Annotated in this window: 53 protein-coding genes and 4 tRNA genes (1 of these 57 cut by a window edge); 3 read left to right on the forward strand and 54 right to left on the reverse strand. The window is 61.0% G+C overall.

What is annotated here, in order from left to right:
- Nucleotides 1-955 carry the 3' portion of a diaminopimelate decarboxylase gene (lysA, locus tag QCE62_RS13790; protein WP_309918818.1) on the forward strand. The gene continues 308 nt to the left of window position 1, outside the view, so only the last 955 of its 1,263 coding nucleotides appear in the window; its start codon lies beyond the left edge, outside the window; the stop codon is at nt 953-955.
- A 60-nt stretch (nt 956-1,015) separates the two neighbouring features.
- Here the strand turns inward: lysA and msrQ are convergent, their stop codons facing one another.
- The 5 genes from msrQ to QCE62_RS13815 all read right to left on the reverse strand — a co-directional run bounded on the left by msrQ (nt 1,016) and on the right by QCE62_RS13815 (nt 7,115).
- Nucleotides 1,016-1,648 carry a protein-methionine-sulfoxide reductase heme-binding subunit MsrQ gene (gene msrQ, locus QCE62_RS13795; RefSeq protein ID WP_309918821.1) on the reverse strand — a complete coding sequence of 211 codons (633 nt, stop codon included), beginning with the start codon at nt 1,646-1,648 and terminating at the stop codon, nt 1,016-1,018.
- A 3-nt stretch (nt 1,649-1,651) separates the two neighbouring features.
- Complete coding sequence (gene msrP / locus QCE62_RS13800; protein WP_309918824.1) at nt 1,652-2,650, reverse strand: protein-methionine-sulfoxide reductase catalytic subunit MsrP; 999 nt, start codon at nt 2,648-2,650, stop codon at nt 1,652-1,654.
- A 151-nt stretch (nt 2,651-2,801) separates the two neighbouring features.
- Nucleotides 2,802-4,004 (reverse strand): c-type cytochrome biogenesis protein CcsB, encoded by a 1,203-nt coding sequence (gene ccsB, locus QCE62_RS13805; RefSeq protein WP_309918826.1) that lies wholly within the window; start codon nt 4,002-4,004, stop codon nt 2,802-2,804.
- A gap of 4 nt (nt 4,005-4,008) precedes the next feature.
- A complete protein-coding gene (locus tag QCE62_RS13810; protein WP_309918829.1) occupies nt 4,009-6,240 on the reverse strand; it encodes a cytochrome c biogenesis protein ResB in 2,232 nt (743 codons plus the stop codon).
- 200 nt (nt 6,241-6,440) lie between these two features.
- On the reverse strand, nt 6,441-7,115 hold the full coding sequence (locus QCE62_RS13815; protein WP_309918832.1) for a c-type cytochrome: 675 nt from the start codon (nt 7,113-7,115) through the stop codon (nt 6,441-6,443).
- Between the two features lie 312 nt (nt 7,116-7,427).
- Here QCE62_RS13815 and yihA point away from each other — a divergent pair, with 312 nt between their 5' ends.
- Together yihA and hemB are read left to right on the forward strand one after the other, a co-directional pair.
- Nucleotides 7,428-8,090, forward strand: a complete 663-nt coding sequence (gene yihA / locus QCE62_RS13820; protein WP_309918835.1) for a ribosome biogenesis GTP-binding protein YihA/YsxC — start codon at nt 7,428-7,430, stop codon at nt 8,088-8,090.
- 254 nt (nt 8,091-8,344) lie between these two features.
- Nucleotides 8,345-9,343 (forward strand): porphobilinogen synthase, encoded by a 999-nt coding sequence (gene hemB, locus QCE62_RS13825; protein ID WP_309918840.1) that lies wholly within the window; start codon nt 8,345-8,347, stop codon nt 9,341-9,343.
- Between the two features lie 55 nt (nt 9,344-9,398).
- Here the strand turns inward: hemB and dsbD are convergent, their stop codons facing one another.
- The 49 genes from dsbD to QCE62_RS14070 form a co-directional block, all read right to left on the reverse strand.
- Complete coding sequence (dsbD, locus tag QCE62_RS13830; RefSeq protein WP_309918843.1) at nt 9,399-11,228, reverse strand: protein-disulfide reductase DsbD; 1,830 nt, start codon at nt 11,226-11,228, stop codon at nt 9,399-9,401.
- Nucleotides 11,221-11,553: a divalent-cation tolerance protein CutA gene (gene cutA / locus QCE62_RS13835; RefSeq protein ID WP_309918845.1), complete on the reverse strand. Its 333-nt coding sequence runs from the start codon at nt 11,551-11,553 to the stop codon at nt 11,221-11,223. The genes dsbD and cutA overlap by 8 nt, the downstream gene beginning before the upstream one ends.
- A 187-nt stretch (nt 11,554-11,740) precedes the next feature.
- A complete protein-coding gene (gene rplQ, locus QCE62_RS13840; protein WP_309903243.1) occupies nt 11,741-12,136 on the reverse strand; it encodes a 50S ribosomal protein L17 in 396 nt (131 codons plus the stop codon).
- Nucleotides 12,137-12,282: 146 nt separating this feature from the next.
- Complete coding sequence (locus tag QCE62_RS13845; protein WP_309918848.1) at nt 12,283-13,260, reverse strand: DNA-directed RNA polymerase subunit alpha; 978 nt, start codon at nt 13,258-13,260, stop codon at nt 12,283-12,285.
- A 134-nt stretch (nt 13,261-13,394) separates the two neighbouring features.
- Entirely contained in the window at nt 13,395-14,018 is a 624-nt protein-coding gene (rpsD, locus tag QCE62_RS13850) for a 30S ribosomal protein S4 (protein WP_309810351.1), read from the reverse strand.
- A gap of 159 nt (nt 14,019-14,177) precedes the next feature.
- Nucleotides 14,178-14,582 (reverse strand): 30S ribosomal protein S11, encoded by a 405-nt coding sequence (gene rpsK / locus QCE62_RS13855; protein ID WP_006052224.1) that lies wholly within the window; start codon nt 14,580-14,582, stop codon nt 14,178-14,180.
- Nucleotides 14,583-14,610: 28 nt separating this feature from the next.
- The gene (gene rpsM / locus QCE62_RS13860; RefSeq protein WP_008344037.1) at nt 14,611-14,976 is read right to left on the reverse strand and encodes a 30S ribosomal protein S13; all 366 of its coding nucleotides are present in this window, start codon (nt 14,974-14,976) and stop codon (nt 14,611-14,613) included.
- A 41-nt stretch (nt 14,977-15,017) separates the two neighbouring features.
- Nucleotides 15,018-15,134, reverse strand: coding sequence for a 50S ribosomal protein L36 (rpmJ, locus tag QCE62_RS13865; protein WP_004199844.1), 117 nt, complete (start codon nt 15,132-15,134; stop codon nt 15,018-15,020).
- A 20-nt stretch (nt 15,135-15,154) separates the two neighbouring features.
- Nucleotides 15,155-15,373 carry a translation initiation factor IF-1 gene (gene infA, locus QCE62_RS13870; RefSeq protein ID WP_004521905.1) on the reverse strand — a complete coding sequence of 73 codons (219 nt, stop codon included), beginning with the start codon at nt 15,371-15,373 and terminating at the stop codon, nt 15,155-15,157.
- A gap of 8 nt (nt 15,374-15,381) precedes the next feature.
- Nucleotides 15,382-16,728 carry a preprotein translocase subunit SecY gene (gene secY, locus QCE62_RS13875; protein ID WP_309810356.1) on the reverse strand — a complete coding sequence of 449 codons (1,347 nt, stop codon included), beginning with the start codon at nt 16,726-16,728 and terminating at the stop codon, nt 15,382-15,384.
- Between the two features lie 41 nt (nt 16,729-16,769).
- A complete protein-coding gene (gene rplO / locus QCE62_RS13880) occupies nt 16,770-17,204 on the reverse strand; it encodes a 50S ribosomal protein L15 (RefSeq protein WP_087049863.1) in 435 nt (144 codons plus the stop codon).
- Nucleotides 17,205-17,233: 29 nt separating this feature from the next.
- Nucleotides 17,234-17,416 (reverse strand): 50S ribosomal protein L30, encoded by a 183-nt coding sequence (gene rpmD / locus QCE62_RS13885; RefSeq protein ID WP_050454145.1) that lies wholly within the window; start codon nt 17,414-17,416, stop codon nt 17,234-17,236.
- 10 nt (nt 17,417-17,426) lie between these two features.
- Complete coding sequence (gene rpsE, locus QCE62_RS13890) at nt 17,427-17,945, reverse strand: 30S ribosomal protein S5 (RefSeq protein ID WP_061170928.1); 519 nt, start codon at nt 17,943-17,945, stop codon at nt 17,427-17,429.
- A gap of 14 nt (nt 17,946-17,959) precedes the next feature.
- Nucleotides 17,960-18,325 (reverse strand): 50S ribosomal protein L18, encoded by a 366-nt coding sequence (gene rplR / locus QCE62_RS13895; protein ID WP_008343872.1) that lies wholly within the window; start codon nt 18,323-18,325, stop codon nt 17,960-17,962.
- A 12-nt stretch (nt 18,326-18,337) separates the two neighbouring features.
- Nucleotides 18,338-18,871, reverse strand: coding sequence for a 50S ribosomal protein L6 (rplF, locus tag QCE62_RS13900; protein ID WP_309810367.1), 534 nt, complete (start codon nt 18,869-18,871; stop codon nt 18,338-18,340).
- Nucleotides 18,872-18,889: 18 nt separating this feature from the next.
- On the reverse strand, nt 18,890-19,285 hold the full coding sequence (gene rpsH, locus QCE62_RS13905; protein ID WP_035506756.1) for a 30S ribosomal protein S8: 396 nt from the start codon (nt 19,283-19,285) through the stop codon (nt 18,890-18,892).
- Nucleotides 19,286-19,299: 14 nt separating this feature from the next.
- Nucleotides 19,300-19,605, reverse strand: a complete 306-nt coding sequence (rpsN, locus tag QCE62_RS13910) for a 30S ribosomal protein S14 (protein ID WP_008343864.1) — start codon at nt 19,603-19,605, stop codon at nt 19,300-19,302.
- Between the two features lie 7 nt (nt 19,606-19,612).
- Nucleotides 19,613-20,152 (reverse strand): 50S ribosomal protein L5, encoded by a 540-nt coding sequence (gene rplE, locus QCE62_RS13915; protein WP_087049859.1) that lies wholly within the window; start codon nt 20,150-20,152, stop codon nt 19,613-19,615.
- A gap of 14 nt (nt 20,153-20,166) precedes the next feature.
- Complete coding sequence (gene rplX / locus QCE62_RS13920) at nt 20,167-20,475, reverse strand: 50S ribosomal protein L24 (RefSeq protein ID WP_309810373.1); 309 nt, start codon at nt 20,473-20,475, stop codon at nt 20,167-20,169.
- Between the two features lie 9 nt (nt 20,476-20,484).
- A complete protein-coding gene (gene rplN, locus QCE62_RS13925; protein ID WP_006998478.1) occupies nt 20,485-20,853 on the reverse strand; it encodes a 50S ribosomal protein L14 in 369 nt (122 codons plus the stop codon).
- A 296-nt stretch (nt 20,854-21,149) separates the two neighbouring features.
- The gene (rpsQ, locus tag QCE62_RS13930) at nt 21,150-21,422 is read right to left on the reverse strand and encodes a 30S ribosomal protein S17 (protein WP_309810376.1); all 273 of its coding nucleotides are present in this window, start codon (nt 21,420-21,422) and stop codon (nt 21,150-21,152) included.
- Nucleotides 21,419-21,613 (reverse strand): 50S ribosomal protein L29, encoded by a 195-nt coding sequence (rpmC, locus tag QCE62_RS13935; RefSeq protein WP_309811713.1) that lies wholly within the window; start codon nt 21,611-21,613, stop codon nt 21,419-21,421. The genes rpsQ and rpmC overlap by 4 nt, the downstream gene beginning before the upstream one ends.
- A gap of 10 nt (nt 21,614-21,623) precedes the next feature.
- Entirely contained in the window at nt 21,624-22,040 is a 417-nt protein-coding gene (rplP, locus tag QCE62_RS13940; RefSeq protein ID WP_309810379.1) for a 50S ribosomal protein L16, read from the reverse strand.
- 2 nt (nt 22,041-22,042) lie between these two features.
- Nucleotides 22,043-22,837, reverse strand: a complete 795-nt coding sequence (gene rpsC, locus QCE62_RS13945) for a 30S ribosomal protein S3 (RefSeq protein ID WP_087049856.1) — start codon at nt 22,835-22,837, stop codon at nt 22,043-22,045.
- Between the two features lie 11 nt (nt 22,838-22,848).
- Nucleotides 22,849-23,178 (reverse strand): 50S ribosomal protein L22, encoded by a 330-nt coding sequence (rplV, locus tag QCE62_RS13950; RefSeq protein WP_007730533.1) that lies wholly within the window; start codon nt 23,176-23,178, stop codon nt 22,849-22,851.
- A gap of 12 nt (nt 23,179-23,190) precedes the next feature.
- Complete coding sequence (gene rpsS / locus QCE62_RS13955; protein WP_035967602.1) at nt 23,191-23,466, reverse strand: 30S ribosomal protein S19; 276 nt, start codon at nt 23,464-23,466, stop codon at nt 23,191-23,193.
- 10 nt (nt 23,467-23,476) lie between these two features.
- Nucleotides 23,477-24,304 carry a 50S ribosomal protein L2 gene (gene rplB / locus QCE62_RS13960; protein WP_309810383.1) on the reverse strand — a complete coding sequence of 276 codons (828 nt, stop codon included), beginning with the start codon at nt 24,302-24,304 and terminating at the stop codon, nt 23,477-23,479.
- A 2-nt stretch (nt 24,305-24,306) separates the two neighbouring features.
- Complete coding sequence (gene rplW, locus QCE62_RS13965) at nt 24,307-24,621, reverse strand: 50S ribosomal protein L23 (RefSeq protein WP_035967599.1); 315 nt, start codon at nt 24,619-24,621, stop codon at nt 24,307-24,309.
- Nucleotides 24,618-25,238: a 50S ribosomal protein L4 gene (gene rplD / locus QCE62_RS13970; protein ID WP_309810386.1), complete on the reverse strand. Its 621-nt coding sequence runs from the start codon at nt 25,236-25,238 to the stop codon at nt 24,618-24,620. Before rplD ends, rplW begins: the two co-directional genes overlap by 4 nt.
- Entirely contained in the window at nt 25,238-25,897 is a 660-nt protein-coding gene (gene rplC, locus QCE62_RS13975; RefSeq protein ID WP_309810389.1) for a 50S ribosomal protein L3, read from the reverse strand. Before rplC ends, rplD begins: the two co-directional genes overlap by 1 nt.
- Nucleotides 25,898-26,108: 211 nt before the next feature.
- Nucleotides 26,109-26,420, reverse strand: coding sequence for a 30S ribosomal protein S10 (gene rpsJ, locus QCE62_RS13980; RefSeq protein WP_006998489.1), 312 nt, complete (start codon nt 26,418-26,420; stop codon nt 26,109-26,111).
- Between the two features lie 153 nt (nt 26,421-26,573).
- On the reverse strand, nt 26,574-27,764 hold the full coding sequence (tuf, locus tag QCE62_RS13985) for an elongation factor Tu (RefSeq protein ID WP_309918853.1): 1,191 nt from the start codon (nt 27,762-27,764) through the stop codon (nt 26,574-26,576).
- Nucleotides 27,765-27,831: 67 nt separating this feature from the next.
- Nucleotides 27,832-29,934 (reverse strand): elongation factor G, encoded by a 2,103-nt coding sequence (fusA, locus tag QCE62_RS13990; protein WP_309810393.1) that lies wholly within the window; start codon nt 29,932-29,934, stop codon nt 27,832-27,834.
- A 120-nt stretch (nt 29,935-30,054) separates the two neighbouring features.
- Nucleotides 30,055-30,525 carry a 30S ribosomal protein S7 gene (gene rpsG, locus QCE62_RS13995; protein ID WP_006053291.1) on the reverse strand — a complete coding sequence of 157 codons (471 nt, stop codon included), beginning with the start codon at nt 30,523-30,525 and terminating at the stop codon, nt 30,055-30,057.
- A 183-nt stretch (nt 30,526-30,708) separates the two neighbouring features.
- Complete coding sequence (gene rpsL / locus QCE62_RS14000; RefSeq protein ID WP_006998493.1) at nt 30,709-31,089, reverse strand: 30S ribosomal protein S12; 381 nt, start codon at nt 31,087-31,089, stop codon at nt 30,709-30,711.
- A gap of 217 nt (nt 31,090-31,306) precedes the next feature.
- Entirely contained in the window at nt 31,307-33,154 is a 1,848-nt protein-coding gene (gene recQ, locus QCE62_RS14005) for a DNA helicase RecQ (protein ID WP_309918855.1), read from the reverse strand.
- 171 nt (nt 33,155-33,325) lie between these two features.
- Nucleotides 33,326-37,567 carry a DNA-directed RNA polymerase subunit beta' gene (rpoC, locus tag QCE62_RS14010; RefSeq protein WP_309918859.1) on the reverse strand — a complete coding sequence of 1,414 codons (4,242 nt, stop codon included), beginning with the start codon at nt 37,565-37,567 and terminating at the stop codon, nt 33,326-33,328.
- Nucleotides 37,568-37,588: 21 nt separating this feature from the next.
- On the reverse strand, nt 37,589-41,695 hold the full coding sequence (rpoB, locus tag QCE62_RS14015) for a DNA-directed RNA polymerase subunit beta (protein ID WP_309918861.1): 4,107 nt from the start codon (nt 41,693-41,695) through the stop codon (nt 37,589-37,591).
- Between the two features lie 368 nt (nt 41,696-42,063).
- Complete coding sequence (gene rplL, locus QCE62_RS14020; protein WP_094781735.1) at nt 42,064-42,441, reverse strand: 50S ribosomal protein L7/L12; 378 nt, start codon at nt 42,439-42,441, stop codon at nt 42,064-42,066.
- A gap of 83 nt (nt 42,442-42,524) precedes the next feature.
- Nucleotides 42,525-43,022 carry a 50S ribosomal protein L10 gene (gene rplJ, locus QCE62_RS14025; protein ID WP_309833617.1) on the reverse strand — a complete coding sequence of 166 codons (498 nt, stop codon included), beginning with the start codon at nt 43,020-43,022 and terminating at the stop codon, nt 42,525-42,527.
- Between the two features lie 304 nt (nt 43,023-43,326).
- Nucleotides 43,327-44,025, reverse strand: a complete 699-nt coding sequence (gene rplA, locus QCE62_RS14030; protein ID WP_309918864.1) for a 50S ribosomal protein L1 — start codon at nt 44,023-44,025, stop codon at nt 43,327-43,329.
- Nucleotides 44,026-44,457: a 50S ribosomal protein L11 gene (rplK, locus tag QCE62_RS14035; RefSeq protein WP_061163555.1), complete on the reverse strand. Its 432-nt coding sequence runs from the start codon at nt 44,455-44,457 to the stop codon at nt 44,026-44,028.
- 146 nt (nt 44,458-44,603) lie between these two features.
- Complete coding sequence (gene nusG, locus QCE62_RS14040) at nt 44,604-45,161, reverse strand: transcription termination/antitermination protein NusG (protein WP_050454953.1); 558 nt, start codon at nt 45,159-45,161, stop codon at nt 44,604-44,606.
- A gap of 1 nt (nt 45,162) precedes the next feature.
- Nucleotides 45,163-45,543, reverse strand: coding sequence for a preprotein translocase subunit SecE (gene secE, locus QCE62_RS14045; RefSeq protein WP_309918867.1), 381 nt, complete (start codon nt 45,541-45,543; stop codon nt 45,163-45,165).
- A gap of 36 nt (nt 45,544-45,579) precedes the next feature.
- Nucleotides 45,580-45,655, reverse strand: a tRNA-Trp gene (locus tag QCE62_RS14050).
- A gap of 67 nt (nt 45,656-45,722) precedes the next feature.
- Nucleotides 45,723-46,913, reverse strand: coding sequence for an elongation factor Tu (tuf, locus tag QCE62_RS14055; RefSeq protein ID WP_309918853.1), 1,191 nt, complete (start codon nt 46,911-46,913; stop codon nt 45,723-45,725).
- Between the two features lie 62 nt (nt 46,914-46,975).
- Nucleotides 46,976-47,050: transfer RNA gene (locus QCE62_RS14060), tRNA-Thr, on the reverse strand.
- Between the two features lie 15 nt (nt 47,051-47,065).
- Nucleotides 47,066-47,139, reverse strand: a tRNA-Gly gene (locus tag QCE62_RS14065).
- Between the two features lie 30 nt (nt 47,140-47,169).
- Nucleotides 47,170-47,255, reverse strand: a tRNA-Tyr gene (locus tag QCE62_RS14070).
- Between the last annotated feature and the right edge of the window lie 188 nt (nt 47,256-47,443).

Raw genomic sequence — 47,443 nt, forward strand, 5'->3', positions numbered from 1 at the left:
TTCGGGCGTCGGCAAATCGGCGGCGGAGATGCGCGAAGGGCTGGAAGCCGGCGTGAAGTGCTTCAACGTCGAATCGATTCCCGAACTGCATGCGCTGAACGAAGTGGCGAAGTCGCTCGGCAAGAAGGCGCCGGTGTCGCTGCGCGTGAATCCGGATGTCGATGCCAAGACGCATCCGTACATCTCCACCGGTCTCAAGTCGAACAAGTTCGGCGTGGCCTTCAGCGACGCCCGCGCCACCTACGCGCAGGCGCAAGCGATGGATCATCTCGATGTCGTCGGCATCGACTGCCATATCGGCTCGCAGATCACCGAGATCAGCCCGTATCTCGACGCGCTCGACAAGCTGCTCGAACTCGTCGGGCAGATCGAAGCCGACGGCATGCGCATCCGCCACATCGACGTCGGCGGCGGCCTCGGCATCACCTACGACGACGAAACCCCGCCGGCCATCGGCGACTTCGTGACGACGCTGCTCGATCACATCGGGAAGCGCGGTCATGGCGCCCGCGAAGTGTATTTCGAACCGGGGCGCTCGCTCGTCGGCAATGCCGGCGTGCTGCTCACGCGGGTCGAATATCTGAAGCCGGGCGAGGAAAAGAACTTCGCCATCGTCGACGCCGCCATGAACGATCTCGCGCGCCCCGCCATGTACGAGGCGTTTCACCGCATCGTGCCGGTCGTGAAGCGCGACGCCGCCGCGCAGACCTACGACGTCGTCGGTCCGGTCTGCGAAAGCGGCGACTGGCTCGGGCGCGACCGCGAACTGGCGCTCGTGCCGGGCGACCTGCTCGCGATCTGCTCGGCGGGTGCGTATGGCTTCGTGATGAGCTCGAACTACAACACGCGTCCGCGCTCCGCCGAAATCATGGTCGATGGCGAGCGCGCGCGTCTCGTGCGCGAGCGTGAAGAAGTGAAGCAGTTGTTCGCCGGGGAATCGATTCTTCCGGACTGAAGAGCTCCAAGACCCGATGAAAAAAGCGATGCCTCGGCATCGCTTTTTTCATGCGCGCCGCTAACGCGTCCGAAGCGACGCGATCACGCGCCAGCCGAGCAGCACGATCACGATCGCGCCATAGATCTTCGGCAATTCGAGGTCGTGCTTGCCCGCCTTCATCCACCAGAAATGCAGGATGGCGAGCGTGGCGACCAGATAGATGATCCGGTGCAGTGCCTGCCAGCGCCGCCCGAGCTTGCGCACCATCGCTTTCGGCGACGTCACCGCGAGCGGGATCAACAGCACGAACGCTGCGAATCCCACCGTGATGAACGGCCGCTTGCCGATGTCCTTCAGCATCTCGGCGACATCGAACCATTTGTCGAACCAGATGTACGTCGTGAAGTGCAGCACAGCAAAGAAGAACGCGTACAGCCCGATCATGCGCCGGAAACGCAGCAGCGCCGCGACGCCGGTGAGCCGCCGCAGCGGCGTGACCGCCAGCGTGATGCACAGATACACGAGCGTCCAGAGTCCGGTCGAACGCGTGATGAATTCGATCGGATTCGCGCCCAGTCCGCCGGTCACGCCGAGCAGGATCAGGCGCGCCAGCGGAAACAGCATCGCGACGAACACCACGACCTTGACCGGCACGATCCATCTCGGACCGGCCGCGGCGCGCGTGCTCTTGATCTGGGAAGCCGACGACATCGTTCAGAAGTTCTTCTTCAGGTCCATGCCCGTGTACAGCGAGGCGACCTGATCGCCGTAGCCGTTGAACATGAGCGTCTTGCGCTTGGGCGTGAAGAACCCGTCTTCGCCGATGCGCCGCTCGGTGGCCTGGCTCCAGCGCGGATGATCGACGTTCGGATTCACGTTCGAGTAGAAGCCATATTCGCTCGATGCGTAAAGATTCCAGCTCGTGGGCGGCTGCTTCTCGACGAAGCGGATTTTCACCAGCGACTTCGCACTCTTGAAGCCGTACTTCCACGGCACGACCACGCGCACCGGCGCGCCGTTCTGGTTCGGCAAGACCTGTCCATACAGGCCGACGGTCAGCAGGGTGAGCGGGTTCATCGCCTCGTCCATGCGCAGGCCCTCGGAGTAGGGCCATTCGAGGATCGGCGTCGAGAGGCCCGGCATCTGCGACGGATCCGCCAGCGTGATGAACTGCACGTACTTCGCGTTGCCCGTCGGCTCGGCGCGCTTGATGAGTTCCGAGAGCGACACGCCGATCCAGGGAATCACCATCGACCAGCCTTCGACGCAGCGCAGCCGGTACACGCGCTCTTCGAGCGGCGCGAGCTTGAGCAGGTCGTCGATGTCGTACACCTTCGGGTTCTTGATCGCCCCCTCCACCGACACCTTCCACGGCCGCGGACGCAGCGTGCCCGCATGTTCGGCGGGATCGCCCTTGTCGGTGCCGAACTCGTAGAAGTTGTTGTAGCTCGTGATGTCCTTGAACGGGGTGGCCTTGTCGAGCGCGACGAACTTCGGATTGGTCGTCGCGGCGAGCTTCTGGCCGCGCGCATCGGGCGATGTGAGCGTCGCGTGCGCGGTGCTGCTCACGCCACTCATGCCGGCGAGGCCCGTCGCGGCGAATGCGCCGATCGAGCGCAGCGCGCGCCGCCGGTTCTCGAACACCGCTTGCGGCGTGATTTCATGCCGCGCGATGTCGTCGCCATAAAGACTGCGGTTTCGTTTGATCCACATCCCGATTGCTCCTGAACGGCCGCGCAGACATCGCAGCCCATGCATTCATATACGGTGAAACAGCAGTTTGGATGCCCGTATTCCAGCGTCGCATAAAAAAACCGCCAGCGAAATGCATGGCGGTTTTCTTCTCGCTTCACGGCCCGACGGATCAGAGCTTGCCGTAGCTGTGCAGGCCGGACAGGAACATGTTCACGCCGAGGAACGCGAACGTCGTGACGACCAGACCCGTCAGCGCCCACCATGCGGCGGCGGCGCCGCGCAGGCCCTTCATCAGGCGCATGTGCAGCCAGGCCGCGTAGTTCAGCCAGACGATCAGCGCCCAGGTTTCCTTCGGATCCCAGCTCCAGTAGCCGCCCCAGGCTTCCGCGGCCCACAGCGCGCCGAGAATCGTCGCGATGGTGAAGAACGCGAAGCCGACGGCGATCGACTTGTACATCACGTCGTCGAGCACTTCGAGCGGCGGCAGGCGGTCCGCCAGGAAGCCGCGCTGCTTGGCGAGATAGGCCACCGAGACCATCGCCGACAGCGCGAAGCTGCCGTAGCCGATGAAGTTCGCCGGCACGTGGATCTTCATCCACCAGCTTTGCAGCGCGGGCACGAGCGGCTGGATCTGCTGCGCGTCGCGGGCGATCGAATACCACATCAGGAAGCCCACCGCCGCGCTGATCACGAGCAGCACGAATGCGCCCATTTGCCGCGTCGAATAATGCTGCTCGTAGTAGAGATAGAACAGCGCCGTGATCAGGCAGAACAGCACGAACACTTCGTACAGGTTCGAGATGGGAATATGACCGACATCCGTGCCGATCAGGTACGACTCGTACCAGCGCACCATCAGCCCGGTGAAGCCCATCAGCACCGCGAACCAGGTCATGCGCGAACCGATCGCGCCGCCCGTCTGCGAGCGCGTCACGAGGCCGATCCAGTAGAACAGCGTCGCCAGCACGAACAGTGCGCTCATCCACAGGATCGCCGACTGGCTCGACAGGAAATACTTGAGGAAGAAGTTGGTGTCGGCGCGCGCGAGGTCGTGCTGATAGAGCTGGATGGAGAACAGCGCCAGCACGGCGATCATCGCGATCAGCAGTCGCACCGGTTTCCAGCGCCAGCCGAGCGTAACGAAGGTCGGCACGGCGGCCACCAGCACCGCCATGTCATACACGTCCATGTGCGCGTGATAGCGGTTCAGCGCGAAACCCGCGCCCGCGACCATGGCGAGCGCAAACAGCCAGTCGATGACGGTGAGCCTGCGGAGAAACGGGCGATCGTCGAAAGCGGCGACATCGGGAAGACCCGAAGCCGGACGATCGGTCTTGAGAGGAGCGTGGGAGGAAGACTGTGTGAGGTCCATGATCTTACCGTGTTGAAACTTCCGAGCTCGATGTCTCGGATTGCGAATGCCCGGACGCATCCGATGGCGGGGCCGCGTCAGCCGGCGCGGCGGGTTGGGCGTCGAGCGCTGCGGCAATGCGCGCGCGGGTGCGCACGAATTCCTTCTCGAAATCGAACGTGCGGCGCGCCGTGGACATCGCCATCAGCACGCTGGCGCCGCCCTGCCCCGAGTCTTTGAGCCAGAACCACAGGCGCCGTTCGCGCACGTAAAACATCGAGAAAATGCCGACTACCAGCAGAAGGCTGCCAAGATACACCAGATTTTTACCCGGCGCGCGCGTCAACTGGAATACCGAAGCTTGCACCTGCTTGAAGGTGTCCAGTTGCAGGAAGACCGGAGAACCGTACAGAAAGCTGTCGGAAAGCGCATTGATCGACGACTGTATGAATGCGCTGTTCTTCTCGTCTACCTTGGCGGCCGGTTCACCGTTCTGCTCGCGGGAGATCTGCCAGACGTCCCACATCGCGCCTTCGAGCATGCGCATCAGCAGGCCCGCGGCTTTCTCTTGTTCAGCCTTCGGCACCGATTTGTCGATGAAGCCCGCGATGCTCTGGAAACCGCCAACCATCTGCGGATTCGGAGCAGCCTTGCCGGATTCATCCGCGCCCGCAAACAGGTTCAGCACGCGAATCGCGCTTTCCTCGAGATGCTTCTGCAACTCGACATTTTCCTGCGGCACCGAACGCTGTGCGAAACGGTGCGCCGCCTCGGTGCGCGTCGCCGGATTCGCGAGCGCCGCGCGCAAGTCCATCCATTGCTTGACGGTGCCCTGCTCGTCGGCGGGAATGCGCAGGTAGCGGAACGGATCGTTCGGGCTCAGGCGCATGCCGGCAAGAAACATCTGCTGGCCGCTGACATCGACCGGCAGCATGTAGTTGCTGTACTCGCGCGCCTGGCCATCCGTGCCGCGCACCTTGTACTGCACCGACGGACCGATGTTGCGCAGGTCGGTCGGCCGGGACGTCTTCGCGCCGGAGCCCAGGCGTTCGTCGAAGGCATCGCGCAGCGTTTCCTTCTTGCCGACGCCGCGCGCGTCCGGAGCGCCGTTGCCGTCCGTCATGTTCTCGACGTTGATGGCGCGGAAATCCGTGAACTCGACCGTTTCACCCTGCGCGCCCTTGAACTGCGTGCCGATGGGCGCCGTGCCGCCGATCGTGCCCGTGAACGGCTCGGTTTTCGCGCTGCTGCCGGTCATCGGCCACGCGGTCATGTCGAGCTTCGAGCCGCCGTCCTGGAAGCTCGACTGGTAGATCGAGATGCCGTCGTAGGTGAAGGGCTTGTTCACCTCGACGCGCGCCGGGATGCGCTTGCCCGTCTTGTGATCGATCACGACGATGTCGCTCGCGAACAGCTTCGGCATGCCGGTCGAGTAGTAATCGACGATGAACTTGTTCAGCTGGATGGAGAACGGCAGGTCCTGGATGACCGAGCCTTCCGGCTGGTTCAGGATGGCCGTGCCGACATACTGCCCTTCCGGCACCCACGCGTAGCCGCGGAAGGTCGGGTTCGACGTGGACAGGCGATGTTCGGGGGGAATGTCGTTGATGACTGCGTTGCTGTTGATCGGCGACTTGTTGAACATCCACATTTGCAGGCGGATGGGCAGGTTGCTGTCGAGCAGGCCGCCGAGACAGATCACCACGATCGCGAGGTGCGCTGAAATGTAGCCGATCTTCGTCATCGCGCCGCGCTTGCCGGCGATGAGCGTGGCGCCCGTGTCGGTCTGGCGCGTGACGGTGCGGTAGCCCATCTTCGCCGCGAGGCGTTCGAGCGTGGCCGCCGTGTGCACGCGATCCGCCCGCACCGTGAATTCGCCCTTGTGATGGAACGCGCGCAGGCCGCCTTCGTGCACGCGGTCCTTCCAGCTCTTGATGTCCGCGATCATCTTCGGGCCGTTGCGGATCACGCACAGCGACACCGAGATCACGAGGAAGATCAGGATCAGCATGAACCACCATGCGCTGTACACGGTGTAGATGCTGAGGCCGCGGAAGATGTCCGCCCAGAACGGGCCGAACTGATTGACGTAGTTGGGATACGGGTCGTCCTGCGTGAGCACTGTGCCGATGATGCTTGCAATGGCCAGGATGACCAGCAAGGCGATGGCGAAGCGCATCGAACTCACGAGTTCGACGAAATGCCTGACGGCGCGGCGACTCGACTTCGACTGCATTCCCGATGTGGTGACGCTCATTCAAACTCCGGCTGGACAGCAAAAAAGGGTGGAGACGCTGACGGTCTGTCAGACCGACGTCCCACCCTTTTTCTTGTTTTCGCGCCGGTCTTCTCGGACGTGTCCGGGACCGGCTTCGTAGTATGGGCGATTCCCGTGTTGCGCGCTGGGAACCGCTGGACGCTGACTGCTGCGCGTTCAGTGGCGATCGCGTCTCGCGATCAATGCAATCCGGCGATGTAGTCCGCCACCGCCTTCATCTCCGCTTCATTCAGGCGCGAGGAGATCTGATGCATGGGCTCGCTGTTGTTGCGTTGTCCCGATGCGAACGCGTTCAACTGCGCGACCGTGTAATCGCCCCACTGCCACGACAGCCGCGGATACTGCACCGGAATGCCCATGCCCGTGGCGCCATGACACGCGGCGCAGGCCGGTACGCCCTTGTCCGCAATGCCGCCGCGATAGATCTTCTGACCCAGCGCGACGTCGTTCTTGTCGCGAGCGTAATTGGGCTTGGCCTTCTGTTGCGAGAAGTAGGCTGCGACGTTCAACATGTCCTGATCCGACAGCGCGCCTGCAATGCCTGCCATGATCGGGTTGTTACGCGCCGGCGCCTTCGCGCCCGGCTGCGTCTTGTAATCCTTCAACTGCTTGACGATGTACTCGGCGTGCTGCCCCGCGAGCTTCGGGAACGCCGCGCCGGCGCTGTTGCCGTCAGCTCCGTGACATGCCGCGCACACCTGCGTGGCGATGGCCTGCCCCCTCGTGACATCCGGCTTGGCCGGCTGCGCGGGCTCCGCCGCGTTCACTGACATCGATACCGCCAGACCACTCAAACCTGCACCGAAAGCCGCCGCTGCCCGAATCACCACCAGAGACCTGTACAGTCGGTTCATTCGCGTACCCTGTTTTTCGTCTTGTGAGAATGTGAGGTTCTGCAAAAAACGACGGCGATCAATGGTCGCCGCAAGAGTCCCGAACTCGCCGAACGATGAGGCGCCAGAACGCCTCCAGTGTGTCTCGCTCCGATCCCATGAAAGCTGTGGGTGCCGCTTGCGGCTTGGGTCTTGCGTGCCCGTGCTGATCTTCAAAAATCCGTCGTATTGTACAATAACCCGCTGCACGCAAAGACGCCAGTCGGGGCATGCCCAGTATTTGCCGGGTTCTCAAGGCTTTGGTTTTCGCAGCTTCTTCGATGGAACCCGCCCATGTCATTCCTGCTTCACCAATCCCGCTTCTTTACCACCGTCAATCATCTGCGCGATCTGCCGCCCACGCCGCAGCCTGAAATCGCGTTCGGCGGACGCTCGAACGCCGGTAAATCGACGGCCATCAACATCCTGTGCAACCAGAAGCGGCTCGCCTTCGCGAGCAAGACCCCAGGGCGCACGCAGCATATCAACTACTTCGCCATCGGGCCGCAGGCCGAGCCGGTCGCCTATCTGGTCGATCTCCCCGGCTACGGCTATGCCGAAGTGCCCGGCGCCGCGAAGGAACACTGGCAACGCCTGCTTTCCACCTATCTGCAAAGCCGCGCGCAGCTGCGCGGCATGATCCTGATGATGGACTCGCGCCGTCCGCTGACCGAGCTGGACCGCATCATGATCGACTGGTTTGCACCCACTGGAAAGCCGATCCACGCCCTGCTCACGAAATGCGACAAATTGACGCGACAGGAGATGACCAATACGCTGCGCGCCACCAAGAAGGCGTTCGGGGAGTATCGGGACGCGGGCTATCGCGGCGAGTTGAGCGTCCAGCTTTTCTCCGCGCTCAAGCGCACCGGCCTCGATGAAGCGCATGAACTGATCGAAAGCTGGCTGATGCCCGAGGAAGCGGGTGAGAACGCGCAGGACAGCACGCCTGGATGATGGAACGGGCGCACGCCCGAACATAAAAAAACCCGCCGCATGACGGCGGGTTAACAGCCTGATCGAATCTCGACAGGCGCCCGCTCAGGGAGGAGAAGCGGGGAGTCCAGCGACAAGCGCCTCGCTCGATCGGTATGATATACCATTGACCGGCAACGGTTTCAGACGTGCCCAAGTGCTTGTTTGACAAGGATTTACACGTTTTCGAAGCCGCTTTTTGGCATCCTCTGCAGATCACTCACTCGAGTCAAGACATGAGCTTCTATCCCCATCATCGCCCGCGCCGCATGCGCCGCGATGACTTCTCGCGCCGCATGATGCGCGAGAACATCCTCACCACGAACGACCTCATCTATCCCGTATTCATCGTCGAAGGCGCGAACGAGCGTCAGGCCGTGCCGTCGATGCCCGGCGTCGAACGCACATCCGTCGATCTGCTGATGAAGGTCGCGGAGCAATGCGTCGAACTGGGCGTGCCGGTGCTGTCGCTGTTTCCGGCGATCGAGCCATCGCTCAAGACGCCCGACGGCCGCGAGGCCACCAATCCCCAAGGCCTGATCCCGCGCGCCGTCCGTGAACTGAAGAAGAACTTCCCGATGCTCGGCGTGCTCACCGACGTCGCGCTGGACCCGTACACGAGCCACGGCCAGGACGGCGTGCTCGACGAAGAAGGCTATGTGAAGAACGACGAGACCAGCGAGATTCTCGTCGAGCAGGCGCGCACGCAGGCTGAGGCAGGCGTGGACATCGTGGCGCCGTCGGACATGATGGACGGCCGCATCGGCGCGATTCGCGAGATGCTCGAAAGCGATGGCCACATTCACACGCGCATCATGGCCTACGCCGCGAAGTACGCGTCGGCGTTCTATGGTCCGTTCCGCGACGCGGTGGGCTCCGCCGCGAATCTCGGCAAGAGCAACAAGATGACGTATCAGATGGATCCGGCCAACACCGACGAAGCCATGCGCGAAGTGCGCATGGACATCGAGGAAGGCGCGGACATGGTGATGGTCAAGCCGGGCATGCCGTATCTGGATATCGTGCGTCGCGTGAAAGACGAGTTCCGCTTCCCGACGTATGCGTATCAGGTGAGCGGCGAGTACGCGATGATCAAGGCCGCCGCGCAGAACGGCTGGATCGATCACGACAAGGTCATGATGGAAGCGCTGCTCGCGTTCAAGCGCGCCGGCGCCGATGGCGTGCTGACCTACTTCGCGCTCGATGCTGCGAGGATTCTGCGGGCGTCGAAGTAACGCCGTGCTGACGCGATGAAAGAAGGGCGATGCTTGATGGCATCGCCCTTCTTTTTTATCCGTTCGCCGGACCGAGCTTGTCGAGGCTCTTCAGGAACGTGTCCGCCGATTCGTAGCCCACTACACGCGCGACTTCGTTGCCTTGTGCGTCGAAGAAGATGATGCCCGGCGGCCCGAACAAGCCGAAGCGCTTGAGCAAGGTCTGATCGTCGGCGTTGTTGGCGGTCACGTCGGCCCGCAGCAGGTTGAGTTGTGCGAGGCGCGCCTGCACGCGGGCATCGGAGAAGGTCAGCTTCTCCATTTCCTTGCAGGACACGCACCAGTCGGCATAGAAATCGAGCATGGCAGGCCGCGCCGCCGCTTTCACTGCCGTATCCAGTTGCGCCGACGAACGCACGGGCGCGAAGATCGGTCCCGGCGTTTGCGCGCTCGTGGCGGCGGAAGCGTCGCCGCGCGCGGCCAGTATGGCGAGCGGGCGCAGCGGATCGGTCGAACCGGCGGCGAGGCCGACGATCAACGTCGCTGCCCAGATCGCCAACGCTGCGCCCAGGCCGCGTCCAAGCCGCTTCCAGATGCCGGACGGGACATTGCCGCCCGGTGAGAACAGTCCAAGCGCCGCCGCGGCGATCAACAGCCACAGCGCGGCCAGCAACATCTGCACGGCACCGCCGAGCACCGGCCAGACGATCCACAGCGCAGCCGCCAGCAGCACGACGCCGAAGAACACCTTCACGCCGTCCATCCAGACGCCGGCGCGCGGCAGGATCGAACCCGCGCCGAGCCCGATGACGAGCAAGGGCACGCCGAGCCCGATGCCCATCGCGAACAGCGCCGCGCCGCCGAGCAGCGCGTTGCCCGTATGCGCGATGAAGGCGAGCACGGCGAACAGCGGCGCCGTCATGCACGCGCCGACGACCAGCGCGGACAGCGCGCCCATCACGGCCACGGCTGCGAACTTGCCGCCGCTGCGCTTCTGCGACGCCTGGTTCACGCCGCTCTGCCAGCGTTCGGGCAGCGCGATGTCCATTCCGGAGATGAGCGCCAATGCAAACGCTGCGAGCAGCACACCGAACGCGCCGAGCACCCACGGATTCTGCAGCCACGCACCCAGACCCTGACCGACCAGCGCGGCCGCGATGCCGAGCACGGTATAGACGAGCGCCATGCCGATCACATACGACACCGACAGCGCGAAGCCGCGTCCCCGCGTCACGCGCGCGCCCTCGCCGACAATGATGGCCGAGAGAATCGGGATCATCGGATACGAGCACGGCAGGAGGCTCAGCACCATGCCCGCCAGGAAGTACAAGCCAACGACCGTGAAAAAGCCACCGCCCTCCAGCATCGACTGCGCATAGTCGGCGCTCGTCGCGCGTTCAAACCAGGAGGTGTGGGTGTCCGTGGACGGTACGTTGGCGGTTGCGGCCGGCTGGAGCGCATCGCCTCTCACGCGATACGTTTTCTCCATCGGCGGATAGCAGATGCCCTGGTCCGCGCATCCCTGCGAGGTCACCGCGAGCTCGAATGGCCCTTTCGCCTGCGTGACGGGAATGCGGATCGACAGCTCGCCGCGATACGTCTCGACGTCCTTGTTGAACGTCTGGTCGAAGTGGACTTTTCCAGGCGGGAGTTGCGCAGTGCCGATCGTCGCGTCGCCGCTCTTCACGGCGAACGCGAACCGCTCGCGGTACATGTAGTAGCCGTCCGCGATCTTGTAGCGCACGTCGACCTCACCGGGCTTCTCGGAAGCGCTGAACTTGAAGGCGACGGAGGGATCGAGGAAGTCGTCAGCGGCGTGAGCACCTGCCGACAGCAGCACGAACGCGGTGAGAAGCATGAACGCGGCGAGGATCCGGCGCGCGACGAAACGAGGAAGCTCAAACATGAATAGGGCGCTGCGTTTCTGCGTTGACCCATCGGCCATAATCCGGCGATGCATCGACCTGCCAGACCAGGATTTCGGGTGTTTCATAAGGATGATGGGCGCTCACGAAGCGCTGCAGTTCATCTGCCCGCGCGACGCTCGTCTTGAACAGCAACTGAACCTCGTGCGCGGTTTCCAGCGCATTCTTCCAGTGATAGTGCGAGACCACGACGCCGAGATTCGTTACGCACGCTGCGAGACGCGCCCCAAGTACTGCTTGCGCCAGCGTGTCCGCGGCGGCAGCATCGGGCAGCGTCGACAGCATCAAGACGACGGGAACGTTCACTCGGCAACTCCAGGACGGCGGCGCGGCATCTTGCGTATCGTAGCATCGGGAGGAAAGGCTCACCTCGAACGTCCGGCGCGCCGAAAAGCCGCAGCCGGGACGAACCAGCCAGGGGGAAGCAGCCGAAAAGCAAAAAGGCCAAGCTGCGAGCCTGGCCTTTTCGTGTGACTACGTGCTGCAGCGAAACTTACTCCGCTTCTTGCACGTCGTCCGCTTCTTCGACTTCCGGACGATCCATCAGCTGGACCAGTGCCATCGGTGCGTTGTCGCCGACGCGGAAACCGAACTTCAGGATGCTGAGGTAGCCGCCCGGACGGTTTGCGTAGCGCGGACCGAGGACGTCGAACAGCTTCGTGACCGAATCGCGATCGCGCAGGCGGTTGAACGCCAGGCGACGGTTCGCGAGCGACGGCTTCTTGCCCAGCGTGATGAGGGGCTCGACGACCTTGCGCAGTTCCTTGGCCTTCGGGAGCGTCGTCTTGATGACTTCGTGCTCGATGAGCGAGTTCGACATATTGCGGAGCATTGCCAGACGATGGCTGCTCGTGCGGTTCAGTTTCCGCAGACCATGCTTATGACGCATTTGAGTTCCTTAACGAGTTTAGAGCCAGCTCTTCTATTGCGCCCCGATAGATCGAATGGGGTGCACGGGCCGGTCGGACAAAAAAGCAAGACGCGGATTTTAAAGGAAAATCCGCGTCCTTGCCAGTAACGCTTGAGACTTCGTACTTACTTGTCGAGACCAGCCGGCGGCCAGTTTTCGAGCTTCATGCCGAGCGTCAGACCACGCGAAGCCAGAACTTCCTTGATTTCGTTCAGCGACTTGCGGCCCAGGTTCGGCGTCTTCAGCAGCTCGTTTTCCGTGCGCTGGATCAGGTCGCCGATGTAGTAGATGTTCTCGGCCTTCAGGCAGTTCGCCGAGCGAACCGTGAGTTCGAGGTCGTCCACCGGACGCAGCAGGATCGGATCGATCTGCGGTGCACGCGACGGCGCTTCCGCAGCCGCTTCCGTGCCTTCCAGCGCCGCGAACACCGACAGCTGATCGACCAGAATGCGCGCCGACTGGCGGATCGCTTCTTCCGGCGAGATCACGCCATTGGTTTCGATGTTCATGACGAGCTTGTCGAGGTCGGTACGCTGCTCGACACGCGCGCTTTCCACTGCGTAGCTCACGCGGCGAACCGGCGAGAACGAAGCATCCAGCACGATACGGCCGATGATCTTGGCCGTCTCTTCGCCGTAGCGGCGCACGTTGCCCGGCACATAGCCGCGACCTTTCTCGATCTTGATCTGAACGTCGAGCTTGCCGCCCTTCGACAGGTGAGCGATCACGTGCCCGGGATTGATGACCTCGCAGTCGTGCGCGAGCTCGATGTCCCCGGCCGTAACAACGCCTTCGCCTTCCTTGCGCAGCGTCACCGTGACTTCGTCGCGGTTATGCAGCTTGAAGACCACACCCTTCAGGTTCAACAGCAGGTTGACCACATCCTCTTGCACACCGTCGAGCGTCGAGTATTCGTGCACGACGCCTGCGATCGTCACTTCGGTCGGCGCGTAGCCGATCATCGACGACAGCAGCACACGCCGAAGCGCATTACCCAAGGTGTGGCCATAGCCGCGTTCGAACGGCTCCATAACCACTTTCGCGTGGTTCTCACCAAGCGATTCAACTGCAATGATCTTGGGCTTCAACAAACTGGTTTGCATAGGTTTTCCTTTTCAATACCCTCGGCTCGTTACACCGATAAGGCTGACCGGTGACAACCTGAAAATAAACAGCCGAGGCCACCTCTTGCCACGAGCAATCAGGCTCCCCGGCTGTCCATCCGTTACCGCCGCGATTAACGCGAATACAATTCGACGATCAGGCTTTCGTTGATGTCACCGGCGATGTCGCTACGCTCGGGCATCGACTTGAACGTGCCTTCGAACTTCTTTGCATCGACCGAGACCCAGCTCGCCATGCCGCCTTGCTCTGCCAGCGACAGGGCTTCGACGATACGAGCCTGCTTGCGCGACTGTTCGCGCACGGACACAACGTCGCCCGACTTCACTTGCAGCGACGGGATGTTCGCGACCTGGCCGTTCACCATGATCGACTTGTGGCTGACCAGCTGACGTGCTTCTGCGCGCGTCGAGCCGAAGCCCATGCGATACACCACGTTGTCGAGACGCGACTCAAGCAACTGCAGCAGGTTTTCGCCCGTCGGGCCCTTGCGGCGGTCGGCTTCAGCGAAGTAGCGGCGGAACTGACGTTCCAGCACGCCGTAGATACGCTTCACTTTCTGCTTTTCGCGCAACTGGGTGCCGTAGTCGGACGTACGTGCGCCCGAGGTGCGGCCGTGCTGGCCGGGCTTGCTGTCGAGCTTGCACTTGTCGGCGAGCGAACGGCGTGCGCTCTTCAGGAACAGATCGGTGCCTTCACGGCGGGAGAGCTTGGCTTTGGGACCGGTATAGCGTGCCACTTTGCATCCTTAAAATTTGATCACGCAGATGTCACTGCAACGTCCATCGGCGCTAGTCCGAACCCTTTGGGTCGAACGGTGGGCTTAGTCAAACTTCATAACGCACGAAACCCGCCGATACTCGCGCATCGACAGGAAACATGCGGTCGCGTCGTCGACTTAGATACGACGGCGCTTCGGCGGACGGCAACCGTTGTGCGGGACCGGCGTCACGTCGGAGATCGCGGTGATCTTGATGCCAAGACCATGCAACGCGCGCACCGCCGATTCACGGCCAGGACCAGGGCCCTTGATCCGCACTTCGAGGTTCTTCACGCCGTATTCCATTGCCACACGGCCTGCCGATTCGGCTGCGACCTGGGCTGCAAACGGGGTCGACTTGCGCGAACCCTTGAAGCCCTGACCACCGGAGGTTGCCCATGCAAGCGCATTACCTTGACGGTCGGTGATCGTGATAATGGTGTTGTTGAACGACGCGTGAACGTGAACCACGCCCTCGGCGACGTTCTTCTTGACCTTCTTGCGAACGCGTTGCGCCGCGGAGTTGTTCGAAGCCTTAGCCATTACGTTTTCCTGTAACTGTCAGTTCCGCTTACTTCTTCAGCGATTGCGCTGCACGACGCGGACCCTTGCGGGTACGGGCATTCGTGCGCGTACGCTGGCCACGCAGGGGCAGACCCTTGCGATGGCGCATGCCGCGGTAGCAACCCAAGTCCATCAGGCGCTTGATGTTCATCGTCACTTCACGGCGGAGGTCGCCTTCGACGATGAACTTGCCCACTTCGTCACGCAGCTTTTCGAGGTCTGCGTCAGTGAGGTCCTTGACCTTCTTCGAAAATTCAACACCAGCGGCGGTGCAGATGCCGCGCGAACGCGTGCGACCGATGCCGAAGATTGCCGTCAGGCCGATCTCGGTATGCTGGTGATTCGGGATGTTAACCCCTGCGATACGAGCCATTGTTTTTCCTCAAACAAAAAGCGCAAGCAAAAGCGCGGCGTTCAGCCTTGACGCTGTTTGTGGCGCGGATCAGAGCTGCAAATCACGCGCACAACGCCCTTGCGCTTGATGATCTTGCAATTGCGGCAAATGCGCTTAACCGATGCCATCACTTTCATGATATTACCCTTTTTTCAAATCACTTCGCCCGGAACACGATCCGCGCACGAGACAGATCGTAAGGCGTCAATTCAACCGTAACCTTGTCGCCCGGCAGGATGCGGATGTAGTGCATCCGCATCTTTCCGGAAATATGACCCAGGACGACATGGCCATTTTCCAATTTCACCCGGAAAGTAGCGTTGGGAAGGTTTTCGATGACCTCACCCTGCATCTGGATAACATCGTCTTTGGCCATGGTCCTAATCAACGCATCGGGACGTTGCCACCCTTGAAGTTGGCCTTCTTGAGCAGCGATTCATATTGTTGCGACATAACGTACGACTGCACCTGAGCCATGAAGTCCATCGTGACGACGACAATGATCAGCAGCGACGTTCCACCAAAATAAAACGGCACGTTCCAGCGCAACACCAGAAACTCAGGCAGCAGGCACACGAATACGATGTAGATCGCCCCCGCCAGCGTCAGACGCGTGAGGATGCGGTCGATATATCGTGCAGTCTGATCGCCCGGACGGATACCCGGAACGAAAGCACCGCTCTTCTTCAAGTTGTCGGCGGTCTCCCGGCTGTTGAACACCAGTGCGGTGTAGAAGAAGCAGAAGAAGACGATCGCCAACGCATACAGCAGCACGTACACAGGCTGACCAGGCTTCAGGGCCTCGGCCACGTTGTGCAGCGTGTTCGCGAACCAGTTGGTGCGCGAACCCGAACTGAACCAGTTCAGGATGGTTGCCGGGAAGAGGATGATCGACGACGCGAAGATCGGCGGAATCACACCCGACATGTTCAACTTCAGCGGCAGATGAGACGACTGTCCGCCGTAAATCTTGTTACCGACCTGGCGCTTCGCATAGTTCACGAGGATCTTGCGCTGACCGCGTTCAATGAACACGACCAGATACGTGACCGCCGCGATCAGCACGACGATGATGATCGCCGAGATGATGCTCATCGAACCGGTGCGAACCAGCTCGAACAAACCACCGATTGCGTTCGGGAAACCCGCCGCGATACCGCCGAAGATGATGATCGAAATGCCGTTGCCAAGACCGCGTTCCGTGATCTGCTCACCGAGCCACATCAGGAACATCGTGCCCGTCACCAGCGTAACGACCGTCGTCAACCTGAACACCATGCCGGGGTCGAGTACCAGGCCGGGCTGATTTTCCAGCGCAACCGCGATACCGAACGCCTGGAAGGTCGCGAGCACCACGGTGAAGATCCGCGTGTATTGCGTGATCTTCCGTTGCCCCGCCTGCCCTTCCTTCTTCAGCGCCTCCATCTGCGGCGACACGATCGACAGCAACTGCATGATGATCGACGACGAGATGTAGGGCATGATGCCCAACGCAAAGATCGTGAACCGTGAAAGCGCGCCACCCGAAAACATGTTGAACATGCCAAGGATGCCGCCTGACTGGCTTTGGAACAGCTTCGCCAGTTGGTCCGGATCGATGCCGGGAACCGGAATATGCGCACCAATGCGGTAGACGATCAACGCCAGCAGCAGGAACACTGCCCGCCGGCGCAAATCGCCAAATTTCGCCGCGCTTCGACCGGTTTTTGCGAGACTCGGGCTGTTAGCCAAGAACCTTCTCCGATGCTAGTGCTAGTAACGGCGAAAGCGCGTTACTCGGCGAACGAGCCGCCAGCGGCTTCGATTGCAGCGCGGGCGCCCTTCGTTGCCGTCAGGCCCTTCACCGTAACCTTGCGGGTGATCTCGCCGGTCTTGATGATCTTCGCGCTCTTGATGAGCTCGCCGACCAGACCTGCTTGCTTCAGCGCCAGAAGATCGATTTCGTCGACCGGCAGCTTTTCGAGATCGGCCAGGCGCACTTCACCAACGAATTCCTTCGTCAGCGACGTGAAGCCGCGCTTCGGCAGACGGCGCTGCAGAGGCATCTGACCGCCTTCGAAGCCGACCTTGTGAAAGCCGCCCGAACGCGATTTCTGACCCTTGTGGCCGCGACCTGCAGTCTTGCCCAGGCCCGAACCGATGCCGCGACCGACGCGACGCTTTGCGTGCTTCGCGCCTTCTGCCGGCTTCAGGTTATTCAATTCCATGTTCAACTCCTTGGATCCGTAGGTCGCGCTCAGGCGATGACCTTAACGAGGTACGAGACCTTGTTGATCATCCCGCGCACTGCCGGCGTGTCCTGCAACTCGGAAACCGAGTTCAGGCGACGCAGGCCGAGGCCACGCACCGTAGCACGGTGCGTTTCGCGGGTCCCGATCAGGCTCTTCACGAGCTGAACCTTGACAGTTTTTTCAGACATGGTGACCACCTTAGCCCAGAATGTCTTCGACGGACTTACCACGCTTCGCCGCGATATCAGCCGGCGTCGACTGCTTGCGCAGACCGTCCAGCGTGGCACGAACGAGGTTGTACGGGTTCGTCGAACCGTGGCTCTTGGCCACGACGTTTTGCACGCCCATCACGTCGAACACGGCGCGCATCGGGCCGCCGGCGATCACGCCAGTACCATCCTTCGCCGGAGCGAGGAGGACTGCCGAGGCGCCATGCTTGCCGTGCACTTCGTGTTGCAGCGTGCCGTTCTTCAGGGGCACCTTGAACATGTTGCGGCGGGCTTGTTCCATTGCCTTCTGAACGGCAACCGGCACTTCCTTTGCCTTGCCCTTGCCCATGCCGACGCGGCCATCACCGTCGCCAACCACGGTCAGTGCGGCGAAGCCGAGAATCCGGCCACCCTTCACGACCTTGGTCACGCGGTTGACCGAAATCATCTTTTCGCGCAGGCCGTCGTCGCGTTCGTCAGCCTGAACTTTCGCTTGCATCTTTGCCATGACGAATTCTTCCCTTAGAACTTGAGCCCGGCTTCACGCGCCGCATCAGCCAGCGCCTTCACGCGGCCGTGGTAGCGGAAACCCGAGCGGTCAAAGGCGACGGATTCGATGCCGGCTGCCTTGGCCTTTTCGGCGATACGCTTGCCGATCAGGGTCGCGGCGTTGACGTTGCCGCCCTTGCCCGACTTGTCGGCCAGTTCGGCACGCACTTCAGCTTCCAGCGTCGAGGCGCTTGCCACGACCTTCGTGCCGCATGCCGAGAACACTTGCGCGTAGATATGCGTATTCGTGCGATGCACGGCCAGACGCGGAACCTGCAGCTCAGCGATCTTGATACGCGTCTGACGAGCGCGGCGCAGGCGAGATTGAGTCTTATCCATGATTGCGCACCCTTACTTCTTCTTCGTTTCTTTGAGGATCACGACCTCGTCGGAATAGCGCACGCCCTTGCCCTTGTAAGGCTCCGGCGGACGATAGCCGCGCACTTCCGCCGCGGTCTGTCCGACTTTCTGCTTGTCGATCCCCTTGATCACGATTTCGGTCTGCGACGGGGTTTCAGCCTTGATGCCTTCCGGCATCTGGTGCACCACGGGGTGCGAGAAACCCAGCGACAGGTTCAGCTTGTCGCCTTGCGCTTGCGCACGATAACCAACGCCAACCAGCGTCAGCTTGCGCTCGAAACCCTTGGTGACGCCCTGCACCATGTTCGCCACCAGGGCGCGCATCGTGCCGGACATCGCGTTTGCTTCGCGGCTTTCATCCGTCGGAGCGAGTTGCAGCGTGCCGTTCTCGTTAGTCAGGCTCACCAGCTTGTTGGCCGGCTGCGAGATCGTACCGAGCGGGCCCTTGACGGTGATGACGTCGCCCTTGACGGCCACTTCGGTGCCTTGCGGCAGCGCGATCGGGCTCTTACCTACTCGAGACATGTTTCTTCTCCTTAGGCGTTAAGCGACGTAGCAGATGACTTCGCCGCCGACGCCGTTCTGGCGCGCCTTGCGGTCGGTCATCACACCCTTCGGCGTCGACACGATTGCAACGCCGAGGCCGTTCATGACCTGCGGAATATCGTTGCGACCGCGGTACACGCGCAGGCCAGGCTTCGAAACGCGCTCGAGGCGTTCGATGACCGGACGGCCGGCGTAGTACTTCAACGCGATATTCAACTCGATCTTCGCGCCTTCAGCCTTCACCGCGAAATCGTCGATATAACCTTCGTCCTTCAAAACCTGCGCAATCGCAACCTTGACTTTCGACGAGGGCATAGTCACCGAAACCTTCTCGACCATCTGCGCATTGCGGATGCGAGTCAGCATATCGGCGATAGGATCACTCATGCTCATTTATGTTTCTCCTATTACCAGCTCGCCTTGGTGAGGCCAGGGATTTCGCCGCGGAAAGCGATTTCACGAATCTTGCCGCGTGCGAGTCCGAACTTGCGGAACGTGCCACGCGGACGACCCGTGATCGCGCAGCGGTTACGCTTGCGAGTGGGGTTCGAGTTACGCGGCAGTTGTTGCAGCGCCAGACGCGCGAGGTAACGCTCTTCGTCCGACTTGCTTGCGTCGTCGATCACAGCCTTCAGCTCAGCACGCTTCGGAGCGTACTTGGCTGCCAGGCGCGCGCGCTTCTTTTCACGTTCGATCAGTGCCAGTTTAGCCACGGTAACCTCAGTTTCTGAACGGGAACTTGAAGCCGGCGAGCAGCGCCTTTGCTTCATCGTCAGTCTTCGCGGTAGTCGTGATGCTGATGTTCAGCCCACGCAGCGCGTCGATCTTGTCGTAGTCGATTTCGGGGAAAATGATCTGCTCTTTCACACCGATGTTGTAGTTGCCACGACCGTCGAATGCACGGCCCGACACGCCACGGAAGTCGCGCACACGGGGGAGCGCAACGGTCACGAAACGGTCGAGGAATTCGTACATCGCTTGGCCGCGCAGCGTGACCATCGCGCCGATCGGGTAGCCCTGACGAATCTTGAAGCCTGCGATTGCCTTGCGCGCCTTCGTGATGACCGGCTTCTGGCCGGCGATCTTCGTCAGGTCGCCCACGGCGTTTTCGATGATCTTCTTGTCAGCGACGGCTTCGCCAAGGCCCATGTTCAGGGTGATCTTGGTGATGCGCGGCACTTCCATGATGGACTTGTAGCCGAACTTTTCCACCAGTTGCGGCACAACCTTTTCTTTGTAAATCTCTTGCAGACGAGCCATTTTTTAACTCCGCGTCAGGCGTTGAGCGTGGCGCCGGTCGACTTCAAGAAGCGAACCTTCTTGCCGTCTTCGACCTTGATGCCTACGCGTGACGCCTTGCCATTCGCGTCGATCAAAGCGACGTTCGAAATATGCAGCGGCATCGACTTGGCTTCCACGCCGCCTGTCGTTCCCTTCATCGGGTTCGGCTTCACGTGCTTCTTGACGAGGTTGATGCCCTCGACGGTGACACGGTCTTCCGCAACGACGAGCACGGTACCGCGCTTGCCCTTGTCTTTGCCGGCCGTGACGATGACTTCGTCACCCTTGCGAATCTTGTTCATCGCGACTCCTTACAGCACTTCCGGCGCGAGCGAAACGATCTTCATGAATCGTTCGCTACGCAGTTCACGCGTAACCGGCCCGAAAATACGCGTGCCGATCGGCTCGAGCTTCGTGTTCAGCAGAACGGCGGCGTTGCCGTCGAACTTGATGAGCGAGCCATCCTGGCGACGCACGCCCTTGGCCGTACGAACGACCACAGCGTTGTAGATTTCGCCCTTTTTCACGCGTCCGCGCGGCGTCGCTTCCTTGACGGTCACCTTGATGATGTCGCCAATGCTTGCGTAACGACGCTTCGAGCCGCCGAGCACCTTGATGCACATGACTTCACGCGCACCCGTGTTGTCGGCCACTTCAAGCCGAGTTTCGGTCTGGATCATGGTTTATCTTTCCCAACTTAATCCGATTGCACCACCATGGCGCAGCCGGTCAGTCTTGGTCCCGTCAGCCAAATGGCTGCTTGGGTTAGAACAGGCAGCAACGGCAGACGAAACCCGCCATCGCAATCCGGTGAATCTGTCGACTCAGGCTGGCGCCCAAGCCGGCTTCCCCCACCAATTTCGCCCGCGACGGGGCTCCCACAAAGAGGGAAGACCGAGATTATAACAAACAATCTCGGTCTTGCAAGCGAAACTTACTGCGATACAACTACTTACAGCATCGCCGAGAATCGGCTTCAGATCACGCGAGCGGCTTCAACCAGCTTCGACACAACCCAGGCCTTCGTCTTCGAAATCGGACGGGTTTCCTGGATTTCGACGAGATCGCCTTCGTTGTACGTGTTCGCGTCATCATGCGCGTGGTACTTCTTGGAGCGCACGACGTACTTGCCGTAGATCGGATGCTTCACGCGGTGCTCGACCAGCACGGTGACCGTCTTGTCCATCTTGTTGCTGACGACCTTGCCGACCAGAGTCCGCTTGAGCGAGGTTTTTACGCTTTCGTTCATTTCTGGTTCGCCTTCTCAGTCATGACGGTGCGCACACGCGCGATGTCGCGACGGACCTTCTTCAGCTGGCTCGTGTTGGTGAGCTGCTGGGTCGCGAGTTGCATGCGCAGGCCGAATTGCGCCTTCAGCAGGTCCGACAGCTCTTTGTTGAGCGCGGCCTGGTCTTTCTGGTGAAGTTCAGATGCCTTCATCATTTACTCCTTAGGCGCCGAGCTGACGCACGACGAAGTACGTCTTCAGCGGCAGCTTGGCTGCAGCCAGACGGAACGCTTCGCGCGCCAGTTCTTCGGTGACACCGTCCATTTCGTACAGCATCTTGCCCGGTTGAATTTCAGCGACGTAGTACTCCGGGTTACCCTTACCGTTACCCATACGCACTTCGGCCGGCTTTTGCGAAATCGGCTTGTCCGGGAAAATACGGATCCAGATCCGGCCACCACGCTTGATGTGACGCGTCATCGCACGACGCGCGGCTTCGATCTGACGGGCGGTCAAACGGCCGCGACCGATAGCCTTCAGGCCGAATTCACCAAACGACACCGCGTTGCCGCGCGTCGCCTTGCCGGTGTTACGACCCTTCTGCTCTTTGCGATACTTTCTGCGTTTCGGTTGCAGCATCGTTATTCTCCAGTCTTCGCGTCACCGCCAGCGCGACGGGGTGCACCGCGACGCGCGCCAGCCGGAGCACCTTCACCGTCACGGCGCGGACGGCGATCGCCACCCGGACGTGCGTTGCGGCGCGGACGCTTTTCTTCCGCCACTTCTTCCACGACCGGCGCTTCGTTGCGGCCCAGGGTGTCGCCCTTGTAGACCCACACCTTCACGCCGATGATGCCGTACGTGGTCTTCGCTTCCGACGTTGCGTAGTCGATATCCGCACGCAGCGTATGGAGGGGCACGCGACCTTCGCGATACCACTCGGTACGAGCGATTTCGATACCGTTCAGACGACCCGCGCTCATGATCTTGATGCCCTGGGCACCGAGACGCATCGCGTTCTGCATCGCGCGCTTCATCGCGCGGCGGAACATGATCCGGCGCTCGAGCTGTTGCGTGATCGAATCAGCGATGAGCTGAGCATCCGTTTCCGGCTTGCGGATTTCTTCGATGTTGACGTGAACCGGAACGCCCATGCGCTTTTGCAGCTCGGACTTCAGCAGTTCGATGTCTTCACCCTTCTTGCCAATGACGACGCCCGGACGCGAGCTGTAAATCGTGATGCGCGCGTTCTTCGCCGGACGCTCGATGACGACGCGGCCGACCGAAGCGTTCTTCAGCTTCTTCTTCAGATATTCACGAACACCGATGTCTTCCTGCAACATCGCCGCGAAATTGTTGTTGTTCGCGTACCAGCGCGAAGCCCAATTGCGGCTGACGGCCAAACGGAAGCCAGTCGGATGAATTTTCTGTCCCATCGTATGGCTCCTTAATTCCCGACCGTCACAGTGATGTGACAGGATTGCTTCTCGATGCGGTTACCGCGACCCTTAGCGCGTGCGGTGAAACGCTTCAGCGAAGCAGCCTTGTCGACGTAGATGCTCGTGATCTTGAGCTCGTCGATATCGGCGCCTTCGTTGTGTTCCGCATTCGCGATCGCAGACAGCACGACCTTCTTGACGATACCCGCCGCCTTCTTCGGCGAGAACGTCAGAACGTTCAGCGCCTTGTCGACCGGCAGACCACGGATCTGGTCAGCCACAAGGCGCGTTTTCTGCGCCGAGATGCGGGCACCGCGATGAATTGCCTTCACTTCCATCTTGATAGCCCCTTATTTCTTGGCCTTCTTGTCGGCTGCGTGACCCTTGAACGTACGGGTCAGTGCGAACTCGCCAAGCTTGTGGCCGACCATGTTTTCCGTGACATACACCGGAACGTGTTGACGGCCGTTGTGAACAGCGATCGTCAGACCGATGAAGTCCGGCAGAATCGTCGAACGACGCGACCAGGTCTTGATCGGCTTCTTGTCACGCGTCGATGCAGCCGACTCAACCTTCTTCAGCAAATGAGCGTCGCAGAACGGACCTTTTTTAGCAGAACGTGTCATTGCCTACTCCTTAACGCTTGTGACGGCGCTGGACGATCATCGTCGTCGTGCGCTTGTTGCTACGGGTGCGATAGCCCTTCGTCGGCGTACCCCACGGGCTCACCGGATCGCGACCTGCAGCCGTCTTGCCTTCACCACCGCCGTGCGGGTGATCGACCGGGTTCATTGCAACGCCGCGCACCGTCGGACGGATACCGCGCCAGCGGTTCGCGCCTGCCTTGCCGATCTGGCGGAGGCTGTGCTCTTCGTTGCCCACTTCACCGATCGTCGCGCGGCACTCGACGTGCACGCGGCGGATTTCGCCCGAGCGCAGACGCACTTGTGCGTACACGCCTTCACGAGCCAGCAGCATGGCCGACGTACCAGCCGAACGCGCCATCTGCGCGCCCTTGCCCGGCAGCATCTCGATGCAGTGGATCGTCGTACCGACCGGGATGTTGCGGATCGGCAGGGTGTTACCCGCGCGGATCGGCGCTTCCGAACCGGACATCAGCTGCGTGCCGACCGTCACGCCCTTCGGCGCGATGATGTAACGGCGCTCGCCGTCTGCGTACAGAACCAGCGCGATGTTCGCGCTACGGTTCGGGTCGTACTCGAGACGCTCGACCTTCGCTGCGATGCCGTCCTTGTTGCGACGGAAATCGACGATACGGTAATGCTGCTTGTGACCACCGCCCTGGTGACGCGTGGTGATACGGCCGTTGTTGTTACGGCCCGCCGACTTGGATTGCGTGTCGAGCAGCGCTGCGTGCGGCTTGCCCTTGTGCAGATCCTTGTTGACGATCTTGACCATCGCACGGCGACCCGGCGAGGTCGGCTTAACTTTCACGATTGCCATGATTACTTGGCCTCCGCTTCAAAGTTGATTTCCTGGCCGGGCTTCAGGCAGACGTACGCCTTCTTCACGTCCTTGCGCTTGCCGTTGAAGCGGCCAAAGCGCTTTGCCTTGCCCTTCGTGACGAGCACGTTGACGGAATTGACTTCGACCTTGAACAGCAGCTCGACAGCAGCCTTGACTTCCTGCTTCGTGGCGTCCGGTGCGACTTCGAACACGACTTGTTCGTTCTTGTCGGCAACCAGCGTCGCCTTTTCGGAGATCACCGGCGCGAGCAGAACTTGCATCAAACGATGATCGTTTTTGCGAACTTCGCTCATGACAGCAACTCCTCGATCTGAGCGACCGCAGCCTTCGTGATCAGGATCTTCTTGAAGTAGATCAGCGAGAGCGGGTCGGCGTAACGCGGCTCGACAACGGCCACATGGGCCAGGTTGCGCGACGCGAGGTACAGGTTCTCGTCGACCGTATCGGTGATGACCAACACGGAATCGAGACCCATGGCCTTGAATTTTTCGGCCAGCAGCTTGGTCTTCGGGGCTTCGAGCGTCAGCTCTTCAACCACCGAGATACGGCCTTCGCGAGCCAACTGCGAGAAGATCGAGCGCAGACCTGCGCGATGCATCTTCTTGTTGACCTTGTGCGAGAAATTCTCTTCCGGCGAATTCGGGAAGATACGGCCACCGCCGCGCCACAACGGGCTCGACGACATACCGGCACGAGCGCGGCCCGTACCCTTCTGACGCCACGGCTTCTTGGTGGTGTGCTTGACCTGCTCGCGATCCTTCTGCGCGCGGTTGCCGCTGCGTGCATTCGCCTGATAGGCGATGACGACCTGGTGAATCAGGGCTTCGTTGTAATCGCGACCGAACACGACGTCCGATGCGTTCACGCCAGCGCCTTCCTGACCATTGGCATTCAGGAGCTTAAGTTCCATTATTTCGCTCCTTTCACAGCACGCGTCTTGACGGCCGGGGTCACGAAGACCTTGCCGCCCTTCGCACCCGGAACAGCGCCGCGGACGAGCAGCAGGCTGCGCTCGGCGTCGATGCGGGCGATTTCGAGATTCTGGACCGTGACGGTCTCGTCACCGAGGTGACCCGTCATGCGCTTGCCCGGGAACACACGACCCGGATCCTGCGCCATACCGATCGAACCCGGAACGTTGTGCGAACGCGAGTTACCGTGCGATGCACGGCCCGATGCGAAGTTGTAGCGCTTGATCGTGCCGGCGTAGCCCTTACCGATCGACGTGCCTTGCACATCAACCTTCTGGCCGACTTCGAAGATATCCGCTGCGATAACAGCGCCATTCGACAGTTCACCTGCCTTGGCTGCATCGACGGGGAATTCCTTGAGGATTTCACCGGCTTGAACGCCGGCTTTGGCGAGGTGACCCGCCAACGGCTTCGTCACGCGCGATGCGCGGCGAGTACCGAATGCAACCTGAACGGCGGTATAACCATCCGTTTCAACGGTCTTGATCTGCGTCACGCGGTTGTCCGACACGTCTAGCACGGTGACGGGGATCGAGTCCCCCTCAGGCGTGAAGATACGGGTCATACCAACCTTGCGACCTACGAGTCCAAGGCTCATCGTTTTCTCCATTCCCAACTGCGATTGGTCGGGGCTGATTTACAAGTGCCGCCTGCGTCACGGAAGACTGGAGCGGCTTTACAAACGCATTTTTCGTGCGGATAGGCGCGAAAAGCCTCGGAGTATAACAAGGCTTTTCGATTCCCGCAAGCAATTCAAAGACTTAGCTCCGTCACGGCGGCTGCTTGCCGCGATCGGAGTTTTTTGAGACTTACTGCAGCTTGATTTCGACGTCGACGCCGGCCGGCAGGTCGAGCTTCATCAGCGCGTCGACGGTCTTGTCCGTCGGATCGACGATGTCCATCAGGCGCTGGTGCGTACGGATTTCGAGCTGGTCGCGCGACGTCTTGTTGACGTGCGGCGAACGCAGGATGTCAAAACGCTGAATGCGCGTCGGCAGCGGCACCGGGCCACGGACGATTGCGCCAGTCCGCTTCGCCGTATCGACGATTTCGGCTGCCGATTGATCGATCAGACGATAGTCGAAAGCCTTCAGACGGATGCGGATTTTTTGGTTCTGCATGACAATTCCTTGGAAAGAGCGAGGCGGTCTTGCACCGCCGATTGGCAAAAGAGCGTAGAACCGGACACACGTGGAGGACGCGCATCCGGTCCCGGTCTGTTACTGCTTTACTACGAGTTCAAATCAGGCAAGCTCGCAAGCAAGCCCGACATATTACTCGATAATCTTCGCCACGACACCGGCGCCGACAGTACGACCGCCTTCACGGATAGCGAAACGCAGACCTTCTTCCATGGCGATCGGGGCGATCAGCTTGACCGTGATCGACACGTTGTCGCCCGGCATCACCATTTCCTTGTCCTTCGGCAGCTCGATCGAGCCCGTCACGTCCGTCGTACGGAAGTAGAACTGCGGACGGTAGTTGTTGAAGAACGGCGTGTGGCGGCCGCCTTCGTCCTTGCTCAGCACGTACACTTCAGCCGTGAAGTGCGTGTGCGGCGTGATCGAACCCGGCTTGGCCAGAACCTGGCCACGCTCCACGTCTTCACGCTTCGTGCCGCGCAGCAGGATACCGACGTTGTCGCCTGCCTGACCCTGGTCGAGCAGCTTGCGGAACATTTCCACGCCCGTGCAGGTCGTCTTCACCGTCGTCTTGATACCGACGATTTCGATTTCCTCGCCAACCTTCACCACGCCACGCTCGATACGGCCCGTCACCACCGTGCCGCGACCCGAGATCGAGAACACGTCTTCCACCGGCATCAGGAACGAACCGTCAACTGCGCGTTCCGGCGTCGGGATGTACGTGTCCAGCGCGTCGGCCAGGCTCATGATCGCCACTTCGCCCAGCTCGCCCGTGTCGCCTTCCAGCGCCAGCTTGGCCGAACCCTTCACGATCGGCGTGTCGTCGCCCGGGAAGTCGTACTTCGAGAGAAGCTCGCGCACTTCCATTTCGACCAGCTCGAGCAGCTCGGCGTCGTCGACCATGTCGCACTTGTTCAGGAACACGATGATGTACGGCACGCCGACCTGACGGGCCAGCAGGATGTGCTCGCGCGTTTGCGGCATCGGGCCGTCAGCGGCCGAGCACACCAGAATTGCGCCGTCCATCTGCGCGGCGCCCGTGATCATGTTCTTCACGTAGTCGGCGTGGCCCGGGCAGTCGACGTGTGCGTAGTGGCGGTTAGCCGTTTCGTACTCGACGTGCGCGGTGTTGATCGTGATGCCGCGCGCCTTTTCTTCCGGTGCCGCGTCGATCTGGTCGTATGCCTTCGCTTCGCCGCCGAACTTCTTGGTCAGCACCGTGGTGATCGCTGCCGTCAGCGTGGTCTTGCCGTGGTCAACGTGACCGATCGTACCGACGTTCACGTGCGGCTTGGTCCGCTCGAATTTACCTTTTGCCATGATTACCTTCTTTCAGAGATTGTTTGTCGGTTAGAGCTTGTGGCTTGCGCCGAATGACTTGCGGGTATTACTTACCCTTGGCGTTGATGATCGCTTCGGCGACGTTACGCGGAGCTTCAGCATAGTGCTTGAACTCCATCGTGTACGTTGCACGGCCTTGCGTCAGCGAACGCAGCGAAGTGGAGTAGCCGAACATTTCCGACAGCGGCACTTCGGCGCGAACGATCTTGCCGCCGCCAATCATGTCTTCCATACCCTGGACGATACCGCGACGGCCCGACAGGTCGCCCATCACGTTGCCCATGTAGTCTTCCGGCGTTTCGACTTCGACGGCCATCATCGGTTCGAGAATGACCGGGCTTGCCTTGCGCATCGCTTCCTTGAAGGCCATCGAGCCGGCCATGCGGAACGCGTTTTCGTTCGAGTCCACGTCGTGGTACGAACCGAACGTCAGGTGCACCTTCACGTCCACGACCGGGAAGCCAGCCAGCACGCCCGACTTCAGCGTTTCCTGGATACCCTTGTCCACGGCCGGGATGTATTCGCGCGGAATCACGCCGCCCTTGATCTCGTCCAGGAACTCGTAGCCCTTGCCCTGCTCGTTCGGCTCGAGCGTGATGACCGCGTGACCGTACTGGCCGCGACCACCCGACTGCTTGACGAACTTGCCGTCGACGTCTTCGGCCTTGCTGCGGATCGTTTCGCGGTAAGCCACCTGCGGCTTGCCGACGGTCGCTTCCACGCCGAATTCACGACGCATGCGGTCGACCAGAATTTCGAGGTGGAGCTCGCCCATGCCCGAAATGATGGTCTGGCCCGATTCCTCGTCCGTCTGAACGCGGAACGACGGATCTTCCTGTGCCAGGCGGTTCAGCGCCAGACCCATTTTTTCCTGGTCGGGCTTCGTCTTCGGCTCGACGGCCTGGGAGATCACCGGCTCCGGGAAAATCATGCGTTCGAGCACGATGGGGTGCTGCGGATCGCACAGCGTGTCGCCCGTGGTCGCTTCCTTCAGGCCGACGGCCGCCGCGATGTCGCCCGCGCGCACTTCCTTGATTTCTTCGCGCTGGTTCGCGTGCATCTGCAGAATACGGCCAAGGCGTTCCTTCTTGTCCTTGGTCGCGTTCAGCACGGTGTCACCCGAGTTCACGATGCCCGAATACACGCGGAAGAAGATCAGCTGACCGACGAACGGGTCCGTCATGATCTTGAACGCGAGTGCCGAGAACTTCTCGTCGTCGGCTGCACGGCGCTCTGCCTTCTCGCCGCTTTCGAGTTCGCCCGTGACCGGGGGAATGTCCACCGGCGACGGCAGGAAGTCGATCACGGCGTCCAGCATGCGCTGCACGCCCTTGTTCTTGAACGCGGTGCCGCACAGCATCGGCTGGATTTCGCACGCGATGGTCCGGTCGCGGATTGCCTTGACGATTTCCGCCTCGCTCAGCTCTTCGCCGCCGAGATACTTTTCCATCAGTTCTTCGGTGGCTTCGGCAGCCGACTCGATCATCTTCTCGCGCCACTCGTTGCACGTGTCGACGAGTTCAGCCGGGATGTCGACGTAGTCGAACTTCGTGCCTTGGGACGCTTCGTCCCAAATGATCGCCTTCATCTTGATCAGGTCGACCACGCCCGTGAACGTGTCTTCCGCGCCGATCGGCACGACGACGGGAACCGGGTTCGCCTTCAGGCGGGTCTTCAGCTGGTCATAGACCTTGAAGAAGTTCGCGCCGGTACGGTCCATCTTGTTGACGAACGCGAGACGGGGAACCTTGTACTTGTTCGCCTGGCGCCACACGGTTTCCGACTGCGGCTGCACGCCGCCCACTGCGCAGTAGACCATGCACGCGCCGTCGAGGACGCGCATCGAGCGTTCCACTTCGATCGTGAAGTCGACGTGACCCGGGGTGTCGATGATGTTGATACGGTGCTCGGGATAGTTGCCGCCCATGCCCTTCCAGAAGGCGGTGGTGGCAGCGGACGTGATCGTGATGCCGCGTTCCTGCTCCTGCTCCATCCAGTCCATCGTTGCAGCGCCGTCGTGAACTTCACCAATCTTGTGGTTCACGCCCGTGTAGAACAGGATGCGCTCGGTCGTCGTCGTTTTGCCGGCGTCGATGTGAGCGCTAATACCGATATTGCGGTAGCGCTCGATAGGTGTCTTGCGAGCCACTTTGGATCCTTTTTCGGGTCGACGCGACGGCCAATTGCCGACCGCGTCCTAAGACAAACGGGCGAGGCGCCTGGAATAGCGCACCCGCCCTGATTTTCCGTTATGCCCTGGAGCGGGAGCTTAGAAACGGAAGTGCGAGAATGCCTTGTTGGCCTCTGCCATGCGGTGAACTTCGTCGCGCTTCTTCATTGCGCCGCCACGGCCTTCGGCCGCTTCCGAGAGTTCGCCTGCAAGACGCAGGGCCATCGACTTTTCGCTGCGCTTCTTCGCGGCTTCACGCAACCAACGCATCGCCAATGCCATACGACGCGAGGGACGCACTTCGACCGGAACCTGATAGTTGGCACCACCAACGCGACGGCTCTTCACTTCGACCACCGGCTTCACGTTGTTGAGCGCAACCGTGAACACTTCCAGCGGGTCCTTGCCACCCTTGGTCTGGATCTGTTCAAAAGCGCCGTACACGATACGCTCGGCAACCGACTTCTTGCCGGAGAGCATCAGCACGTTCATGAACTTGGCTACATCTACGTTGCCGAACTTCGGATCCGGCAACACTTCCCGCTTGGGGACTTCGCGACGACGCGGCATGATTCTTCCTTTACTTTTTCAGTTGGAGCAGTTCCCCGCTCCGCGGCCACCAACAAACCCGATCCATCTCTTCGACTAAACCAGCTTGGCCGGGTGACCACTTACTCGACAGCACCGGCATCTCCGGCACCACCGCCTTAACCGCCTTGCGGCGACCTGATTGTCCTGCAGCAGACCAGCGGCTTACTTGCCGGCCTTGGCACGCTTCGCGCCGTACTTCGAGCGAGCTTGCTTACGATCCTTGACGCCCTGGGTATCCAGCGAGCCGCGAACCATGTGGTAGCGCACACCCGGCAAGTCCTTCACACGGCCGCCGCGAATCAGCACGACCGAGTGCTCTTGCAGGTTGTGGCCTTCACCGCCGATGTACGAGATAACTTCGAAACCGTTCGTCAGACGAACCTTGGCAACTTTACGAAGTGCCGAGTTCGGCTTCTTCGGCGTGGTGGTGTACACGCGGGTGCACACGCCACGACGTTGCGGGCAGTCCTGCAGGGCCGGCGACTTGCTCTTCGTCGTTTCCGACGCGCGGCCTTTGCGAACCAGTTGATTGATGGTTGGCATTGTTTAATCCTAGAAATGAACAGAATCAGCGCAATTCGGGTCGGGCAAAGCGAACAAATTGCGCATTTTGTGCTCCCGCCGATGGTTTTCACTCCCAACGCACGTTCAGCAAGCGCAGTCGAGAAATTCCAAAAACGAGAACCAAGCATGATATTCCGAAAATCACAATCGGGTCAATACGTTGCACCGAAATCAGGGGGCTTTCAGAGAAGGGGACTCAAGCAGAGCCGACCACATTGAGCAGTTCGTCGCCGAAGCGCTCCAGCTTGCGAACGCCGATGCCGGGAATATGCCGAAGATCGTCGATCGTATCGGGGTCGCTGCGAGCGATTTCCGCCAGCGTGGCGTCATGAAAAATGACATAGGCCGGCACGCCGTCGCTCTTGGCCGTCTCGGCCCGCCAGGCCCGCAGACGCTCCCAGCGCGTCTTCTCGCGCGGCGACATGCCGGCCGTGGGATCGGCGCGCTCGCCGGTCCGCGCGGAGCCTTGACGGCTGCGCGCAGGCTTCACGTACTTGCGCAGCGTGACGCTCTCCTCACCCTTGAGCACCGGCTTGCTGGCATCGGTCAGGACGAGCGCGCCGAAACCGTCGTGGTCGACGGCCAGATAGCCGAACGCCACCAGTTGCCGGAACACCGCACGCCATTCGGCCTCGGCAAGCGCCTCGCCGACGCCGAAAGTAGACAGCTTCTCGTGCCCGCGCTGCAGCACCTTCTCGCTGCGCACGCCCCGCAGAATGTCGATCAGATGCCCCGCGCCGAAGTGAAAACCGCTCGCTTTCTGCGCGCGATAGACACACGACAGCGCCATCTGCGCCTCGCGCGTGGCGTCGAAGGACGCGGGCGGTTCGAGACAGGTATCGCAATTGCCGCACGGCGTGCTGTGCTCGCCGAAATACGCCAGCAACCGCACGCGCCGGCAGGATGCGACCTCACAGAGGCCGAGCAACGCGTCGAGCTTGCCGGTCTGCACGCGTTTGTGAGCGTCGTCAGCCTCTGATTCGTCGATCATCTTGCGCTGCTGCACGACGTCGCCGAGACCGTACGCCATCCACGCATTCGCGGGCATGCCGTCGCGACCGGCGCGTCCGGTCTCCTGATAGTAGCCTTCGACGCTCTTCGGCAGATCCAGATGCGCCACGAAGCGCACGTCCGGTTTGTCGATACCCATGCCGAAGGCGATCGTCGCGCACATGACGACGCCTTCTTCGCGCTGGAACATCTCCTGATGACGCTGACGCTTCTCGAACTCCATGCCCGCGTGATACGGCAACGCATGAAGGCCCTGCCCCTTCAGCCATTCCGCGGTTTCTTCCACCTTACGGCGCGACAGGCAATACACAACACCAGCATCCGTGGTGCCGTCCTTGTTCGTGTGCTCGGCGCGGATGAAATCCAGCAGTTGCGAGCGGGCATTGTCCTTCTCGACGATCCGGTAGCGGATATTCGGCCGGTCGAAGCTCGAAACAAAGATGCGCGCTTCATCCAGAGCCAGACGATGCACGATCTCGTCGCGCGTGATGGCGTCCGCCGTTGCCGTGAGCGCGATGCGCGGCACGTTTGGGAAGCGCTCGTGCAGCACGGACAGCTGGATGTACTCGGGCCGGAAATCATGCCCCCACTGCGACACGCAATGCGCTTCATCAATGGCGAACAGGCCGACCGGCGCGCTGTCGAGCAGGTCGAGAAAGCGCGACGTCATGAGCCGTTCCGGCGCCACGTACAACAGGTCGATCTCGCCGTTGCGCAGTGCGCGTTCGGTGGCCGCGGCTTCGGCGCCCGACAAGGTGGAATTGAGATACGCGGCGCGCACGCCGAGTTCGGTCAGCGCGGCCACCTGATCCTGCATCAGCGCGATCAGCGGCGACACGACGATGCCCGCGCCGAAGCCCGCCTCGCGCCGCACCAGCGACGGAATCTGATAGCACAATGATTTGCCGCCGCCCGTGGGCATCAGCACGAGTGAGTCGCCGCCGTTCGCGACATGCTCGACGATCTCCGCCTGTTGGCCGCGAAAAGCGGGATAGCCGAAGATTTCGTTGAGTATTTCGAGCGACCGGGACATGGGGAAAGCGCGCACGGCGAGACAGAGATAACGAATTCTACCAACGCAGGACCGCGCATCGACGCCGTTCGGGCATCGCTGGCCGAATGGACGAGGGCAGCAGGAATCGCAGGACAAAAAAAACCGCCCGGCAAAAACCGGGCGGTTTCATGAAGCGAACGAGCCAGAAGCTTACTCGTTGGTATGCGGCTGCTGTTCCGCCGCCGGGGTTTCCGGCGTGCCGAAGTCGAACGACTCTTCGGCTGCGATCTGGTCGAAACGCTCGCGATCCGACGACTCCTTCGCACGGCGCGCCTTGTGGAACGCGAGACCCGTACCCGCCGGAATCAGACGGCCGACGATCACGTTTTCCTTCAGGCCGCGCAGGTCATCACGCTTGCCCATGATCGCCGCTTCGGTCAGCACGCGGGTCGTTTCCTGGAACGACGCCGCCGAGATGAACGAATCGGTCGACAGAGAAGCCTTCGTGATACCGAGCAGCACGTTGTCGTACGTGGCCGGGCGCTTGTCGTCGGCGATCATGCTGTCGTTTTCGTCCAGCATGTCCGAACGCTCGACCTGCTCGCCCGGGATGAAGCGCGTATCGCCGTTGTCGACGATCTGCACACGACGCAGCATCTGACGCACGATCACTTCAATGTGCTTGTCGTTGATCTTCACGCCCTGCAGACGGTACACGTCCTGCACTTCGTCCACGATGTAGCGCGACAGCGCCTCGATACCCTGCAGCCGCAGGATGTCGTGCGGATCGGCAGGACCGTCGACGATCATTTCGCCCTTGTTGACGACCTGACCATCGTGCACCAGCACCTGCTTTTCCTTCGCGATCAGGAACTCGTGCTGATTGCCCTCGAGGTCCGTGATGACGAGACGCTGCTTGCCCTTCGTGTCCTTGCCGAACGACGTCGTGCCCGTGACTTCCGCCAGAATGCCGGCGTCCTTCGGCGAGCGCGCTTCGAACAGTTCGGCCACGCGCGGCAGACCACCGGTAATGTCACGCGTCTTCTGCGCTTCAACCGGGATACGCGCCAGCACTTCACCAACCTGCACTTGCTGACCATCCTTCACGGTGATCAGTGCGCCGACCTGGAAGCCGATCTGCACCGAATGCTCGGTGTTCGGGATCTTCACTTCCTCGCCGTTCGCGTCGAGCAGCTTCACCTGCGGACGCACGCTCTTCGAAGCCTGCGAACCGCGACGCTTCACGTCGATCACGACCAGGGTCGAAAGACCGGTCACGTCGTCGATCTGCTTCGCCACGGTCACGCCTTCCTCGACGTTCTCGAACTTCACCGTACCGCCCCACTCGGTGATGATCGGACGCGTCAGCGGGTCCCATTGAGCCAGTTGCGCACCGGCCTTGATGGTTGCGCCGTCGAGTTGCAGCAACGTTGCGCCGTACGGGATCTTGTGACGCTCACGCTCGCGACCGAGGTCGTCCGCGATGATCGCCTCGCCCGAACGCGAAATGACGACCTGCTCGCCCTTCGCGTTGGTGACGTAACGCATGGTGGCCGTGAAGCGCACCGTACCGTTCGACTTCGCTTCCACCGTTGAAGCAACCGCCGCACGCGATGCCGCGCCACCGATGTGGAACGTACGCATGGTCAGCTGCGTGCCCGGCTCGCCGATCGACTGTGCCGCGATCACGCCGACAGCCTCGCCGACATTCACGCGCGAACCGCGGCCGAGGTCGCGGCCGTAGCACGCGGCGCACAGGCCATAACGCGTTTCGCAGGTCAGCGGCGTGCGCACGCGCACTTCGTCGATACCCAGGCGCTCGATTTCTTCCACTGCGTCTTCGTCGAGCAGATCGCCCGATGCGTACAGCGTCTCTTGCGTTTCCGGATTGACGACGTCCGCCACCGCGACGCGGCCGAGAATCCGGTCACGCAGCGCTTCAACCACTTCACCGCCTTCGACCAGCGCCTTCATGGCCACGCCGTTCGAGGTGCCGCAATCGTCTTCGACCACGACCAGATCCTGCGTCACGTCGACCAGACGACGCGTCAGGTAACCCGAATTCGCCGTCTTCAGTGCCGTATCAGCCAGACCCTTACGTGCACCGTGGGTCGAGATGAAGTACTGCAACACGTTCAGGCCTTCGCGGAAGTTCGCGGTAATCGGCGTCTCGATAATGGAGCCGTCCGGCTTCGCCATCAGGCCGCGCATACCCGCCAGCTGACGAATCTGCGTCGCCGAACCGCGCGCGCCCGAGTCGGCCATCATGTAGATCGAGTTGAACGATTCCTGACGCGTGTCCTTGCCGTCGCGATCGACCACCGGTTCCGTCGAGAGCTGCTCCATCATCGCCTTGCCGACCGCTTCCGACGTGTTCGACCAGATGTCGACCACGTTGTTGTAGCGTTCCTGCGCGGTGACGAGACCCGACATGTACTGACGGTCGTATTCCTTCACCTTCTTCGCGGCGTCGCCGACGATGGTCTCTTTCTGCGGCGGCACGAGCATGTCGTCCACGCAGATCGAGATACCGGCACGCGTGGCCAGCCGGAAGCCCATCTGCATCAGCTGGTCGGCGAAGATCACCGTTTCGCGCAGACCGCACTTGCGGAATGCCGTGTTGATCAGCTGCGAAATCTGCTTCTTCTTCAGCGGCTTGTTCAGCACCGTGAACGGCAGGCCCGGCGGCAGGATTTCCGACAGGATCGAACGGCCGACCGTGGTCGCGTACAGCGAGATCTTCGGCACGAACTTCGGTGCGCCTTCGCTCGTGTCTTCGTTTGCCACCATTTCGGTGATACGCACGTTGACGCGCGAAGCCAGTTCGACTTCCTTGTTCTCGTACGCGCGGATGGCTTCCGACACGTCCGTGAACGTCAGGCCTTCGCCCTTGCCGTTGATCGCTTCACGCGACGCGTAGTACAGGCCGAGCACGATATCCTGCGACGGCACGATCGACGGATCGCCGTTGGCCGGGAACAGGACGTTGTTCGACGCCAGCATCAGCGTGCGCGCTTCCATCTGCGCTTCCAGCGACAGCGGCACGTGCACGGCCATCTGGTCACCGTCGAAGTCGGCGTTGAACGCCGCGCAGACGAGCGGATGCAGCTGGATGGCCTTGCCTTCGATCAGCACCGGCTCGAACGCCTGGATGCCGAGACGGTGCAGCGTCGGCGCGCGGTTCAGCATGACCGGATGCTCGCGGATCACCTCTTCGAGGATGTCCCACACCACCGGCGTCTGGTTCTCGACTTCCTTCTTCGCAGCCTTGATGGTCGTCGCGACGCCCATCACTTCCAGCTTGTTGAAGATGAACGGCTTGAACAGTTCGAGCGCCATCAGCTTCGGCAGACCGCACTGATGCAGCTTGAGCGTCGGGCCGACCACGATCACCGAACGGCCCGAGTAGTCGACGCGCTTGCCCAACAGGTTCTGACGGAAACGACCGCCCTTACCCTTGATCATGTCGGCGAGCGACTTCAGCGGACGCTTGTTCGCGCCGGTCATCGCCTTGCCGCGACGGCCGTTGTCGAGCAGCGAGTCGACGGCTTCCTGCAGCATCCGCTTTTCGTTGCGGACGATGATTTCAGGCGCCTTCAGCTCGAGCAGACGCTTCAACCGGTTGTTACGGTTGATCACGCGGCGATACAGGTCGTTCAGGTCCGACGTCGCGAAACGGCCGCCGTCCAGCGGCACGAGCGGACGCAGTTCCGGCGGCAGCACCGGCAGCACTTCGAGGACCATCCAGTCCGGCTTGATGCCCGAACGCTGGAAAGCCTCGAGCACCTTGAGGCGCTTCGCGTACTTCTTGATCTTCGCTTCGGAACCGGTGTTCTTCAGTTCCGTGCGCAGCATCTCGACCTGTTCGTCGATGTTGATCGCGCGCAGCAGCTCACGCACGCCTTCCGCGCCCATTTCGGCACGGAATTCGTCGCCGTATTCCTCGACCTTGTTGTAGTAATCCTCTTCCGTCATGATCTGCCGCGCTTTCAGCGGCGTCATGCCCGGATCGATCACCACATACGCTTCGAAGTACAGCACGCGTTCGATGTCGCGCAGCGTCATGTCGAGCACCATGCCCAGACGCGACGGCAGCGATTTCAGGAACCAGATGTGCGCGACCGGCGAGGCCAGTTCGATGTGGCCCATCCGTTCGCGACGCACCTTCGCCAGCGTCACTTCGACGCCGCACTTCTCGCAGATCACGCCGCGATGCTTGAGGCGCTTGTACTTGCCGCACAGGCACTCGTAGTCCTTGATCGGACCAAAGATCTTCGCGCAGAACAGGCCATCCCGCTCCGGCTTGAAGGTGCGGTAGTTGATGGTCTCCGGCTTCTTGACTTCGCCGAACGACCACGAGCGGATCTTGTCGGGCGACGCGAGGCCGATCTTGATCGCATCAAAAACTTCTTCTTGTTGGACTTGCTTGAATAGATCGAGCAGAGCTTTCATTGCTTTCTCTCCGTAGTCCGATTAGTTGCGGTCGAGATCGATGTCGATGCCGAGCGAGCGGATTTCCTTCACCAACACGTTGAAGGATTCCGGCATGCCCGCGTCGATCACGTGATCGCCCTTGACGAGGTTCTCATAAACCTTCGTCCGGCCCGTCACGTCGTCCGACTTGACCGTCAGCATTTCCTGCAGCACGTACGACGCGCCATACGCCTCGAGTGCCCACACTTCCATTTCACCGAAGCGCTGGCCACCGAACTGCGCCTTACCACCCAGCGGCTGCTGCGTGACGAGCGAGTACGGGCCGGTCGAACGCGCGTGCATCTTGTCGTCGACCAAGTGGTGCAGCTTCAGGTAGTGCATGTAACCGACCGTGACCGTGCGCTCGAATGCTTCGCCCGTGCGGCCGTCGTACAGCGTGACCTGGTTCTTCGAGGGCGTCATGCCGAGGTTCGTGGCGATGTCGTCCGGGTAAGCCAGATCCAGCGCGCGCGACATTTCGTCTTCCGTGGCGCCGTCGAACACCGGCGTCGCGAACGGCACGCCTTCACGCAGGTTCTTCGCCAGTTCGAGGATCTCGTCGTCGGAGAAGCTTTCCAGCTCTTCCTTGCGGCCCGACTCGTTGTAGATCTTCGTCAGGAACTGACGCATCTCTTCGATCTTCGCCTGACGCTGCATCATCTCGCCGATACGCCAGCCCAGACCCTTCGCGGCCCAGCCCAGATGCACTTCGAGAATCTGACCCACGTTCATCCGCGACGGCACGCCGAGCGGATTCAGCACCACGTCTGCCGGACGGCCATCGGCCATGTACGGCATGTCTTCGATCGGCACGATCTTCGACACGACACCCTTGTTGCCGTGACGGCCCGCCATCTTGTCGCCCGGCTGCAGGCGACGCTTCACGGCGAGATAGACCTTGACCATCTTCAGCACGCCCGGCGGCAGTTCGTCGCCTTGCGTGAGCTTCTTGCGCTTCTCTTCGAACGCGAGGTCGAACTGGTGGCGCTTCTGCTCGATCGAGTCCTTGATGGCTTCCAGCTGTGCCGCTGCTTCTTCGTCCGCGAGGCGGATGTCGAACCAGTGGTAGTGGTCGAGATCTTCGAGATACGCTAGGTCGACCTTCGTGCCCTTCGCGAGCTTCTTCGGACCGCCGTTCGCGACCTTGCCGTTCAGCATGCGGGCGAGACGCGAGAACGCGTCGCCTTCCACGATGCGCAGCTGGTCGTTCAAATCGAGGCGATAGCGTTTCAGTTCATCGTCGATGATCTGTTGCGCGCGCTTGTCACGCGTGATGCCTTCGCGCGTGAACACCTGCACGTCGATCACCGTGCCGCTCATGCCCGACGGCACGCGCAGCGACGTGTCCTTCACGTCCGAGGCCTTCTCGCCGAAGATCGCGCGCAGCAGCTTTTCTTCCGGCGTCAGCTGGGTCTCGCCCTTCGGCGTGACCTTGCCGACCAGCACGTCGCCTGCTTCGACTTCCGCGCCGATGTACACGATGCCCGACTCGTCGAGACGGCCAAGCTGCACTTCGGCCAGGTTCGAGATGTCGCGCGTGATTTCTTCCGGTCCGAGCTTCGTGTCGCGTGCAACGACGTTCAGTTCTTCGATGTGGATCGACGTGTAACGGTCATCCGCGACGACCTTTTCCGAGATCAGGATCGAGTCTTCGAAGTTGTAGCCGTTCCACGGCATGAACGCGACCAGCATGTTCTGGCCGAGCGCGAGCTCGCCCAGATCGGTCGAGGCGCCGTCGGCCAGCACGTCGCCGCGCGCCACCTTGTCGCCGACCTTCGCGATCGGACGCTGGTTGATGTTCGTGTTCTGGTTCGAACGCGTGTACTTGATCAGGTTGTAGATGTCCACGCCGACGTCGCCGGCGACGGCTTCATCGTCGTTCACGCGGATCACGATACGGCCCGCGTCGACGTAATCCACCACACCGCCACGCAGTGCCTGGACCGTCGTACCCGAGTCGACCGCCACCGTGCGCTCGATGCCCGTACCGACGACCGGCTTTTCCGGACGCAGGCAAGGCACGGCCTGACGCTGCATGTTCGAACCCATCAATGCGCGGTTCGCGTCATCGTGCTCGAGGAACGGAATCAGCGATGCCGCCACCGACACGATCTGCGACGGCGCCACGTCCATGTACTGGATGCGGTCCGGCGTGACCATCAGCGTTTCGCCGGCTTCACGCGACGACACGAGTTCGTCGGTCAGCGTGCCGTCTTCGGCCACCGCGGCGTTCGCCTGGGCGATCACGTAACGACCTTCTTCGATCGCCGACAGATAGTCGATCTGATCCGTCACCTTGCTGTCCGTGACCTTGCGATACGGCGTTTCGAGGAAGCCGTATTCGTTCAGGTGCGCGTACAGCGCGAGCGAGTTGATCAGGCCGATGTTCGGACCTTCCGGCGTTTCGATCGGGCACACGCGGCCATAGTGCGTGGGGTGCACGTCGCGGACTTCGAAGCCTGCGCGCTCACGGGTCAGACCGCCCGGGCCCAGTGCGGAAACACGGCGCTTGTGCGTGATTTCCGAGAGCGGGTTGGTCTGGTCCATGAACTGCGACAGCTGCGACGAACCGAAGAACTCGCGAATCGCCGACGAAATCGGCTTCGAGTTGATCAGGTCGTGCGGCATCAGGTTTTCGCTTTCTGCCTGGCCGAGACGTTCCTTCACGGCGCGCTCGACACGCACGAGACCCGCGCGGAACTGGTTCTCCGCGAGTTCGCCGACGCAACGCACGCGACGATTGCCCAAGTGGTCGATATCGTCCACTTCGCCCTTGCCGTTGCGCAGCTCGACGAGAATCTTGATGGTCGCGAGGATGTCGTCGTCCTGCAGCGTCATCGGGCCGATGATTTCATCGCGGCCCACGCGGCGGTTGAACTTCATGCGACCGACCTTCGACAGGTCGTACGCGTCTTCGCTGTAGAACAGACGGTTGAACAGCGCCTCGACCGCTTCTTCGGTCGGCGGCTCGCCCGGACGCATCATGCGGTAGATCGCGATGCGCGCGGCCATGCGGTCGGCGGTTTCGTCGATACGCAGCGTCGACGAGATGTACGGGCCTTGGTCCAGGTCGTTCGTGTAGAGCGTCTGGATGTCCTTGACCTTCGCTTCGCGCAGCTTCTCGAGCACCGTCTCGGTGATTTCCTCGTTGGCGTTCGCGATCACTTCGCCCGTTTCCGGATCGATCACGTTCTTCGCCAGCACGCGGCCGAGCAGATAGTCCTCGGGCACCGAGATGAACTTCGTCTTGGCGTTTTCGAGGTCGCGAATGTGCTTCGCGTTGATCCGCTTGTCTTTCGTGACGATGACGCTGCCTTCGCGATCCTGGATGTCGAAGCGCGCGACTTCACCGCGCAGGCGCTCGGGAACGAATTCCATTTGCGCGCCTTCGCTCATCAACTGGAAGTTGTCGAACACGAAGAAGTTCGCGAGGATCTGTTCCGGCGACAGGCCGATGGCCTTCAGCAGGATCGTGACCGGCATCTTGCGGCGACGGTCGACGCGGAAGTACAGCACGTCCTTCGGATCGAATTCGAAGTCGAGCCACGAACCACGGTAAGGGATGATGCGTGCCGAGAACAGCAGCTTGCCGGAGCTGTGCGTCTTGCCCTTGTCGTGCTCGAAGAACACGCCAGGCGAACGGTGGAGCTGCGACACGATCACGCGCTCGGTACCGTTGATGACGAACGAGCCGGTCGGCGTCATGAGCGGAATTTCGCCCATGTAGACTTCCTGCTCCTTCACTTCCTTGACGACCGGCTTGCTCGGGGATTCCTTGTCGAGCAGAACCAGGCGCACTTTCGCGCGCAGGGCCGAGCAGTACGTCAGGCCGCGCTGCTGGCATTCCTTGATGTTGAATGCGGGCGGCGACAGCATGTAGCTGACGAATTCGAGCCGCGCGAAACCGTTGTGCGAAACGATCGGGAAAACAGAGCTGAACGCAGCCTGCAAGCCTTCTGCCTTGCGCTGCGACGAGGACGTATCCGCTTGCAGAAACGTCTGGAATGATTCAAGCTGGGTTGCCAGCAAGAAGGGAACTTGGTGAACGATGGGGCGCTTCGCGAAACTCTTGCGAATACGCTTCTTCTCGGTGAAGGAATATTGCATACGATCTCCGAATCACGGCGGGCGTTGCCGAGGCGGGATACCTCGGCGTCACCGCCCGGTGTTCACCGACTGAGACCCGCGCAGCTGTCCGGGGAGGACGCGCGAATCTAGAAGCTTGGTGGTTGGCCGCTACCAACCGCTGGCTGACGGCAGCGGATGCCTGTGTTTCCCGCTACCCGACCAAACTTGCCTTCTGCAGTCGCTTCAGAAGACAAAGAAAACTGCCGGAAAACTCTGCCGATCCGACCGTCATCTTTGGCCTCTATGAGGACTTTCATACCTGTTGGCAAGCACGAAAACTGCGTCCCCACAAAGCACAAAAAGGCCGGCGGTGAAAAACCGCCAGCCTTCGCATAGCGCGCTGAAACTTACTTGATTTCAGCCTTCGCGCCAGCTTCTTCCAGCTTCTTCTTCGCTTCTTCAGCGGCTGCCTTCGGAACTGCTTCCTTGACAGGCTTCGGTGCGCCGTCGACCAGGTCCTTCGCTTCCTTCAGGCCGAGACCCGTCAGTTCGCGAACAGCCTTGATGACGGAAACCTTGTTCGCGCCCACTTCGACCAGGTTCACGGTGAACTCGGTTTGCTCTTCAGCAGCAGCAGCGCCGCCGCCAGCACCTGCGGGGCCAGCGACTGCAACAGCAGCTGCCGACACGCCAAACTTCTCTTCGAACGCCTTGACCAGCTCGTTCAGTTCCAGAACGGACATCGAGCCAACGGCTTCGAGGATGTCTTCTTTTGCGATTGCCATGTGAAATACTCCTAGATTGAATTCGGATCGAGCTAGCGATCTAGCTTTGCCTAACTTAAGCGACTAGCGCCCAAGCGTGATCGTTACGCAGCTTCGCTCTGCTTCTTTTCAGCCAGCGCGGCGAGAGCGCGCGCAAAGCCGGAAACAGGTGCCTGCATGACGAACAGCAGCTTGGAGAGCAGTTCTTCGCGGCTCGGGATGCTGGCCAGCGCTTGCACGCCTGCCTTGTCCATCACCTTGCCTTCGTAGGAACCAGCCTTGATGATCAACTTGTCATTGCTCTTGCCGAAGTCATTGACGACCTTGGCAGCGGCAATGGCATCTTCCGAGATGCCGTAGATCAGAGGACCGGTCATCTGCTCAGCCAGCGGAGCGAACGGGGTACCTTCGACGGCGCGACGCGCCAACGTGTTCTTCAACACGCGGAGATACACCTGTTGCTCACGCGCTTTCGCGCGCAGCTTGGTCAGATCGCCAACCGTGATCCCACGATACTCAGCGAGCACCATCGTCTGAGCCTTCGCGACTTCCGCGGCGACTTCAGCGACGACTGCCTGCTTATCTTCTTTGTTCAGTGGCACGGTTAAACCTCCAGATTCGATGCATTCGGGCCACAAACCCTGGTGCACCACGTTCAAAACGGCGTCCGACTGTTAGGAGTATCTCGATCGATCGGTGACCATCCTGTTAGACGATCGACAACCGACTTCAACCACTGCAAAACTGTTTCGGGTTCGCCATCTGCGTTGGCTCGAATTAAGGCGATGCCTGCCTGCTGCATCACCGCCAACGGTCTTTGACAACCGGTCACACGATTCGGAACTGCAATCCTGCGACCGCCCAAAGCCCTTTATCAGCGCGATCGTCCGATCGCGCTCGACATTCTTACTGTTGCGCCAGCGTGCCTTGATCCACGCGAACGCCGACACCCATCGTGCTCGACACAGCGATCTTGCGCAGGTAGACACCCTTGCTCGTTGCCGGCTTCGCCTTTTGCAGCGCTTCGATCAGCGCAGCCAGGTTCTGACGCAGCGACGCGGATTCGAACGACGCGCGACCAATCGTGCCATGGATGATACCGGCCTTGTCGACGCGGAACTGGACTTGACCAGCCTTTGCGTTCTTGACGGCTTGCGCCACGTCCGGCGTGACCGTACCGACCTTCGGGTTCGGCATCAGGCCGCGCGGGCCGAGGATCTGACCCAGCGTACCGACGACACGCATCGTGTCCGGCGAAGCGATCACGATGTCGAAATTCAGGTTACCGGCCTTGACTTGCTCGGCCAGGTCTTCCATGCCGACGATGTCAGCGCCAGCAGCGCGAGCCTGCTCGGCCTTTTCGCCCTGCGCGAACACCGCGACGCGGACCGACTTGCCCGTACCGGCCGGCAGAACGACCGAACCGCGAACCACCTGGTCCGACTTCTTCGCGTCGATGCCGAGCTGCACGGCGACGTCGATCGACTCGTCGAACTTGGCGCTCGCGCATTCCTTCACGAGAGCCAGTGCGTCGTCGATCGCGTACAGCTTCTGACGATCAACCTTGCTTGCGAATGCCTGAAGGCGCTTAGAAAGCTTAGCCATTTACACGCCCTCCACAGTGATGCCCATCGAACGCGCGCTGCCGGCGATCGTGCGCACGGCTGCGTCCAGATCAGCTGCCGTAAGATCCGGCATCTTCGTCTTTGCGATTTCTTCCGCTTGAGCGCGGGTGATGTTGCCGACCTTGTCGGTGTGCGGCTTCGCCGAGCCCTTCTGCACTGCCGCTGCCTTCTTGATCAGAACAGTAGCCGGCGGCGTCTTCATGATGAAGGTGAAGCTCTTGTCCGCGAATGCCGTGATGACGACCGGCACCGGCAGACCCGGCTCCATACCTTGAGTCTGCGCGTTGAACGCCTTGCAGAACTCCATGATGTTCAGGCCACGCTGGCCCAGTGCCGGACCGACCGGCGGCGACGGGTTGGCTTTACCTGCAGGAATCTGCAGCTTGATAAAGCCGATGATTTTCTTTGCCATGTTGAAAACCTCTGCTGAACGCGCGAGCGTTCGGTGAGTGATAGCGCGCGTTCGGCTTGATGCCTACTGACGCTCCTCAACAGCCATGACGCGGGCTGTAAGCGCGAATCGCGCGATGACCGTGAGGTCACGCGCGAGAATCAGATTCAAGTCTTCTCGACCTGGCCGAACTCGAGTTCGACTGGCGTCGATCGTCCAAAAATGGTCACCGAGACACGCACCTTGGACTTTTCGTAGTTGACTTCCTCGACGTTGCCGTTGAAGTCGGTGAAAGGACCTTCCTTCACCCGAACCATTTCGCCTACTTCGAAGAGCGTCTTCGGCCGCGGCTTCTCGACACCTTCCTGCATCTGCGACATGATCTTTTCGACTTCACGCGGCGAGATCGGGCTGGGCCGATTCCGCGCTCCGCCGACGAACCCTGTGACCTTCGCCGTATTCTTGACGAGATGCCACGTTTCGTCCGTCATTTCCATCTCGACCAGGACGTAGCCCGGGAAGAAACGACGCTCGGTGACCGACTTGTGGCCACCCTTGACTTCTACCACTTCCTCAGTCGGCACCAGAATCTGGCCAAACTGGTCCTGCATACCTGCCCGATCGATGCGCTCCTGAAGCGCACGTTGCACGCTCTTCTCCATGCCGGAGTAGGCGTGCACCACGTACCAACGCTTTCCGCTCGGGGATGTCGGAGTATCGCTCATATCATTTCCATCCCAGAATCGCCGAGAAAATCACCCATTCGATTGACTTGTCGCTAAGCCAAAGGAATATGGCCATGATCAGTACAAACGCGAAGACCACCAAGGTTGTTTGCGTAGCCTCTTTGCGAGTAGGCCACACGACCTTGCGGACTTCCTTGTACGAGTCCTTGGCAAAGGCGATGAACCCCTTCCCCGGCGCAGAGAAAAGACCGACCGCGACACCCGCGATGACGCCGACAACAAGGGCCGCTCCGCGGAAGTACCATTCTTGGCCAGAAAGCCAGAAGAAACCCACGAACCCGGCCAAGACCAACAATACGCCAGCCACCAACATCAACTTGTCGCCGGAAGTATTTACAGTTTCGACGGAAGGATTCGCCATAACACCTTAAACACAGCGCCACGAGGCGCAAGAATTTGGCAGGGGCAGAGGGAATCGAACCCCCAACCTTCGGTTTTGGAGACCGACGCTCTGCCAGTTGAGCTATACCCCTAAACCATTTGGAGTCGCCGAAAGCCGACGACTCCGAAACCACAAACTACCGAGAAGATTTCTGGCTCTTACTCGATAATCTTCGCCACGACACCGGCGCCGACGGTACGACCGCCTTCACGGATAGCGAAACGCAGACCTTCTTCCATGGCGATCGGGGCGATCAGCTTGACCGTGATCGACACGTTGTCGCCCGGCATCACCATTTCCTTGTCCTTCGGCAGCTCGATCGAGCCCGTCACGTCCGTCGTACGGAAGTAGAACTGCGGACGGTAGTTGTTGAAGAACGGCGTGTGGCGGCCGCCTTCGTCCTTGCTCAGCACGTACACTTCAGCCGTGAAGTGCGTGTGCGGCGTGATCGAACCCGGCTTGGCCAGAACCTGGCCACGCTCCACGTCTTCACGCTTCGTGCCGCGCAGCAGGATACCGACGTTGTCGCCTGCCTGACCCTGGTCGAGCAGCTTGCGGAACATTTCCACGCCCGTGCAGGTCGTCTTCACCGTCGTCTTGATACCGACGATTTCGATTTCCTCGCCAACCTTCACCACGCCACGCTCGATACGGCCCGTCACCACCGTGCCGCGACCCGAGATCGAGAACACGTCTTCCACCGGCATCAGGAACGAACCGTCAACTGCGCGTTCCGGCGTCGGGATGTACGTGTCCAGCGCGTCGGCCAGGCTCATGATCGCCACTTCGCCCAGCTCGCCCGTGTCGCCTTCCAGCGCCAGCTTGGCCGAACCCTTCACGATCGGCGTGTCGTCGCCCGGGAAGTCGTACTTCGAGAGAAGCTCGCGCACTTCCATTTCGACCAGCTCGAGCAGCTCGGCGTCGTCGACCATGTCGCACTTGTTCAGGAACACGATGATGTACGGCACGCCGACCTGACGGGCCAGCAGGATGTGCTCGCGCGTTTGCGGCATCGGGCCGTCAGCGGCCGAGCACACCAGAATTGCGCCGTCCATCTGCGCGGCGCCCGTGATCATGTTCTTCACGTAGTCGGCGTGGCCCGGGCAGTCGACGTGTGCGTAGTGGCGGTTAGCCGTTTCGTACTCGACGTGCGCGGTGTTGATCGTGATGCCGCGCGCCTTTTCTTCCGGTGCCGCGTCGATCTGGTCGTATGCCTTCGCTTCGCCGCCGAACTTCTTGGTCAGCACCGTGGTGATCGCTGCCGTCAGCGTGGTCTTGCCGTGGTCAACGTGACCGATCGTACCGACGTTCACGTGCGGCTTGGTCCGCTCGAATTTACCTTTGGCCATTTTCGACTCCTAACAGGATTTTCGCACCTTGCGCCGCGCGCAACTTACTGGACAAATACTGCTGGTGCCCATGGGCAGGATCGAACTGCCGACCTCTCCCTTACCAAGGGAGTGCTCTACCACTGAGCCACATGGGCACTGCTAACCGACACTGGAGCGGGTGAAGGGAATCGAACCCTCGTCATAAGCTTGGAAGGCTTCTGCTCTACCATTGAGCTACACCCGCGAGGGTTGGATTCCCTTACCGCTTGAATTCTGGTGGAGGAGGTTGGATTCGAACCAACGTAGGCGTAAGCCAACAGATTTACAGTCTGCCCCCTTTAGCCACTCGGGCACCCCTCCGCAGAGAACTATCGATTATGGGGTAACAACACGCCCTTGTCAAGCGTTTCTTACGACCCGAGCACGACGCTCTTACTTATAGGTATGACGAAACGCAAAAACCCCACCTTTGTGGGGTGGGGTTTTTGTTTGGAGCATGAGGAGCCTGACGATTACCTACTTTCACACGGGTGATCCGCACTATCATC

The organism is Caballeronia sp. LZ033, from assembly GCF_031451265.1.
GTDB lineage: Bacteria > Pseudomonadota > Gammaproteobacteria > Burkholderiales > Burkholderiaceae > Caballeronia.

Bases quoted from the DNA above. Each gene is read 5' to 3' on its own strand.
- msrQ (WP_309918821.1), bottom strand. From the start codon at position 1,648: ATGTCGTCGGCTTCCCAGATCAAGAGCACGCGCGCCGCGGCCGGTCCG.
- msrP (WP_309918824.1), bottom strand. From the start codon at position 2,650: ATGTGGATCAAACGAAACCGCAGTCTTTATGGCGACGACATCGCGCGG.
- ccsB (WP_309918826.1), bottom strand. From the start codon at position 4,004: ATGGACCTCACACAGTCTTCCTCCCACGCTCCTCTCAAGACCGATCGT.
- QCE62_RS13810 (WP_309918829.1), bottom strand. From the start codon at position 6,240: ATGAGCGTCACCACATCGGGAATGCAGTCGAAGTCGAGTCGCCGCGCC.
- QCE62_RS13815 (WP_309918832.1), bottom strand. From the start codon at position 7,115: ATGAACCGACTGTACAGGTCTCTGGTGGTGATTCGGGCAGCGGCGGCT.
- yihA (WP_309918835.1), top strand. From the start codon at position 7,428: ATGTCATTCCTGCTTCACCAATCCCGCTTCTTTACCACCGTCAATCAT.
- hemB (WP_309918840.1), top strand. From the start codon at position 8,345: ATGAGCTTCTATCCCCATCATCGCCCGCGCCGCATGCGCCGCGATGAC.
- dsbD (WP_309918843.1), bottom strand. From the start codon at position 11,228: ATGTTTGAGCTTCCTCGTTTCGTCGCGCGCCGGATCCTCGCCGCGTTC.
- rplQ (WP_309903243.1), bottom strand. From the start codon at position 12,136: ATGCGTCATAAGCATGGTCTGCGGAAACTGAACCGCACGAGCAGCCAT.
- QCE62_RS13845 (WP_309918848.1), bottom strand. From the start codon at position 13,260: ATGCAAACCAGTTTGTTGAAGCCCAAGATCATTGCAGTTGAATCGCTT.
- rpsK (WP_006052224.1), bottom strand. From the start codon at position 14,582: ATGGCTAAGGCTTCGAACAACTCCGCGGCGCAACGCGTTCGCAAGAAG.
- rpsM (WP_008344037.1), bottom strand. From the start codon at position 14,976: ATGGCTCGTATCGCAGGGGTTAACATCCCGAATCACCAGCATACCGAG.
- rpmJ (WP_004199844.1), bottom strand. From the start codon at position 15,134: ATGAAAGTGATGGCATCGGTTAAGCGCATTTGCCGCAATTGCAAGATC.
- infA (WP_004521905.1), bottom strand. From the start codon at position 15,373: ATGGCCAAAGACGATGTTATCCAGATGCAGGGTGAGGTCATCGAAAAC.
- rplO (WP_087049863.1), bottom strand. From the start codon at position 17,204: ATGGAATTGAATAACCTGAAGCCGGCAGAAGGCGCGAAGCACGCAAAG.
- rpmD (WP_050454145.1), bottom strand. From the start codon at position 17,416: ATGTCTGAAAAAACTGTCAAGGTTCAGCTCGTGAAGAGCCTGATCGGG.
- rpsE (WP_061170928.1), bottom strand. From the start codon at position 17,945: ATGGCAAAGATGCAAGCGAAAGTTCAGGCTGACGAACGCGACGACGGC.
- rplR (WP_008343872.1), bottom strand. From the start codon at position 18,325: ATGGATAAGACTCAATCTCGCCTGCGCCGCGCTCGTCAGACGCGTATC.
- rplF (WP_309810367.1), bottom strand. From the start codon at position 18,871: ATGTCTCGAGTAGGTAAGAGCCCGATCGCGCTGCCGCAAGGCACCGAA.
- rpsH (WP_035506756.1), bottom strand. From the start codon at position 19,285: ATGAGCATGAGTGATCCTATCGCCGATATGCTGACTCGCATCCGCAAT.
- rplE (WP_087049859.1), bottom strand. From the start codon at position 20,152: ATGGCTCGTCTGCAAGAGATTTACAAAGAAAAGGTTGTGCCGCAACTG.
- rplX (WP_309810373.1), bottom strand. From the start codon at position 20,475: ATGAACAAGATTCGCAAGGGTGACGAAGTCATCGTCACGGCCGGCAAA.
- rplN (WP_006998478.1), bottom strand. From the start codon at position 20,853: ATGATCCAGACCGAAACTCGGCTTGAAGTGGCCGACAACACGGGTGCG.
- rpsQ (WP_309810376.1), bottom strand. From the start codon at position 21,422: ATGAACGAAAGCGTAAAAACCTCGCTCAAGCGGACTCTGGTCGGCAAG.
- rpmC (WP_309811713.1), bottom strand. From the start codon at position 21,613: ATGAAGGCATCTGAACTTCACCAGAAAGACCAGGCCGCGCTCAACAAA.
- rplP (WP_309810379.1), bottom strand. From the start codon at position 22,040: ATGCTGCAACCGAAACGCAGAAAGTATCGCAAAGAGCAGAAGGGTCGT.
- rpsC (WP_087049856.1), bottom strand. From the start codon at position 22,837: ATGGGACAGAAAATTCATCCGACTGGCTTCCGTTTGGCCGTCAGCCGC.
- rplV (WP_007730533.1), bottom strand. From the start codon at position 23,178: ATGGAAGTGAAGGCAATTCATCGCGGTGCCCGCATCTCGGCGCAGAAA.
- rpsS (WP_035967602.1), bottom strand. From the start codon at position 23,466: ATGACACGTTCTGCTAAAAAAGGTCCGTTCTGCGACGCTCATTTGCTG.
- rplB (WP_309810383.1), bottom strand. From the start codon at position 24,304: ATGGCAATCGTGAAAGTTAAGCCGACCTCGCCGGGTCGCCGTGCGATG.
- rplW (WP_035967599.1), bottom strand. From the start codon at position 24,621: ATGAGCGAAGTTCGCAAAAACGATCATCGTTTGATGCAAGTTCTGCTC.
- rplD (WP_309810386.1), bottom strand. From the start codon at position 25,238: ATGGAACTTAAGCTCCTGAATGCCAATGGTCAGGAAGGCGCTGGCGTG.
- rplC (WP_309810389.1), bottom strand. From the start codon at position 25,897: ATGAGCCTTGGACTCGTAGGTCGCAAGGTTGGTATGACCCGTATCTTC.
- rpsJ (WP_006998489.1), bottom strand. From the start codon at position 26,420: ATGCAGAACCAAAAAATCCGCATCCGTCTGAAGGCTTTCGACTATCGT.
- tuf (WP_309918853.1), bottom strand. From the start codon at position 27,764: ATGGCAAAAGGTAAATTCGAGCGGACCAAGCCGCACGTGAACGTCGGT.
- rpsG (WP_006053291.1), bottom strand. From the start codon at position 30,525: ATGCCGCGTCGTCGCGAAGTCCCCAAGCGGGAAGTGTTGCCGGATCCG.
- rpsL (WP_006998493.1), bottom strand. From the start codon at position 31,089: ATGCCAACCATCAATCAACTGGTTCGCAAAGGCCGCGCGTCGGAAACG.
- recQ (WP_309918855.1), bottom strand. From the start codon at position 33,154: ATGTCCCGGTCGCTCGAAATACTCAACGAAATCTTCGGCTATCCCGCT.
- rpoC (WP_309918859.1), bottom strand. From the start codon at position 37,567: ATGAAAGCTCTGCTCGATCTATTCAAGCAAGTCCAACAAGAAGAAGTT.
- rpoB (WP_309918861.1), bottom strand. From the start codon at position 41,695: ATGCAATATTCCTTCACCGAGAAGAAGCGTATTCGCAAGAGTTTCGCG.
- rplL (WP_094781735.1), bottom strand. From the start codon at position 42,441: ATGGCAATCGCAAAAGAAGACATCCTCGAAGCCGTTGGCTCGATGTCC.
- rplA (WP_309918864.1), bottom strand. From the start codon at position 44,025: ATGGCTAAGCTTTCTAAGCGCCTTCAGGCATTCGCAAGCAAGGTTGAT.
- rplK (WP_061163555.1), bottom strand. From the start codon at position 44,457: ATGGCAAAGAAAATCATCGGCTTTATCAAGCTGCAGATTCCTGCAGGT.
- nusG (WP_050454953.1), bottom strand. From the start codon at position 45,161: ATGAGCGATACTCCGACATCCCCGAGCGGAAAGCGTTGGTACGTGGTG.
- secE (WP_309918867.1), bottom strand. From the start codon at position 45,543: ATGGCGAATCCTTCCGTCGAAACTGTAAATACTTCCGGCGACAAGTTG.
- tuf (WP_309918853.1), bottom strand. From the start codon at position 46,913: ATGGCCAAAGGTAAATTCGAGCGGACCAAGCCGCACGTGAACGTCGGT.